This is a genomic window from Streptomyces thermoviolaceus (genome assembly GCF_045209695.1).
Lineage (GTDB): Bacteria > Actinomycetota > Actinomycetes > Streptomycetales > Streptomycetaceae > Streptomyces > Streptomyces thermoviolaceus.
Window position 1 is genome coordinate 1,090,331 of the sequence record NZ_CP109280.1, and the last position, 57,671, is coordinate 1,148,001.

Sequence of the window (57,671 nt, forward strand, 5' to 3'; positions counted from 1 at the left end):
CGGTGTCCGGCTCGCCGCTCATGGACGTCGCGCACGAGATCAACGACATCTCCTTCGTCGGCGTGGTCCACCCCGAGCACGGCCCCGGCTTCGACCTGTGGGTCGGCGGCGGCCTGTCCACCAACCCGCGCTTCGGTGTGCGCCTGGGCGCCTGGGTGCCCGAGGCGGAGGTCCCACAGGTGTGGGAGGCCGTCACCTCCGTCTTCCGCGACTACGGCTACCGGCGGCTGCGGCACCGGGCCCGGCTGAAGTTCCTCGTCGCCGACTGGGGGGCGGAGAAGTTCCGCCAGGTCGTGGAGGACGAGTACCTGGGCCGCAAGCTCCTCGACGGTCCGGCCCCCGAGATGCCCGCGCAGGGCTGGCGCGACCACATCGGCGTGCACCGGCAGAAGGACGGCCGGTTCTACGTCGGTTTCGCGCCGCGCGTGGGCCGCCTGGACGGCTCGCTGCTCACCAAGATCGCGGCGCTGGCCGAGGAGCACGGCTCCGGGCGGGTGTCCACCACCGTCGAGCAGAAGATGATCGTCCTCGATGTGCCGGAGGACCGGGTCGACTCGCTCGTCGAGGGCCTGGAGGCGCTGGACCTCAAGGTCAAGCCCTCGCCGTTCCGCCGGGGCACCATGGCCTGCACCGGCATCGAGTTCTGCAAGCTCGCCATCGTGGAGACCAAGGCGCGCGGCAGCGACCTCATCGACGAACTCGAGCGCCGCCTGCCGGACTTCGACGAGCCGATCACCATCAACGTCAACGGCTGCCCGAACGCCTGCGCCCGCATCCAGACCGCGGACATCGGTCTGAAGGGCCAGCTGGTCACGGACGCCGAGGGCAACCAGGTCCCCGGTTTCCAGGTCCACCTGGGCGGCTCGCTCGGCCTGGAGCCGTCGTTCGGCCGCAAGGTGCGCGGCCTGAAGGTGACCTCCGCCGACCTGCCCGACTACATCGAGCGGGTCCTGCGCCGCTACCTCGCCGAGCGCGAGGACGGCGAGCGTTTCGCCGCCTGGGCGGCCCGTGCCTCCGAGGAGGCGCTGTCATGAGCGAGCGCGCGGCGCCGTTCTACTGCCCCTACTGCGGCGAGGAGGACCTGCGCCCGAGCGAGCAGGGCCGCGGCGCCTGGGAGTGCGCCGGCTGCAACCGGGCCTTCCAGCTGACGTTCCTCGGGCTGCTCGCCCGAGGGCTCGGGGCATCCCACGACGAAGGGGACCAGCCAGCATGAGCACCGCTCACCCGGAACGCACCGCCGAGGAACTGAAGGCGCTGGCCGAGCAGGCCGGGCGGGACCTGGAGGACGCCTCCGCGCTGGACGTCCTGCGGTGGGCCGCCGACACCTTCGGCAAGCGGTTCTGCGTCACCTCCTCCATGGAGGACGCGGTCGTCGCCCACCTCGCCTCCCGGGCGATGCCCGGCGTGGACGTGGTGTTCCTCGACACCGGCTACCACTTCCCGGAGACCATCGGCACCCGCGACGCCGTGCAGGCCGTGATGGACGTGAACGTCATCACGCTCACCCCGCGGCAGACGGTCGCCGAGCAGGACGCCGAGTACGGCCCGAAGCTGCACGACCGCGACCCCGACCTGTGCTGCGCCCTGCGCAAGGTCCAGCCCCTGCAGGAGGGCCTGAAGGACTACGACGCCTGGGCCACCGGGCTGCGCCGCGACGAGTCCCCGACCCGGGCGAACACCCCGGTCGTCGGCTGGGACGCCAAGCGGCAGAAGGTGAAGATCGCCCCGATCGCCCGGTGGACGCAGGACGACGTGGACGCCTATGTCGCCGAGCACGGCGTCCTCACCAACCCGTTGCTGACGGACGGCTACGCCTCCATCGGCTGCGCCCCGTGCACCCGCCGGGTGCTCGCGGGCGAGGACGCGCGGGCCGGCCGCTGGGCAGGCCGGGCCAAGACCGAGTGCGGGCTGCACACCTGACGATGACGGACCTTCAGGAGACACACGTGACGACCGGAGCCACCGTCTGGCTCACGGGTCTGCCGAGCGCCGGCAAGACCACCATCGCGCACGAGCTGGCAGGCCGGCTGCGCGCCGAGGGCCGCCGGGTGGAGGTGCTCGACGGCGACGAGATCCGCGAGTTCCTCTCCGCGGGCCTCGGCTTCAGCCGCGAGGACCGGCACACCAACGTCCAGCGCATCGGCTTCGTCGCCGAACTGCTCGCCCGCAACGGCGTGCTCGCCCTGGTCCCGGTGATCGCCCCGTACGCCGACAGCCGGGACGCGGTGCGCAAGCGGCACGAGGCGAACGGCACCCCCTACCTGGAGGTGCATGTGGCCACCCCGGTCGAGGTGTGCTCCCGGCGCGACGTCAAGGGGCTGTACGCCAAGCAGGCCGCGGGCGAGCTGACCGGCCTGACCGGCGTGGACGACCCGTACGAGGAGCCCGAGGCACCGGATCTGCGGATCGAGTCGCAGCACCAGACCGTGCAGGAGTCCGCCGCCTCGGTGTACGCCCTGCTCAGCGAAAGGGGACTGGCATGACGACCACCGTCGCCGAGGCCGGGGAGGGCACGGGCAGCCCGTACTCCCTGTCCCACCTGGACGCACTCGAGTCCGAGGCGGTGCACATCGTCCGCGAGGTCGCGGGAGAGTTCGAGAACCCGGTGATCCTGTTCTCCGGGGGCAAGGACTCCATCGTCATGCTGCACCTGGCGCTGAAGGCGTTCGCGCCCGCGCCGATTCCGTTCGCGCTGCTGCACGTGGACACCGGGCACAACTTCCCCGAGGTGCTCGAGTTCCGGGACCGGACGGTGGCCCGGCACCGGCTGCGGCTGCACGTGGCCTCGGTGCAGGACTACATCGACCGGGGCGTGCTCAAGGAGCGCCCGGACGGCACCCGCAACCCGCTGCAGACGCTGCCGCTGACGGAGAAGATCCAGTCCGAGCGGTTCGACGCGGTCTTCGGCGGCGGACGTCGCGACGAGGAGAAGGCCCGCGCCAAGGAGCGGGTGTTCTCGCTGCGCGACGAGTTCTCCCAGTGGGACCCGCGCCGCCAGCGCCCCGAGCTGTGGAACCTGTACAACGGCCGGCACGCCCCGGGCGAGCACGTGCGGGTCTTCCCGCTGTCCAACTGGACCGAGCTGGACGTGTGGCAGTACATCGCGCGGGAGGGCATCGAGCTGCCGTCGATCTACTTCGCGCACGAGCGCGAGGTCTTCCGGCGCAACGGCATGTGGCTGACGGCAGGCGCGTGGGGCGGCCCGAAGGACGGCGAGCCGGTGGAGCGGCGCAGGGTGCGCTACCGCACCGTCGGCGACATGTCCTGCACCGGCGCCGTCGACTCCGACGCGGTGACCCTGGACCAGGTGATCCGCGAGATCGCCTCCTCCCGGCTGACCGAGCGCGGCGCCACCCGCGCCGACGACAAGCTCTCCGAGGCCGCGATGGAGGACCGCAAGCGCGAGGGGTACTTCTAGGAATGAGCACGATCACGCCCGAGGAACTCGCGGCCACCACCCTGCTGCGGTTCGCCACCGCCGGCAGTGTCGACGACGGCAAGTCCACGCTGGTGGGCAGGCTGCTGCACGACTCCAAGTCGGTCCTCGCCGACCAGCTGGAGGCGGTGCAGCGGGCCTCGGCCTCCCGCGGACAGGACGAGGTGGACCTGGCGCTGCTCACCGACGGTCTGCGCGCCGAGCGGGAGCAGGGCATCACCATCGACGTGGCCTACCGCTACTTCGCCACGCCCCGCCGCCGGTTCATCCTCGCCGACACCCCGGGGCACGTGCAGTACACGCGGAACATGGTGACCGGTGCCTCCACCGCCGAGCTGACCGTGATCCTGGTCGACGCGCGCAACGGCGTGGTCGAGCAGACCCGCCGGCACGCGGCGATCGCGGCGCTGCTGCGGGTGCCGCACGTGGTGCTGGCGGTCAACAAGATGGACCTCGTCGGGTACGAGGAGAAGGTGTTCGCGGCGATCGCCGGGGAGTTCACCGCGTACGCCACCGGCCTCGGCGTCCCGGAGGTCACCGCGATCCCCATCTCGGCGCTCGTCGGCGACAACGTGGTGGAGCCCAGCGCCCACATGGACTGGTACGGCGGTCCTACGGTGCTGGAGCACCTGGAGACCGTGCCGGTCGGCCAGGACCTGACGCACGCCCACGCCCGGCTGCCGGTGCAGTACGTGATCCGTCCCCGTACCGCCGAGCACCCCGACTACCGGGGCTACGCCGGGCAGATCGCGGCCGGCGCCTTCCGGGTCGGCGACGAGGTCACCGTGCTGCCCTCGGGCCGCACCAGCCGGATCAGCGGCATCGACCTGCTGGGCACCCCGGTCCAGGAGGCTTTCACGCCGCAGTCGGTGACCGTGCTGCTGGAGGACGACATCGACATCTCGCGCGGCGACCTGATCGTGCCCACCGCGGACGCGCCCGCCACCACGCAGGACGTGGAGGCGACCGTCTGCCATCTCGCCGACGCCCCGCTGACGGTCGGCCACCGCGTGCTGCTCAAGCACGGCACCCGCACCGTCAAGGCGATCGTGAAGGACATCCCCTCCCGGCTCACCCTGGACGACCTCTCCTCTCACCCGAACCCCGGGCAGCTCGTCGCCAACGACATCGGCCGGGTGAGGATCCGCACCGCACAGCCGCTGCCGCTCGACTCCTACGCCGACTCGCGGCGCACCGGCTCGTTCATCCTCATCGACCCCGCGGACGGCACCACGCTGACCGCCGGCATGGCCGGCGAGTCCTTCGCCGCCCCGCAGCGGGCCGAGGCCGCCGACGACGAGGCCGGGTGGGACTTCTGACCATGCGCGGTGACTTCTACTCGACGTTCGCCAAGGAGGGCGGCCGTGTCGGCAGCGGTGCCCTCGGCAGCGGACAGGGCGGAGTGGCGCGATGTGCCTGCTGACCCGCCCGTGCCGTGCGCGCACCCGCGCCGTCCCTCACCGACACAGACGAAGACCTGCCGACCTCCCGGCCGCGGCCTGACACCGCCGTGACCGCCGGGCCGACGAGAGGACCACCTCCCGTGCCTGCCAGCCTTCCCCCGTCCCGCCGCGCCGGCGGGGGTGAGCCACGCTCCCGGCTCCGCCGCGGCCTTGCCGCGCTCATCGTCCTGCCCCTGCTGTCCCTGGCGGCGTGCGGCTACGGCTCGCAGGCCGTCAAGGACGACGCCGACCAGAAGATCGCCGCCGGCGCGCAGAAGATCGACGGACTGGACTCCGTCCGGATCGGCTACTTCGCCAACGTCACCCATGCGACCGCGCTCGTCGGTCACCACAAGGGCTTCTTCCAGAAGGCGCTGGGTGCGACCCAGGCCAAGTACCAGGTCTTCAACGCCGGGCCGTCCGAGATCGAGGCGCTCAACTCCGGGTCCATCGACATCGGCTGGATCGGCCCCTCCCCCGCGATCAACGGCTACACCCAGTCCGCCGGCAAGAACCTGCGGATCATCGCCGGGTCCGTCTCCGGCGGGGTGAAGCTGGTGGTGAACCCGAAGAAGATCAAGAGCCCGGAGGACGTCAAGGGCAAGCGGATCGCCACCCCGCAGCTGGGCAACACCCAGGACGTGGCCCTGCTGAACTGGATCGCCGAGCAGGGCTGGAAGGTCGACCCGCTCAGCGGCAAGGGCGACGTGTCGGTGATCCGCACCGACAACAAGGTCACCCCGGACGCCTACAGGTCCGGCTCCATCGACGGTGCCTGGGTGCCGGAGCCGACCGCGTCGAGGCTGGTCGCCGAGGGCGCGACGGTGCTGCTGGACGAGTCCACGCTGTGGCCGGACAAGAAGTTCGTGATCACGAACGTCGTCGTGTCGCAGAAGTTCCTGAAGGAGCACCCCGCGGCCGTCGAGGCGGTGCTGAAGGCCTCCGTCGAGACCAACAAGTGGATCACCGCCCACCCGGACGAGGCGAAGGCCGCGGCCAACAAGCAGCTGGCGATCGACTCCGGCAAGCCGTTGCCCGCCGACATCCTGGACCCGGCGTGGGAGTCCATCACCGTCACGGACGATCCGCTGGCCGCCACGCTGGACGCCGAGGCCGAGCACGCGGTCAAGGCCGGCCTGCTCCAGAAGCCGAAGCTGGACGGCATCTACGACCTCACCCTGCTGAACAAGGTCCTCCGGGCCGAGGGCGAGCCCACCGTCAGCGACGCCGGACTCGGCGTCCGGCACTAGCCCGTAGCCGACACGTTCCCAAGAGGTGACGACCATGGCGACACCCCTGGCCGAGGCGGCCGAGTCCGTCGAGCACGCCGCACGCCTGGCGCATGTCTCGAAGTCCTTCGCGGGGCCGGGCGGGCAGCAGCTCGTCCTGGACGACATCAGTCTCGATGTCGCCCCGGGCGAGTTCGTCACGCTCCTCGGGGCCTCGGGCTGCGGCAAGTCCACGCTGCTGAACCTGGTGGCCGGCCTGGACCGGCCCACCGCCGGGACCATCACGACCGACGGCCGGCCCGCCCTGATGTTCCAGGAGCACGCCCTGTTCCCGTGGCTGACCGCGGGCAAGAACATCGAACTCGCCCTGAAGCTGCGGGGTGTGCCCAAGCCGCAGCGGCGCGGCCGGGCCGAGGAGCTGCTCGAACTGGTCCGGCTGGGCGGCGCGTACGGCAAGCGGGTGCACGAGCTGTCCGGCGGCATGCGGCAGCGGGTGGCGATGGCCCGTGCGCTCGCCCAGGAGAGCAAGCTGCTGCTGATGGACGAGCCGTTCGCGGCGCTGGACGCCATCACCCGGGACGTGCTGCACGAGGAGCTGACCCGGATCTGGCAGGAGACCGGCCTGTCGGTGCTGTTCGTCACCCACAACGTGCGCGAGGCGGTACGGCTCGCGCAGCGTGTGGTGCTGCTGTCGTCCCGGCCGGGCCGGGTGGCCCGCGAGTGGACCGTGGACATACCGCACCCGCGCCGTATCGAGGACACGCCCGTCGCGGAGCTGTCCTTGGAGATCACCGACGTACTGCGGGGGGAGATCCGCCGTCATGGCCGGCACTGAGACGACAACGGCGCACGGCACCGAGGACACCGAGGCGCGGGCCGCCGGCCTGGACGGCGTGGAGGCGGGCCTGGACGCGCTGGAGTCCGCCGACGCGGGGCGTCCTCCGCTGCGGCAGACCCTGGTCCGCAAGGTGCTGCCGCCCGTCACGGCGATCGTGGTGGTGCTGGTGCTGTGGCAGGCGCTGATCACCTTCCATGTCGTCGACGACCCGACCAAGCTGCCCTCGCCGGCCGACGTGGCCGGGGAGTTCAGGGACGCCTGGCTGCAGGGCACGCTGCTCGGCTTCATCTGGACGTCCGTCTCCCGCGGACTGCTGGGCTTCCTGTTCGCCCTCGCCATCGGCACCCCGCTGGGGCTGCTGGTGGCCCGGGTGAAGTTCGTCCGGGCGGCCATCGGTCCGGTGCTGTCCGGTCTGCAGTCGCTGCCGAGCGTGGCCTGGGTGCCGCCGGCGGTGATCTGGCTGGGCCTGGACAACTCGATGATGTACGCGGTGATCCTGCTCGGTGCGGTCCCGTCCATCGCCAACGGTCTGGTCTCCGGTGTGGACCAGGTGCCGCCGCTGTTCCTGCGGGCGGGCCGCACCCTGGGCGCGACCGGGCTGCGGGGCGCCTGGCACATCGTGCTGCCGGCCGCGCTGCCCGGCTATCTGGCCGGCCTGAAGCAGGGCTGGGCGTTCTCCTGGCGTTCGCTGATGGCGGCGGAGATCATCGCCTCCTCGCCCGACCTGGGCATCGGTCTGGGCGCGCTGCTGGAGAACGGCCGCAACGCCAGCTCGATGTCCATGGTCTTCCAGGCCATCGTTCTCATCCTGTTCGTCGGCATCGCCATCGACCTGCTGATCTTCAGCCCGCTGGAGCGGTGGGTGCTGCGCAGCCGCGGCCTGTACGTGAAGGGCTGACGCCTGTGTCCCTCCAGCCCGTACTGCTGGTCGTCGCCCACGGCAGCCGCGATCCGCGGCACGCCGCGACGGTGCACACGCTGGTGCGCCGGGTGCGGGCGATGCGGCCCGGTCTCAGGGTGGAGACCGGCTTCTTGGACTTCAACGTGCCGTCCGTGCCGGGCGTGCTGGAGTCGCTGGCCGCCGAGGGGGTGCGGGAGGTGGTGGCGTTGCCGCTGCTGCTGACCCGCGCCTTCCACGCCAAGTCGGACATCCCGTCGGTGCTGCGCCGGGCCCCGGCCCGGCTGCGCGTCCGGCAGGCCGACGTCCTCGGTCCCTCTCCCCTGCTGACCCAGGCTCTGGAGCGGCGGCTGCACGAGGCCGGGCTGTCCCCGGCCGACAGGTCCTCGACCGGGGTGGTGCTGGCCTCGGCGGGATCCTCCGACCCGGAGGCGATCGCGGTGATCGCAGCCGTCGCGCGGGAGTGGCGGCACACCGGATGGTGCGCCGTGCGGCCCGCGTTCGCCTCCGCTTCTCTTCCCCGCACCGAGGACGCGGTGCGGGACCTGCGGGAACTGGGGTGCGCGAAGGTCGCCGTGGCGCCGTACGTGCTGGCTCCCGGCTTCCTGCCGGACCGTATCGCCCGGGGCGCGGCCGGTGCGGACGTCCTCGCCGATGTCCTCGGACCCGCGCCGGAGGTGGCGCGGGTGCTGCTTCAGCGGTACGACGCGGCCCGGCTGCCGCGGGTGGCGGCGGCCGGCGCCTGAGGCGGATCCTCCGCAGGCACGGCTCCGGACGCCCCGAGGGCGGCCGGACGGTTCAGGCCGCGGCCGCCCGGGCTTCCGCCTCGTCGGCCAGCCGCACCAGTTCGGCCACCGGCAGCGAGCCCGCGGCCCGGCGTTCCCGTGCGAAGGTGTTGGCGAGGCGCTGCAGCAGCTCGTTCAGCGGGGTGGCGACGCCGTGCAGCCGCCCCAGCAGCACGATCTCCCCGTTGAGGTGGTCGGCCTCGATGCTGCCGGTGCCGCGGCTGAGGGACTGCCAGGACGACCCGGCGCGCACCGTGCCGGGCAGCGGCACCTGCGTGCACTTGTCGCCACGTGCCTGCTTCTGTTCCTGATCCCCGGCGAACGCGATCCCCGCCGCGTGCAGCACCGCCTCGCCCTCGGCGCGCACCCTGGCGCAGAGCTCACGGGCGGCCTCGCTCTCCAGCGGACCGCTGACCGCCTCGATCGCGTTGGCGAGGTTGGTGAGCAGCTTGGCGTACTGCCAGCGCGCCACGTCCGCGACGACCGGGGCCTCGAAGGCGGACTGCTCCAGGTCGGCGGCGATGCGGTGCAGGGTGTCGTCGGTGCCGTGCGGGTACCGGCCGAGGTGCAGGATGCCGGTGAGCGGGCTGCCGGCGGCGGAGACGACACCGGGTTCGAGGTGGGTGGCGGGCAGCCAGACGCAGACGCCGTACACCCGGCGGAAACGGCGCAGCGCGATCCGTTGCCCCTCCACTCCGTTCTGCGCGCACAGCAGGGGCAGGCTCTCCGCGGCGGTCGTGCCGCCGGCGACCGGGGCGGGGCCCCACTGCGCGAGGGCCGCCTCGGCGTCCTGGGTCTTGACCGCCAGGATCAGGACGTCGTCGGCGCGCAGCTCGCCGAGTTCCTCGGGCCGCTCCACCGCGGGCAGACGGAACGTCAGGTCGCCGTCGGGAACCCTCAGCCGCAGCCCGTCGGCGCGCAGCGCCGCCAGATGGGCGCCGCGGGCGACCAGTACGACCTCGTGGCCGCTCTGCGCCAGCCGCCCTCCGACGACGCCGCCGACCGCTCCCGCCCCGATGATGATGTACCGCATGGGAGCAGCCTGACACGCCGGATGCGCCCCGGTCACCGGTTGGTCCTGTCTCTTCTCACACTCCGGACCCGTCGGCTCCGTGCGGCGGTGCCGGGGCCGGGGTCATGCGCCGGCCCCGGACGACGCCGGGCGCCGGCCGGGCAGTTCGGCCTCGATGAGGCCGGCGGCCCGGCGGGTCCGGTGATGCGATGAGCGCGGGCGACGAGTTCACGGACCATCTCCAGGCTGGGGCGGACATGGCCGTGGGCGGCGATGGAGGACATGGCGAGGTGCGCGGGAGGGGTTATGCCTTCGCCGCTGGACGAGACGATACGTATCGATCAATGCGATTCCCGGGCGCATGGTGGAGCCTCGTGAGCCCCGCGGAGCCGCGCCCCGTGCCGCCGCCCGTCCCCGTGACCGTGCGGTCCGGTGTCCGTGCCGTTCCGTGCCGGTGCCGTCCCCTGACCGCGACGGTCGGCCGATGGGCTCACCAGGGCGGATGCGACACTGGCCGTCGCGACGAGACAGCGGGCGCGTCCGGCACGGGGCGCACCGACGGACACGGAGGCGGAGGATGGACGAGGCGCGGGCGCGGGAGCTGCTGGCCCGGGCGGACGTGGTGCCCGGCCGGGCGGGCGAGGCACGGCTGATGGCGCTGGGCGAGAACGCGGTCTTCGCCGTCGGCGACGTCGTGGTCAAGGTGGGCCGCCGCGACGCCGACCTGGTGGAGCGGGCACGGCGCGAGCTGCGGATCGCCGGCTGGCTCGCCGAGGCCCAGGTGCCCGCGGTGCGCGCCGCCGAGTCGGAGCCGCTGGTGGTCGACGGGCACCCCGTCACCGTCTGGCACCGGCTGCCCGCCCCGGTCCGCCCCGCAGAACCTCGGGACCTGGCCGAGCTGCTGCGGATCGTCCACGCCCTGCCCGAGCCCGATGATGTCGTGCTGCCGCCGCGCGACCTGCTCAGCGGCGTGGAGCGCTGGCTGCGGCTCGCCGGCGACGCGATCGACCCGGCGGACGCGGCGTATCTGCGCGAGCGCCGCGACGGTTTCGCCGAGGCCGCCGCCCGGCTCACCCCGCATCTGCCGCGGGGCCCCATCCACGGCGACGCGCTGCCGCGCAATGTGCACATCGGTCCCGACGGGCCGGTCCTGGTGGACCTGGAGACCTTCTCCGCCGACCTGCGCGAGCACGACCTGGTGGTGATGGCCCTGTCCCGGGACCGCTACGGCCTGCCCGCCGAGGCCTACGACGCCTTCACCGAGACCTACGGCTGGGACGTGCGGGAGTGGGAGGGCTGCGCGGTGCTGCGCGGCGCCCGCGAGACCGCCAGCTGTGCCTGGGTGGCCCAGCACGCGCCGGGCAACCCCAAGGCGCTGGCGGAGTTCGAGCGCCGGGTGGCGTCCCTGCGCGACGGGGACCCCACGGTCCGCTGGTACCCCTTCTGATCCAGGTGATCCACGCCGGCGGCCCCGCCGTCCGGCCGGTCGCCGCGTCCCGCTCCCGGCCGGGTCAGACGCGCGTGCCCTCGGGTTCGCGCAGCGGCCAGGCGCCGTCCACCACCGCGTCCGCGTTCCCCTTGCGGCGCAGGAAGCTCTGGAAGTCCGCCGCCCAGGCGGCGTGCCACTCGATCTGACGGCGGTGCAGCTCCGCCGGGCCGAGGGCCGCCACCTTCGGGTGGCGGTCGGCTATCGCGCGGGCCAGCCGGGCCGCCGCGAGGGCGTCCGCGCCGGCGTCGTGGGCGGTGTCCAGCACGACGCCGTACTCCGCGCACACCGCCTCCAGGGTGCGCTTGCCGCGCCGGTAGCGGTCGACCCACCGGTCGATGGTGTACGGGTCGACGACGGGCGCGGGCGGCGCCCCGCCCAGGCGGTCGCCGAGCGACGGCAGGCCGTGCCGCCGCAGTTCGGCGGCGAGCAGGGTCAGGTCGAAGGAGGCGTTGTACGCCACGACCGGCACGCCCGCCGCCCAGTACCCGGTCAGCGCGTCCGCGACGGCGTCGGCGACCCGGTCCGCGGGCAGGCCCTCGGCGGCGGCCCGCTCGTCGCTGATGCCGTGCACGGCGGAGGCGTCCGGCGGGATCGGCACCCCCGGATCGGCCAGCCACTCCCGGCGGCCCGCGATCTCTCCGTCCCGGACCTCGACGACGGCGGCGGTGACGATACGCGCCTCGAACGGATCCGTCCCGGTCGTCTCCAGGTCGAAGCCGATCAGCAGCTCCCGGTGCCAGCCCATGGCGGCCCCCTTCTCGGTGGTGCTTCCCCCAGCGCTCCTCACGATCGCATGCGCCACTGACACTCCGGGGACCGCGTCCGCTTCCCGCAGGTCACGAACGGGGCGATGAGGGCTTTTCGCCGCCCTTTCAGGACACCGGCCGCGAATCCGCCCACATCAGCTCGAACTCCTCGCGGTAGGTGGCGAACAGCCCGCCCTCGTCGGCCTCGCCCGAGCGGACCACCCTGCTGCCGCCCCGCAGCACCAGCACCGGCGCCTCCATGCCCCGGCTGTGCCGCAGATAGGACTGCACCACCGCGACACCGTCGGAGCCGTCGCTGTCGACCAGATAGGCCGTCACGCGCGGGGTCTCGTCGTAGACCTGGATCTCGAAGGCGCCCGGGTCGCGCAGCCGGGAGCGCACCCGGCGCATGTGCAGGATGTTCATCTCCACCGAGCGGCTCAGCTCGCCCCGCTTGAGCCCGAGTTCCCGCTCACGCCGCTTGACGGCGCTGGAGGCCGGGTTCAGGAACAGCAGCCGCACCCGGCAGCCGGACTCGGCCAGCCGCACCAGGCGGCGGCCGGAGAAGTTCTGCACGAGCAGGTTCAGGCCGATGCCCATGGCGTCGAGCCGCCGGGCGCCGCCGAAGATGTCCTCGGCGGGGAACTGGCGCAGCAGCCGCACCCGGTCCGGGTGCACCGCGACCACGTCCGCGTACCGGTCGCCGACCAGGTCCTCCACCGCGTCGACCGGCAGCCGCCGGGCCGAGGGGACGTCGCCGCCGATGCCGAGGATCTCCAGCAGCCGTGCCGAGGCGCGCTCGGCCTGGGCGAGCACGGCCTCGGACAGGGCCCGGTTGCGGGAGACGACGTTGCGGGCGACCTCCAGCTCGTCCAGGGCCAGCTCCACCTCGCGGCGCTCCTCCAGGTACGGCTCGAAGCACGGCCAGTGCTGCACCATCAGCTCGCGCAGCTGGGGCAGCGTCAGGAAGCTGATGACGTTGTCGTCGGCCGGGTCGAGCAGATAGCCCTTGCGGCGGCTGACCTCGCGGACCGCCACGGCGCGCTGCACCCACTCCTGGCCGGCCGGGCCGGCGGCGGCGACCACCCAGTCGTCGCCGTGCACCGGCTCGTACACCGGCCGCAGCACCGCGGCCACGACGGCGCGCAGCCGCTGCTCGACCAGGTTCAGCCAGATGTAGGCCCGGCCGGCGCGCTGAGCGCGCGTGCGCACCTCGTGCCAGGCGTTGGCGTCCCAGTCCAGCTCCGGGCCGATCGCCCCGGCGTCCATCGGCCTGGCCAGGGACACCGCGCCGGGCGGGACGTCTGCGGAGTTCCCCTCGTGACCGCCGTCACCAGGGGGCAGCTCCAGGCCTCCCGAGCCCACCCGTGCACCGCCTTCCGATCCCCCGAGCCAACCCCGTCCCAACGATCAAGGAAGGGTACTCCGCGAGGGGCGCGCGGTGCAGCCGGATGAGCCTCTCCTTTCCCGACTTCCCCCGTCTGTGCGCCGGTTCTACGGCGTTCCCGGGCTCGGGACGTGAGATGATTCATAGCCGCGGCCGTCGTCACCTGCGGGTCACCGGGGGCCGTCCGGGTGCTCGTCGAACGGACGGCGACCACGTCTCCGGGGGCCTCACGCGACGACGCGAGGTCCGGACGCCGCCCCGGGCGCCGTGCTTCCTCAGAGAGTCGTGCCCATGCAGGTCCGGCCTGGAGAGGCGTACCCACTCGGCGCCACCTACGACGGCGCCGGCACCAATGTCGCGGTGTTCACCGAGGCCGCGGACCGCGTCGAGCTGTGTCTGCTGCACGACGACGGCACTCGGACGCGGGTGGAGCTGCGGGAGAGCGACGCGTTCCTCCGGGCACGCCTATGTGCCCGGGGTGATGCCGCATCAGCGCTACGGGTTCCGGGTGCACGGACCGTACACCCCGGAGCGCGGCCTGCGGTGCAATCCGGCGAAGCTGCTGCTCGATCCGTACGCCCGTGCGCTCAGCGGTCCGTCCGGTGGAACGAGGCGTGTACGGCCACCGCTTCGACGCCCCCGAGCGGCGCAACGACCTGGACCCGGCGTCCTGCACGATGACCTCCGTCGTGGTGCACCCGTACTTCGACTGGGGCGACGACCGGCCGCCGCGGCACGGCTACCTCGAGACGGTGATCCACGAGGCGCACGTCAAGGGCCTGCCGATGCTGCATCCGGACGTGCCGGAGGAGCTGCGCGGCACCGACGCGGCACTCGCCCACCCGGCGGTCGTCGACCGACCGCGGCCAGCAGGTGCTGGAGTTCAAGTCGGCGGTACGGGCGCTGCACCAGGCCGGCATCGAGGTCATCCCGGACGTGGTCTACAACCACACCGCCGAGGGCGACCACCTGGGTCCGACGCTGTCCTTCCGGGGCCCGGACAATCCGCGCTACCACCGGCTCGCCCACGACCCGCGCTCCTGCACGGACACCACGGGCACCGGCAACTCCCTGCTCATGCGCTCGCCCCCCGTACTGCAGCTGATCCTGGACTCGCTGCGCTACTGGGTCACCGAGATGCACGTCGACGGATTCCGCTTCGACCTCGCGGCGACGCAGGCCCGGCAGTTCCACGAGGTGGACCGGCTGTCGTCGTTCTTCGACCTGGTACAGCAGGACCCGGTGGTCTCCCGGGTGAAACGGATCGCCGAGCCGTGGGACCTGGGCGAAGGCGGCTACCAGGTGGGGAACTTCCCGCCGCTGTGGAGCGAGTGCAACGACACGTACCGCGACACCGTGCGCGACCTGTGGCGGGGCGAGCCGCGCACGCCGGCTCAGTTCGCCTCCCGGCTCACCGGCTCCTCCGACCTGTACCAGGACGACGGGCGGCGGCCGCTGGCCTCGGTCGACTTCGTCACCTGTCACGACGGCTTCACCCTGCACGACCTGGTCTCGTACGACGCCAAGCCTCTGGAGTTCCTGCGGGCGATGGCCGCTCTGCGCCGTGCCCACCCGGTCTTCCGGCGCCGCCGCTTCTTCCACGGCCGGCCCGTGGCGGCGCCCACGGCGAGCTGCCGGACATCGCCTGGTTCACCTCGCAGGGGCGGGTGATGACCCCGCAGGACTGGGCGTACGAGGGGTGCGGCGGCGCCGGCCGGCGCCCTGAGGCCGGGCGGCGGCCGGGGCGTCCGGTGCGGCGTCCCGCGACCGGTCGGCCCGTCCGGCATCCTCCGGCCGGGCACCCGGCGCGTCCCGTCCGGTGGCCCGGTGACACGACGCCGGGCCGGGCGGGTACGTAGCATTCCATGACATCCCAGACACCCGAGCACCCCGTCCCCGACGTGCCGACCGCCACCTACCGGCTGCAGCTGCAGCCCGCGTTCCCGTTCGCGGCCGCCGAGGCCGCCGTGCCCCACCTGGCCTCGCTCGGCGTGTCGCACCTGCACCTGTCCCCCGTCCTCGAGGCCGTGCCCGGCTCCCGGCACGGCTACGACGTCACCGACCACGCCCGGGTGCGCGACGAGCTCGGCGGCGAGGCGGGCCTGCGCGCCCTGTCCCGCACCGCGCGCGAGCACGGGCTCGGTCTGGTCGTGGACATCGTCCCCAACCACATGGCCCTGGCACCCCGGTACAACCGCGCCCTGTGGGAGGTGCTGCGGGAGGGTCCCGCGTCGCCGTACGCGCGCTGGTTCGACATCGACTGGGAGGCCCAGGACGGCAAGGTGCTGCTGCCGGTGCTCGGCGGGCCGGTGGGCCGGGAGCTGGCCGGCCTGAAGGTGGACGGCGACGTGCTGTGCTACCACGACCACGTCTTCCCGCTGCGCGAGGGCACCGAACGGCTGCCGATGCCCGCGCTGCTGCAGGCCCAGTGGTACCGGCCGGTGTGGTGGCGGCTGGCCCGCACCGAGCTGAACTACCGGCGCTTCTTCTCCGTCTCCGAGCTGATCGCGGTGCGGGTGGAGGACCCGGAGGTCTTCGAGGCCACCCACGGCACGATCCTGCGGCTGCTGCGCGAGGGCGTGATCGACGGTCTGCGCGTCGACCACCCCGACGGGCTGGCCGACCCGGACGGCTACCTCGCCCGGCTGCACGCGGCGACCGGCGGACGCTGGACGGTCGTGGAGAAGATCCTCGCCGACGGCGAGCGGCTGCCGCCCGGCTGGCCCGTGGCCGGCACCACCGGCTACGACGCGCTGCGCCACATCGACGGCCTGTTCACCGATCCGGACGGCGCCGCCGAACTCACCGCCTGCTACCGGCGTTTCGCCGCCCCGCGCGACGACCTCGGGGGCGACTGGGCGGCCACCGCGCGGCGCGCGGCCCGCGAGGTGATCGGGCACGAGCTGGCCGCCGAGACGGCCCGGCTGACCCGCGTGGCGAGCCGGCTGTGCACCGCCTCGCCCGACCCCGCGCTGCGCGACCGCGCGCCCTGGGCACTGCGCACCGCGCTGGAGGAGCTGCTGGTCCGCCTGGAGGTGTACCGCCCCTACGCCTCCACCGACGCGGCCGCCGTGCTCACCGAGGAGGCCGCCGCCGAGGCCCGGCGGGCCTTCACGGTGCCCGAGGAGGCCGAGGCGGTGGACGTGGTGCGCGACGTGCTGCTCGGCCGGGCCGGGGGCGACGCGCCCGGCGCCGTGGAGCTGCGCACCCGTTTCGCGCAGGCCGCCTCCGCGCTGCGGGCGAAGTCCGTGGAGGACACCGCCTACTACCGGTACGTGCCGCTGCTGTCGGCCTGCGAGGTCGGCGGCGACCCCGGACACCCGGCCGTGAGCCCGCGGGACTTCCACGCCCACTGTGCGCGCATCCAGCGCGACTGGCCGGCCACCGGCACGGTGGTGACCACCCACGACACCAAGCGCAGCGCCGATGTGCGGGCGGCGCTCGCGGTGCTGACCGAGTGTCCGCGGCGGTGGGCGCGGGTGCTGAGCGAGGTGGGCGGGCCGGCCGCGGACCTGCCGGACGCGCAGACGGCGTGGGCCGCCTGGCAGACGGTGTTCGGGCTGGGACAGGCCGAGCCCGGCCGGGTGACGCGGGCGCTGCTGAAGCACGTCAGGGAGGCGGGCCTGCACACCGGCTGGACCGAGCAGGACCCGGCGTACGAGGAGGCGGTGGAGCGTCACGTCGCCGACGGGCCGTGCGGGCCGCCGGGTGAGCGGATGGCCGCCTTCCGCGCCGCGCTGGAGCCGCACATCCGGGCCAATGTGCTGGGCGCGGCACTGCTCCACCTGACCATGCCGGGGGTCCCCGACCTCTACCAGGGCACGGAGAACGAGTACCGCGCCCTGGTGGACCCGGACAACCGGCACCCGGTGGACCTCCCGCCGGCCCGCGCCGACGCCAAGACCGCGGTGACGGCGGCCGCGCTGCGGCTGCGGGCGCGGCGGCCGGAGGCGTTCGGTCCCGGTGCCACCTACACCCCGCTGTACGCCGAGGGCCCGGCGGCCGCCCACTGCACGGCCTTCGCCCGCTCCGGACAGGTGGTCACCGCGGTGACCCGGCTGTCGCTGCGGCTGGCCGAGTCCGGCGGCTGGGGCGGGACGAGTCTTCGGCTGCCGGCGGGCCGGTGGGCCGACGTGCTGGCTCCGGGGCGCGCGTTCACCGGACGGGTGCCCCTTGTGGAGCTGTTCTCCCCGCTGCCGGTGGCTCTGCTGGAGCGCGTGACGCAGCCGTGAGGCGTCGCACCGGCCGGACGCCGGCCCGCGGGACTCGGCCGTTCTCCTTGACACCCGCCCCGGTCCGTGGGGTACTCGGGGTGCGAGGCCGGGCGGAGGAGTACGGGGGTGAGTCCCGTGCCGGAGCAGCGCTACTTCGGGGTTCCCGAGCTGGTCGCCGCTGCTCGCGCGCTGGCCGCGCACCGGCCCGGGCTGTGCACCCTGGACGTGGTCGGGGTCTCCCGCGGGGGTCGCCCGCTGCATCTGCTGTCCGTGGGGCACGCCCGGCGGGCGGTGCTGGTGGTGGCCGGTGCCCACGCCAACGAGCCGACCGGCGGGTCCACGCTGCTCTCCCTCGCCGACCGTGTGGTGCGCGACCGGCGGCTGCGCGAGGACAGCTCCTGGCACTTCCTGCTGTGCGCGGACCCGGACGGGGCGAGTCTGCACGTCACACCGGCGCCGCGCACCCTGTTCGACTACCACCTGGGGTTCTTCCGGCCCGCCGGGGACGAGCAGCCGGAGTGGTCGCCGTCGGTGCTCTCCCCCGACCGGCTGCCGCCGGAGACGCGCGCACTGCTCGGTGTCATCGACGCGGTGCGCCCCTATCTGCAGGTCACCCTGCACGGCACCGAACTGGGCGGCAGCTGGGTGCAGTTGACCCGTGACGTGCCGGGTCTGGCGGAGCCGTTCGGCAAATCCGCCGCGCAGTTGCGCATCCCGGTCGAGACGGGCGCCTGCGACGCGGCGGGCTGGCCGGCCTCCGGTCCCGGGGTGCGGGTGTTGCCGGAGCCCGGCACGGATCTGGCGTATCCGAGCATGCCCGACGACGCACGGCACTCCACCTGGTACCACGCGCACCGCTACGGCGGGCTGACCGCGGTGGTGGAGGTGCCGATGTGGGCGAGCGACCTGGTGGACGACCCGGCCCCGCACCCGGACCCGGCCGCGGCGATCCGGAAGCTGGCCGCCCGGCTGCTGCGGGACACCCGCCGGGTGGAGCTGGTGCTGGCCGAGGCACTGCCTCGGCTGCGGGACCGCGAGGGGCCCCTGCTGCGGGCGGCGCAGTGGGGGCTGCGGCTGGCGCCGGGCCTGGCCTCGGACTGGGTGCACACCCCGCCCGCCGACACCACGATGGCGTACGTGGGCAGTGTGGAGGCCTTCGGCCGCCGGCTGCCGCTGCGGGCGGCGGCGATGCTGCTGCGGGTGCTGCGGCAGGCCGACGACCCGGCGGCTGTGGGCCTGGAGCGGCTCGTGGCGGCCTGGTGTGCGGCGTTCGCCGGGCGTTTCCGGGCCCGCTGGGTGCCCGTGGAGCACCAGGTGGAGCATCAGAGCCGGACGGTGCTGGCGGCGGCGCGGTACGCCCGCGAGCTGTCGGGCTGAGGGGCCGCCGGGCGCTCACTCGTCCAGGGTGCCGGGCGCTCACTCGTCCAGGGCGAAGATCTCACCCGTGCGGGCACGCATCACGCAGGCGTTGGCGAAGGTCTGCGTGTAGGTGACCGTCCGCCCCTGCCACTGGCCCTCGGCCCGTGCGGTCACGGGCGCGTAGATCATCGCGCAGAGCGCGTCGCGGCGCGGGATGGCGGTGAGGTCGCCGGACACGGAACGCAACTGGTCGCAGGCCTGCGCGGCGTGGGGGTGGCCCTGGGGCGGGTCGCAGCGCAGCAGTGTGCCGCGGGTGTCGCCGGCGCGGGCGTCGCCGCGGGTGACCGTGACGTAGAGCCAGTCGTTCCCCTCGCCGGTGCCTGCCTGGGCGGCGGGGGCCGGGGCCGGGTCCGGGTCCGTCACGGCGCGGGCCGCCGGGGCGGAGGCCGCGCAGGCGAGGAGCAGGGCCGCCACCGTGGTCGTCACACGTCGCGGCCGGGTCGTCGACGCCGAGGTGTCATGGGTCATGTGGGATTTATCGCCCCGTTGCCCGTCCGGCTCCACCCGGACTCGTCCGAACGGCAGCACCCTCCGGGGTACGGTCCCCGCCGGGAGGGCTGGGCGAGCGCCGCGGACGCCGTCCGGGTGATCACCGGTGTGTGCTCCGCGCGGAAGGGCACGGAAGGGGACCGGGGGATCGAGGAGTGACGTTCGTCGGCCGGAGGCTCGCCGGTCGGGGACGATGGACGCACTGGGTCACCGTGGGCGAACGAAGGGGAACCGTCCGTGCAGTTCGAGGTGTGGGCACCGCAGGCAGGCCGGGTGACGCTCGTGTGCGACGGCGCCCGGCACGCGTTGGAACCCGATCCGCAGCGCCCGGGCTGGTGGACCGGGGAGGCCGCCGCGCAGGACGGCTCGCGCTACGGCTTCGCGCTGGACGACGGGCCGGTGCTGCCCGATCCGCGGTCGCGCCGTCAGCCGGACGGCCCGGACGGGCCGAGCGCGGTCGTCGACCACTCCCGGTACACCTGGCGCAGCTCCGGCTGGGCGGGGCGACCGCTGCCGGGCGCGGTGGTGTACGAGCTGCACGTGGGCACCTTCACCCGCGAGGGCACCTTCGACGCGGCCGCCGAGCGGCTGGAGCACGTGGCGGACCTGGGCGTCACCCATGTGGAGCTGATGCCGGTGTGTCCCTTCCCGGGCCGGCACGGCTGGGGGTACGAGGGGGTGTCGCTGTGGGCGGTGCACGAGCCGTACGGCGGGCCGCTCGGGCTGAAGCGGTTCGTGGACCGGGCGCACGAGCTGGGTCTGGGCGTGGTGCTGGACGTGGTGCACAACCACCTCGGCCCGTCGGGCAATCATCTGCCGCGTTTCGGGCCGTACTTCACCGACACCCACCACACTCCGTGGGGCCCGGCCGTCAATCTGGACGCACGCGGCTCGGACGAGGTGCGCGACTTCCTCGTCGGCAGCGCACTGGCCTGGCTGCGCGACTACCGGATCGACGGGCTGCGCCTGGACGCGGTGCACGCGCTGGTGGACACACGGGCCCGGCACTTCCTGGAGGAGCTGTCCGCGGCGGTGGACGCCCTGGCCGAACGTCTGGGCAGGCCGCTGTTCCTGATCGCCGAGTCGGACCGGAACGACCCGCGGCTGATCACCCCGCGCGCCGAGGGCGGCCTCGGCGTGCACGCCCAGTGGAACGACGACTTCCACCACGCCCTGCACACCGCCCTGACCGGCGAGTCGCAGGGCTACTACGCCGACTTCGCGCGCGCCCCGCTCGCCGCGCTGGCCAAGACCCTCACCGGCGGCTTCTTCCACGACGGCACGTACTCCAGCTTCCGGGGACGGCGGCACGGCCGGCCGCTGGACCGCACCCGGGTGCCCGCGCACCGGCTGCTCGGCTACGCCCAGACCCACGACCAGATCGGCAACCGGGCCCGGGGCGAGCGGCTGTCGCTGCTGCTGAAGGACTCCCCCGGGCTGCTGGCGTGCGCGGCCGTGCTGACGCTGACCGCGCCGTTCACGCCGATGCTGTTCATGGGCGAGGAGTGGGCGGCGGGCACGCCGTGGCAGTTCTTCACCGACCACACCGATCCGGAGCTGGCGGAGGCGGTGCGGCAGGGCCGGCGCCGGGAGTTCGCCGCGCACGGCTGGCCGGCCGAGGAGGTGCCCGACCCGCAGGATGCGGCCACCCGGGAACGGTCCTGCCTGGACTTCTCCGAGCGGGAGCGCGAGCCGCACGCCCGGATGCTGCGGTGGTACCGGCGGCTGATCGCCCTGCGGCACGAACAGCCGGACCTCACCGACCCCGATCTCGCCGACACCCGGGTCGCCTACGACGAGCAGGCCCGCTGGCTGGCGTTCCGGCGCGGGGACGTGCGGGTGGCGGTGAATCTCGGCGCGGGTCCGGCGGCGGTTCCGCTCGGCTCCCGCCCGGCCCGGGTGCTCGCCGCGTGGGACCCGGTGCAGCCGCCCGGCGCGGACGGGCTGCTGCGTCTGCCCGGGCAGTCCTGCGCGGTGCTGCTGCAGCCCTGACCGGGCCGGGCGGGACGGTGGCCGTCGGCCGTCCGGGCCGACGGTGGGCCGGCGGTCAGGCGTCCTCGGCCCCGCCGTCCGTGCGGAAGTCGGCGACCCGTTCCATCAGGATCGCCTCCCAGGCGCGGCGCAGCTGGGTGCGCAGCAGCGGCACAGGTGTGTCGCCGCGGCCCTGGATCCGGTCCGCGAGGCGGACGACGGTCTCGCAGCGGGCCAGCCACAGGCCGCGCAGGCAGGTGCGGGCGCCGTACCCGGCGAGCGTCGCGGCACGCACGGCCGGCGGGGCGCCGACGGCGACGGCGAGCCCCGCGATGTCCTCGGCGGGGTCGCCGACCACCGCGTCGGTCCAGTCCAGCACGCCCCGGACCCGGCCGTCGGTGCTCACCAGCACGTGCTCTCCCCGCAGGGCGTGGTGGACCAGGACGGCGGTGCCGTGCTGCGCGGTGAGCTGGGCCGCGGCGGGCGCGGTGAGCTGGGCGAGGCGGGCCGGGTCGAACTCGTCGGCCTTGCCGAGCGTCTCGGCGGCGTGCACGGCCATGCGGCGCAGCGCCTCCAGGGAGCGGGGCGCCAGCCGGGGCACCCCGAGGGCCTCGGCCTGGCGGACGGGCACCTGACGCAGCCCGGCGAGCAGGCCGGCCAGGTCGTCCTCGCCCACCGCGGACACGTCGTGCTGGTCGGCGGTGCCGCCGGGGATCCGGGTGTCCAGGGTGCAGGTCAGGCCGGGCGCCCATTCGCCGTGCGCGACCGCCGACGGCACGGCGACCGGGAGGTGGGGGCGGACCAGGTCGCGCAGCCGCAGCTCGCGGCGGCGGCGCAGGGAGGCGTCCCGGTCGGCGGCCAGGCGCAGCACATGGCGGGTGCCGACCCACCAGGAACAGGAGTGTCCGCCGCCCGCGTCGACGGGCCGGACCTCGGGTGCGGCCGGATCCGTGCTCGTCGTGCTGGTGCCGGCCTGCTGCAGCAGGGTGCGGGCGAGCCGGCGGACGCTGTCCGCGGTGGGGGTCGGTGCCTGGGTCATCGGTGCGCCGTGTCGTTCCAGTCGGGGGTGTGGGCTGCCGGCCGGTCAGTCCACCAGGACCATGTCGCGGGTGGTGTCGTTGAGGCGGCGGCCGCCGTCCTCGGTGACCGTGACGATGTCCTCGATGCGGACACCGAAGCGGCCGGGCAGGTAGATGCCGGGTTCCACGGAGAAGCACATCCCGGGCACGAGGGGCTGTTCCTCGCCCTCGATCATGTACGGCGGCTCGTGGGTGGTGACGCCGATGCCGTGGCCGGTGCGGTGGATGAAGTACTCGCCGTACCCGGCCTCGGTGATCACGGCGCGGGCGGCGCGGTCGACGTCCTGGCAGGCGGCGCCGGGCCGTACGGCCTCGAATCCGGCCTGCTGGGCGGCGCGCACCACGTCGTGCACCCGGCGTTCCTCCTCGGTGGGCTCGCCGACGTGCACGGTGCGGGTGGTGTCGGAGCCGTAGCCGTCCTTCAGGCCGCCGAAGTCGAGGACCACCATGTCGCCGGGCTCGATGACGCGGTCGCCCGTCTCGTGGTGCGGGTTGGCGCCGTTGGGGCCGGAACCGACGATGGTGAAGTCGACCCGGGAGTGTCCGAAGCGTCGCAGCAGCTCGGCGAGGTCCGCGCCGACCTCGCGTTCGCGGCGGCCGGAGAAGCGCATCGTGCGGATCTCCTCGAAGGCGGCGTCCGCGGCGGCCGCGGCGGCGGCCAGCAGTTCCACCTCGGCGGGGTCCTTCACGGCGCGCAGCATGGGCAGCGCCTCGGTGAGGGCGACGCAGGAAAGGTCCGGCAGCGCCTTCTGCAGGGCGAGCAGGTGCAGGGCCCAGGTGTTGTCGCTGACGCCGTAGGTGCCGCGAGGGTCGAGCAGCTCCGCGGTGATCGCGTAGGGGTCCGTGCCGTCGGTCCAGTCGCGCAGGGTCAGGGCATCGGCCCCGGCGGCGCGGGCGGCGTCCGGCGCCTCCAGGGCGGGGACGACGAGGACGGGGTCCCGTCCGGGGGCCAGGACGAGCAGGGTGAGCCGTTCGGTCTCCGCGGGGGGTGCGTACCCGGTGAGCCACACCAGGTCGGGGCCCGGCGCCACGAGCAGGCCGGCCAGTCCGGCCTCGGCCGCCGTCCCGGCGGCACGCGTCATCCTGGCCCGGTGGACGTCGGCCGTGAAGGGCGCGGGTGCGGTACCGGTCATCCGGGCCTCCGTGGAGCGAGACGGGGTGGACCACGGGCAGCGTGCTGCCCGTCCGCGCGGGGCCGCGCGAGCCGGTCGGCCCGGAGCACGACGGCAGGGCGCGCCGTCGCGTCCCGGCCTGCCGGACGTCCGTGGGACCGGTGGTTTCCGCACCCATGGTAGTCACGCCGCCGCTGCCCGTGCGGGGGCACCCGGCGGCACGGGCCGCGGCGGGAGGTGCCCCGGGACTCGCGGATCAGGCGACGACGGCGGGGACGACGGTCAACCGCCGGAGGCCACCGCCCGGGTGCCGCACCGTCAGGACGACCCGGTCGCCGGGACGGACCCGGGCCACGGCCCGGGCGAGGGCGGCCGCCGAGTCGATCCGGGCGCCGTCGAGGGCCAGCAGGACGTCGCCGGCGGTCAGGCCGGCCCGGGCGCCGGGGCCGGGGACGTGCACGGCGACGATCCGGGCGCCGGGTCCGGCGTCGTCGTCCACGGCCTCGACGCCCAGGGCGGGGCGGACGTCGGACGCGGGGGCCGGGGCCGTCGCGGGGGTCGGGCCGGAGGCGGCGGGCGTCGACGGCGGTGCGTCCGCCCGGTGCTGCTGGGCGGGAAGACGGCTCAGGCCGACCACCGCGGCGCCGGCGGCGCCCACACCGGCGCCCGCCACCAGCACCACCAGACCGGCGCACAGCCCGCACAGCGCGGATGTCAGCCGCCGGGGGCGGGCGGCGGGCGGGCTCTGCCCGGGGTCCGGCTCGTCCGTGCGGTCGGCGGCGGGGTTCCGGCCGGGCAGCGGCCGGGGGCGCAGCGCGGTGCGTTCCATCGGGTCCTTGTCTCCGGGGATCTCCGGGTGTGCCCGGGAGTATCCGGGTGGGTGCAGATGTATCGGGGGTCTCCGGGTGTCCCGGGGTCCCCGGGTGTCTTCGGGCGGTCCTCGTCGCGGCCGGTCCCGGCGCGCGGCGGGCAGGGAGCGGCCGCGGTTCAGCCGACGGCGGCCGGCAGGGCGAGGGCGGGCAGGCGGCCCGGGAGGAAGGTGTGGATCCGGCCGGCCAGCCACTCGGCCCGGTAACGGTCGACCGAGCGGTGCCAGTTGAGGATGGCCGCCCCGTAGTCGCGCAGGTCGTCGACGTAGCCGTCCAGGGCGGCGCGGGCCTGCCCGGACAGCTCGAAGTCCTGCGCGACGACGGGGAGTTCGTGGGTGACCACATGCTCGAACTGCCGCAGGCGCTGGGTCGTCAGGTCGTGGACGACGTCGAGGGCCGCCGGGTAGTCGATGCCGAAGAAGTTCTGCACGACGAGGATCGCGTTGTGCATCTCGCCCTCGTACTCGATCTCCTTCTGGTACGAGAAGACGTCGTTGATCAGGCTGGCGTAGTCCACGGCCGCGTTCTCCAGGGAGCGGACCGGGCTGCTGCGGTAGACCTCGGGCGGGATCGCGGGGCCGCGGCCCGCCCGGCACAGGTGGAGGGTGAGGTCGGCGCCGAAGGTGGCGCGGCGCATCTCCAGATAGTCGACGGGGTCGGGGATGCGGTTCTGCAGCTGATGGGACAGCTCCCACAGCCAGCTCTCGGTCATGCGGTCGACGGCCTGTTTGAGGCTGCGGCTCTGCTCGGGGGTCATCGTGGCGGTGGTGCGCGCCCACAGGTCGCTCAGGCCGCGTTCCATGGCGTTGGCGGGGGCGGTGGCCTCCTCGCCGTCGAGGGGCATGCAGCCGGACAGGCGGGCGGTGGTGAGCCGGGCCCCGGCGAGGTCGCGGCGGTGGCCGTGGACCAGCGGGTAGTAGTCGTCGGCGTAGGTGCCCCAGGCGAGCCACTGGGTGCTGAGGTCGAGCGCCTCGGGTGTGGCGTCGGGGTCGAGGCCGGCGGCGCACAGGGCGAGGTCGCAGGAGGCGAGCTTGTCCTCGTCCCACACGCCCTCGGTGAGCAGGCCCATGCGCCGGCACCAGTCGGTGAGGTGGTTCCGTGCGGTGTCCAGATGCTCGCTGAGCCGGCACGGGAAGGGCATGTACAGGTCGGGGATGCGGGAGGGGCCGGTCTGACGGAACGGCACATGGGTGTGGGCGCGCAGCCTCCTCGCCCACTGCCTCGACGGCACGGAGGGCGGACCGGCGAGGCCGCCCGTGCCCGCCGTCAGGGCGCGCACATCGGTGCCGGCGGTGCCGAGGCCGGTGAGCCGCTGCCAGGGCGTGCCGGGGCGAACCCTGTCGTTCATGTACCGGCTGGAGCGCAGATGCCATTCGTGGCCGCCGGACTGCCAGTCCTGCAGTCCTTGGGTGTAGGCGGCCACCGCGGCCAGCTGGTCGGGGGTGAGGCCCTTGTCCGCGGCGAGCGCGGGGACCTCGGTGCAGGCGGTGTGCTCGAACTGGTGCAGCCGGGAGGTGAGGATGTCGTTGACGAGGTCGGCGGCCTCCTGGGTGGTGCAGCCGAAGAAGTGCTCCAGGACGAGCACGCCGTTGCTCAGCTCGCCCTCGTTCTCGACCTCGCGCTGGTAGGAGAAGAGGTCGTTGCGCAGGTGCACGGCGTCGGAGAACGTCTCCATGAGCACCCGCAGCGGCCGGGTGCCGGCGACCTCGGCGGGCACCTCGGCGGTGGCGTACTCCACGAGCCCGGCCGACCAGGGGGCGCCGCCGACCTTGCGGCGCATCTCGATGTACTCGACGGGGTTGGCGATGCGCCCCTCGTTGATGTTGGACAGCTCCCACAGGGACTCGTTGAGCAGGTGCTCGGTGGCCCGGGCGAACCGGCGGCGCCAGTTCTCCGACATCGCCGGCACCGTGCGCTGCCACAGGTCGGCGAGCCCGGCCTCCACCGGGTTGACGGGATCGGGGACGGCGGCGGCCGGGTCGAGCGGCATGAACAGGGGCAGCCGGTCCAGATAGTCCTTGCCGCCGGCGCGGTCCTGAGTGCGTTTGAAGGTCTCGAGGAAGTGGTCGTCGAAGAAGAAGACCCACACGTACCAGTCCGTGATCAGCGACAGGGCGTCCGCGTCGCAGTCGGGGTGGGTGTAGGCGCAGAGCAGGCCGTAGTCGTGGGCGTCGAGGTCGGCCTGGGTCCAGATCCCGGCCCCCTCCAGCATGCCCGTCTCGCGGGCCCAGCGCGTCGAGTGGGCGCGGGCCTCGTCGACGTGCGGGTTCAGGCGCGCGGGGTGCGGCACGTAGAAGGCGGGGAGATCGAACGGCTGCTGCGTCATGGCCGGGCCCTACCCGGGGCACCGGACAGCCATCCTCCGGCCGGCATTCGATCACACCATCGCGTGAACGGCGGGTCGTTCCCGTGTGCCGGCGGGTGGTTGAGCCCGTCGTGCGCCGGGGCGCGGCCGCTCATCGCGGGCGTGCGAGCGTGTGCGCGCGCCGGTCACCGGTGGGTGCACCGCCTCCCGGGCCGGCCGGGGAAGCCGCGGTCCGGCCGGCCCGGGAGGCGGTCGCGGTCAGTTGACGAACACGGCGGATCCGCCGTCGGTCACCGGGGCGTACCGGGCGGTGAAGTAGCCGTCGGAGAAGCACAGCGACGACCCGGACGTCTTGGTGAAGTGCTGGTTGGTGAAGGTGATGCTGTTGTCGGAGTTGTCGGCCGTGCCGGTCAGCTGGGGCGCCTGGTAGACGCAGGTGACGCTGCCGAGCAGGGTGCGCAGCTGGACCGTGGTCTGGATGGCCGCGCCGGCGGGCGGGGTGACGGTGAGGGTGCCGTCGGAGGTCACGGTGGCGTCGTAGGGCAGGTTGTCGATCTGGATGGTGTTGACGCCGAGCACGCCGACGACGTTGCTGGTGCAGCTGCTCGGGTCGAAGGTGTGCCCGGTCACCGACTCCGTCGCCGTGCCCGGGGCCGCCGGGTTGTCGGTGACGGTGGCGGTGAAGGTGGACGAGGTGCAGGCCACGCCGCTGCTGCCGGACGCGCTGGAGTAGAGGGTGGCGCTGGTGCCGGCCTTCAGCGAGGCCGTGAGCTCGTCGCCGACCGCGACCGCTGTGCCACCGGCGCTGCCGGTGGTGAGCACCGTCGAGTCGGCGGCGGAGGCGGGGGAGACCGCCGACAGCGACAGTGCGGCGACGGCGGCGGCCAGGGTGAGGGCGGAACGCGTACGCATGCGGATACCTCGCTTCTGTGAGTGGGGGGAGTGCGAAGGTGACGGCGCGCCCTGACGACGTTCCGGCGCCCTGCGACGCGCCGGGCAGCGCCCTGTCCGGCGGCCCTGTTGCCCGGCCGTCCGGCCGTGAGGAACCAGCCGCGACGAACCGGTCGTGAAGAAGGCGTGAAGACGCCGGCGAGAGCCGGGAAGAGCCGCCCAGGTGGAGCGATGCGTGAACCATGCACGGCCGGTGCGCCGCGCACAGCGGATCCGGCGCCACGGATCCGCAGTCGAGTCAGCCACTTTGTAGACCCGCCGCACCGTCAACGTCAATGCGGCGTACGGAAGTTGAGAGAAACGGCGTGCCACCCGAGGCGGCTAGCACCCCACGGCGCCGCCCCTCCGGCGCAGGCCAGAAGCGCACTGCGGGGCCGGAATGCCGCACCGGCGGCGCCGCCCGGCCCCCGGCACCACACGGCGAACACCTTTCTTTCACAAGTCCCTTGACCCATGACTGTAACCACCGGTAACTTCCTGGGCACCTACTGCCGCGTAACCGGACATCTCCCCTGCCAGCGGGAGATGTCGCGCTCCATCCGCCGGTGCGCGCAGCCGCTGTCCGCGCCAGGGCAACGGGCCGCTGGACTCCACGATCCGCAGGGACACGTACACGGGAGCAGACATGGCCTCGTCCTCGGACCTCCCCCCGTCCGCCGACCACACCCCCGACCACCCGCACAGCGCTGCCGCCGGCGACACCTCGGCGACAGCCTCACCTCCCGCCGCCGGCCGCACGGAACGACGCGGCCGGGTCCGGCTGCGCCGCGCCGCGGTGATGGCGGTGCCCGCCACCCTCGCCGCCGCGGGCCTGGCGGTCCTCACCGCCGAGGGCGCCCTGGGCGTGCAGTTCGCCATCTCCGGCATGCCCTTCACCGTCACGGCGAGCGAGTTGAACGGCACCGGCTTCGAGCAGTTCGGCTCCCTGGACACCATGGCCGAGGACAGCCCCAACGCGGGCGACACCGGCGGGCAGGTGCTCGTGGTGACCTCGGCGATCAAGAACGCCACGCTGACCAAGCTGTGCCAGAGCGTGGACCTGGGCGGCACCAACCTGCTGATCACCGCCGGCGGCGGTGCGAAGAAGGTACAGGCGACCGATCTGACGACCGACTCGACCGAGCTGTCGGGCGACGCCGCGTTCGACAACATCGAGATCGGCAACGACGCCAGCACCCTCACCAAGGCCGGGGTCCAGGGCCCCAAGGGCGTGTTCAGCCAGCAGGCCGACACGGTGCACATCGCCAATCTGCGGCAGACCAACTACGCCACCACGGCGGGCGTGTTCAAGCTGCCGGGCCTGAGGCTGCGCTTCAGCGACACGGGCTGCTGAACCGATGACGCACGACACGCACGCGGGCCCGGCACGACCGGGCCCGCGCCGGCCGGGGCCACGGGCCGCCTTCCGCCGGTGGCGCTCCCGCCGTCCCTTCTGGGGCGGGCTGCTGCTCACCCTCGGCGGCGCGGAGATCCTGCTCACCATGAAGGCGTCCTTGAAGGTCGTCGTGCACGTCGGGATGCAGGGGGTGGCCGGGTATCTGCTGCCCGCGCTGATGGTGCTGTGCGGTCTGCTGATCCTGTTCAACCCCGCCCAGCGCCTGTTCTACTCGCTCACCGGCATCCTGTTGACCCTGGGCACCTGGATCACCTCGAACCTGGGCGGCTTCTTCCTGGGGCTGCTCCTCGGGGCCACCGGCTGCTGTCTGGCCTTCGGCTGGCTGCCGGACCAGGAGCCGCGGCGCGTCCGGCGGCAGCGGCGCCGGCAGGAGCGGGCCGCCCGGAAACAGAAGGCGACGCCCGGCACCGAGCCGGTGTGAGACACCCTCAGGTGAGCGGAGGACGGGCGCGCAGGCCCTCGGTCCTACCCGGGCGGGGCGAGTCTGCCCTCGGTCCTGCGGGCGCGGGCGTGCGCCCGTCCTCGGTCCGCCCGACCGGCCCCGGTGCGAGGGCGCCCGCCGTACGGGCCCCGGCCCGAGGGCGCCCCTCGTACGGACCCCGGCCCGAGGTGCGCCCTCGCACCGGGCCGGGACGACGCGTCCTCACGCCGGGTCGGGCACCGTGCGCAGAAAGTGGTCCGCGTCCTGCGGCTCGGCCAGCCGTCCGGCCTCCAGCCAGGAGCCGTCGGCGAAACACAGCCGGAAGGTGGCGAAACCGCGCGGCTGCCCCGACTCGCCCTCGATACGGGCCTGGCTCGCCGGGAACCGCGCCACGACGTCGAAGTCGCCCGCCTTCGTCGGGGACAGCCGACGGCGCGGCGAGGCGGCCAGGCACACCTCGTCCTCGGTCAGCAGCACCAGCCGTTTCCGGCTGGGCGACTGGCTGTACCAGCGCAGCAGCAGCTGACCGGCGGTCAGGTTCCAGTCGCCGTCGAAGAACGGCGCCTCGGCCCGCGAGGGCGAGGAGCCGCCGCCACCGGACGCCTGCCGGGTGTCGCGCTCGCCGGAGCGCGTGAGGCGGTCCAGGACCATGTCGATCAGCATCCAGGGCACGACCACGACGCAGAAGACGACAGCGCCGACGTACACCAGCCAGTGGTGTCCGGACTTCAGCCGCCCGCCGCCCGCCGCCCGGTGGACGTCCTTCGGTGGCCGGGGGATGCGCCGGGGCAGCTCGCACCACACCAGAGCCACCGGGTCCCGTCCCAGGATCTTTCGTGCCCTGCGCCGTACCGCGCGTGTCGCCATGCGTTGCTCCCCTGCGGCCGATGACGCGACGTCAGCTCAGTCCGGCCGACTTCAGCCAGGCCCGCGCCACCTGCAGCGGGTCCTTCTTCTGCAGCTGCACCTGCTTGTTCAGGTCCAGCAGGGTCGCGGTGTCGAGCCTGGCGGAGACGGCGTCGAGCACGTCGACGCCCTGCTGCGACAGGGCGCCCTTGCGGACGAGGGGCTGGACGTTCTGGAATCCGAAGAGGTTCTTGGTGTCCCGCAGGGTGACGAACTTCTCCTCGGCGATGGTCGGGTCCGTGGTGAACAGGTCCGCCACCTGCACGACGTTCTTCTGCAGCGCGGTCTGGGTCAGCGGACCGCCGGCGTCCAGCGCCTTGAACGACTTGAACCGCAGCCCGTAGACGGACTCCAGGCCCACCAGGCCCTGCTGCCGGGTCTGGAACTCCGGGGATCCGCCGATGACCAGGTCCTTCGCCACGTCCTTGAGGTCCTCGATGGAGGAGGCGGCGGTGAGGTGGTACTTCTGTGCCGTCTGCTGGTTGACGGTGACGGAGTCCTTGTCCTCGGCGGGAGAGGGCTCGAGCAGGGTCAGCCCGGGATCGAGGTGCTGGGTGATCGCGGCCGTGGTCTCGGCCACCGACTTCGGGGCGGCCTTCTTGTCGAGGTAGGCCAGCAGCGCCCCGTTGTACTCGGGGAGCATCGTCAGGGAGCCGTTCTTGATCAGGCCGTAGGTGGTCTCCCGGCTGCCGATGTTGGGCTTGTAGGTGACCTCGATGCCCTTGGCCTTCAACGCCTCCCCGTACAGGTCGGCGAGCAGGGTGCTCTCCGGGAAGTTGTTGGAGCCGACGACCACGGTGCCGCCGCTGCTCTTCTTGCCGGTGAGCGGGTTGCCGGAGGAGTCGCCGGAGGAGGAGCACCCCGCCAGCAGAGCCGCCGTCGCGGCGAGCACGAGGGCCGTCACGCCGGCACGTCGCTTGAGGGGCCTGGGGTTCTTCGCGAAAAAGGTCACCACTGCGTTCCAGGGTCGAGGGGAGGCGGGGAGCGGAAGACGGCGGGCGGACAGCACGAGGGACGAGCACCTCGTGCCTCCTGATCCAATCCAGCCATGTCCCGGTCGGTCAAGAGCTTTCCGGCGACCGGTCGCCGCGTCGCGGGGCCGGTCACGTCCTGCGGCCCGCGTGGCGTACGCCCGGCGAGACCGTGAACCGTCCCGCCGCCCAGAACACGCCCAGCGTGACCAGGGCCAGCGCGGCGACCAGTGCGGCACCGCCCACGACCTTCTCGTAGTCGAGCTGGTAGAGGCCGTCGACGATGTACCGGCCCAGCCCGCCGAAGCTGACGTAGGCGGCGATGGTGGCGGTGGAGACGATCTGGATCGCCGCCGAGCGCACCCCGCTGAGGATGAGCGGCAGCGCCACGGGCAGTTCCACCTGGAACAGCACGCGGGCCTCCCCCATCCCCAGGCCCCGGGCGGCGTCCACCGGCGAGGGATCGACCGAGCGCATCGCCTCGTAGGTGGTCACCAGGATCGGCGGCAGGGCGAGCACCACCAGCGGCACCATCACCGGCACCAGGCCGAAATCGAGCAGGATGAACAGCAGCACCAGCAGGCCGAAACTGGGCAGCGCCCGCCCGGCGGTGGCGATGAGGGCGAGGACGTTGCCGCCGCGCCCGTAGTGACCGGTGAGCAGCCCGAGCGGCAGAGCGACGGCGGTGGCGAGGGCGAGCGCCAGCAGGGAGTACCGGACGTGTTCGCCCAGGCGTGCGGGGATGCCGTCGTAGCCGTGCCAGTGGGCGGCGTCGCCGAAGAAGGCGGCCATGTAGTGCAGGACGTTCACCGGGCGGCCTCCTGTGCCTCGGGCGCGGCCGCATCCGCCGGGCGGGAAGCGGAGCGTCGGCCGCCGGGGCGTGCGGTGCGCGGCATCCAGGGGGTCAGCAGCCGGCGGACGCCGACCAGGGCCGCGTCCACGAGGATCGCCAGTGCCGCCGTGGTCACCACGGAGTTCACCGCCAGTTCGGGACGGTGGTAGTTGCGCGCGTCCTGCAGCAGGTTGCCGAGCGCTCCCTGATTGCCGATCAGCATGCCGACGCTGACCAGGGAGATGCTGGAGACGGCGGCCACGCGCAGGCCCGCGACGATGGCGGGCACCGCGATCGGCAGCTGCACCTGCAGATAGCGCCGCAGCGGACCGAGGCCCAGCGCGGTGGCCGCGGCCAGCGTCTCCTGCGGCACCGAGCGCACCCCGTCCACGATCGCCGGGACGAGCACCACCAGGCTGTAGACGGCCAGCGGGATCATCACCGTCAGCTCGCTCTGACCGGTGTAGTCGATGAGGACGACGAAGAACGCCAGCGACGGGATGGCGTAGAAGACCGTGGTCAGCCCCAGCACCGGCGGGTACAGCCAGCGGAAGCGCACGCACAGCTGGGCGATCGGCAGCGCGGCGAGCAGCCCGGCCAGCACCGGCAGCAGGGCCTCGCGCAGATGCAGCCCGATCAGGCCGAACCAGCTGTGCTGCAGGTCGCTCGGGATGTCGAAGAAACCGTTCATCCGGTGACCCCGGCCTCTTCGGCGGCCTCGGCGCGGTGCGTGCCGTGCGCGGCGCGGATCGCCTCGCCGATGGCCTGCTGCGAGACGACACCGACCGCACGCCCGGCCTCGTCCACCGCGACGGCCCAGCCGGTCGGGGAGAGCACCGCGCAGTCGAGGGCCGCGCGCAGGGATTCGGTGCCGTGGACGAAGGGCCGACCGTGCGGCAGCAGCCGGGCGGTGTCGATCCGGCCCGCCGTCGGCTCCCGCGGATCCGCCCAGCCGAGGGGCCGGCCGTCGGCGTCGGTGACCAGCACGTACGGCGCCTCGGCGGCACCGGCCGCGATCTGCTCGGCGGTGGCGTCGGCGGTGACGACCGGGGCGGTCCGCAGCCGCAGCGCCGCGGAGCCGAAGAAGGACAGCCGGCGGATGCCCCGGTCGGTGCCGAGGAAGTCCTCCACGAAGGCGTCGGCGGGGGCGCTGAGCAGGTCGGCGGGCGGCGCGAACTGGGCGAGCCGGCCGCCGGTGCGCAGCACCGCGACCATCGTGCCGAGTTTGACCGCCTCGTCGATGTCGTGCGTGACGAAGACGATCGTCTTGCCCAGCTCCGCCTGCAGCCGCAGCAGTTCGTCCTGCAGGCCCTTGCGCACCACCGGGTCGACGGCCGAGAACGGCTCGTCCATCAGCAGCACCGGCGGATCGGCGGCGAGCGCCCGGGCCACGCCGACGCGCTGCTGCTGGCCGCCGGAGAGCTGGTGGGGGTAGCGCTTGGCCAAGGACGCGTCCAGGCCGACGCGTTCCATCAGCTCCGCCGCGCGTGCCCGGGCCTTCTGCCTGCTCCAGCCCAGCAGCCGGGGCACGGTCGCGATGTTGTCGACGACGGTGCGGTGCTGGAACAGCCCGGCGTTCTGGATGACGTACCCCATCGAGCGGCGCAGCTCGGTCACGGGCCGGTCCCGGATGTCGACGCCGTCGAGGAGGATGCTGCCCCCGGTGGGCTCCACCATCCGGTTGATCATGCGGAGCGTGGTGGTCTTGCCGCAGCCGGACGGCCCGACCAGGACGGTGATCGAGCGGTCCGGGATGTCCAGCGAGAGTCGGTCGACCGCCACGGTGCCGTCCGGGTACCGCTTGGTGACTGTGTCGATGCGTATCAAGACGCCGTATACCCCTTCGGGTCTGGCAGTGGCGGCCCGCTCCCCGGCCAGTGCACGCGGGCTGCCGTGCGGAGAGTCTAGACGGCCGCATCGGCGGCAGCAGGGCGCGCGCACGCCCCGCCCGGCGGTGGGCGTGCGGCGCCGGCGGGTGCGCGACGGGGCGAGCCCCGAAGGGCCCGCCCCGTGGGCCGGACGCCCGGACGCGGATCAGGTCCGGCCGGGACCGCCGCTGCCGAAGGCTCCGCTGCCGCCCGGCGCCCAGCGTTCGCGGTGCTGGTCGCCCTTGCGCCGGGTACCGGCACGGTGGATCTCGTACGGCATGAGCCGCACCCCGTCGTCGCAGTGCACCTCGTCCGGCTCGCGCACCTCGCTGATCTCCTCGATCGCGCCCGTGACGGGCAGGTGCGGCTGCTCCTCGGGTTCGGGCCGGTCGGGCTCCCGGCGCATCACGCCGATGCCCATCCCGACAGCCCAGATCAGACCGCCCACCACGACGACGAGTCCGATGACGAAGGCGACCAGGGTGCCCCAGGCATGCGGCTCCGCGGCCAGGACGACGTACGAGGCTGTGTTCATGTCTTCCACCCGCCTCTGCGGAGTTACGGCAGGACTGCCGATGACACGGTGACGTCCATGACGTCACCTGTGTCCCTTATTGTCCCACCGTGGAAGTGACCCGCAAAACGCCGACCGCGTCCCCGCGTTCACCCTGCGCGACCGCCGTGCGGCCCCGCTGCGCTCAGTCCTCGGCCGGCGTGAGCCGCAGCGAGATGCTGTTGATGCAGTACCGCTGGTCGGTCGGCGTGGGGAACCCTTCACCCTCGAACACGTGCCCGAGGTGTGAACCGCAGCGGGCGCACCGGACCTCCGTGCGCACCATGCCGTGCGAGCGGTCCTCCAGCAGCTCCACGGCGTCGGCGTCCTTCGGGTCGTAGAAGGACGGCCAGCCGCAGTGCGACTCGAACTTGGTCTCGGACGTGAACAGCTCCGCGCCGCAGGCCCGGCAGGAGTAGACACCCTTGGTCTTGGTGTTCGTGTACTCACCGGTGAAGGCGGGCTCGGTGGCGGCCTGGCGCAGCACCGCGTACTCCGCGGGGGTCAGCTCCTCGCGCCACTGCTCGTCCGGCTTCTCGACCTCGTACGGCATGAGCCCTCAGCCCCTCACGTGTCGTCTCAGTTCTCGTTCAGGCGGTCGAGGATGCGCGGACCGAGGTCCGTGACATCACCGGCGCCCATGGTGAGAACGAGATCACCGGTCTTCGCCATTCCCGCGATCACGTCGGGCACCTCGGCCTTGTCGTGGACGGCCGTGACGTCGGCGCCGGCCGCCCGGGCCGCCTCGATGATCAGGTCGCTGGTCACGCCCGGGATCGGGTCCTCGCGGGCCGGGTAGATGTCGAGCACGGCGCAGGCGTCGGCGAGCGCGAGGGCCTCGCCCATCTCCTTGCCCAGCTCCTGGGTGCGGGAGAACAGGTGCGGCTGGAAGACCACCAGGATCCGGGAGCCGTCCGCGGCGCCCCGCATCGCCTCCAGGTCGGCGGTCATCTCGGTCGGGTGGTGGGCGTAGGAGTCGATCACCTGTACACCCGCGGCCTCGCCCTTGAGCTGCAGACGCCGCTTGACCCCGGTGTACGCGGCCAGCGCGGGGGCGAGCTCGGCGGCCGGGACGCCGAGGGCAGCGCCCGCGGCGAGCGCGGCCACGGCGTTGTGCGCGTAGTGGCGGCCGGGCACCGAGACCGTGAACGTCAGCTCCGTGCCGTCCAGCACCACGGTCACCTCGCTCTTCAGCCCCTGCGGCACCACCGACAGGATCCGCACGTCGGCGTCCTCGGCCTCGCCGTAGGTCACCGTCCTCACCCGGCCGGCCAGGCGGGCGGTCAGCTCGCGCGCACCGTCGTGATCGGCCGAGATCACCAGGGTGCCGCCGGGCACGATCTTGCCGGCGAAGGTCTCGAAGGACTCGTGGATCTCGTCCATCGAGGCGTAGTTGGCGTGGTGGTCCAGCTCGACGTTGAGGACGACGGCGACCTCGGGGGCGTACTTGTGGAAGCTGCGGTCGGACTCGTCGGCCTCCGCGACGAAGATCTCGCCCTCGCCGTGGTGCGCGTTGGAGCCGGGCGCGTCCAGGTCGCCGCCGATGGCGTACGACGGGTTCAGGCCCAGCTCGGTCAGCGCGACGGCCAGCATGGAGGTGGTCGTGGTCTTGCCGTGGGTGCCGGCCACCGCGAGCGGCCGCAGGCCCTGCATCAGCGCGGCCAGCGCGTCCGAGCGGTGCACGACCGGGATGCCCAGCTCCTTCGCGCGGACCAGCTCGGGGTTGTCCTGCCGGATGGCCGAGGAGACCACCACGCAGGAGGCGTCCTCGGCGAGGTGCTCGGCCGCGTGCCCGATGTGCACGGTGGCGCCCAGCGCCCGCAGCGCACCGGCGGTCGCGGAGTCCTTCATGTCGCTGCCGGCCACCTGCGCGCCGCGCTGGGCGAGGATCTTGGCGATGCCCGACATTCCGGCGCCGCCGATGCCGATGAAGTGCGGTCGGTCCATGGCGGTGGGAAGACCGGGTGCCATGCGCTTCTCTCCCAGGTGGTGGTGCTCGGATACGACTCGGTCGCGCACCGCTCGCGCGGGGCGCCGCCCCAGCCTATGCCTTGCTGTGGGAGAAGAGCTTCAACACCGGTACGCCGACCTTGTGCCGGGCCCGGGAGGCCCAGTCGCGGTGGAAGAACTCCTCCACGTAGTGCGGGTCGGTCAGCACGATCACCTCGTCCGCGTCCACCTCGTCGACCAGCCCCTTCAGAGCGTCCAGCGGATGGTCCTCCACCAGCCGCCCCTCCGCCCGGCTGCCCGCGGCGCGCAGGGCCCGCAGCGACACGTCCAGGGCCCTCTCGCCCTCGCTCCTGGCCTCCTCGCCCTCGGGGGTCTCGCCCTCGTGGGCGGCCTCGTCGATCTCGCCGAGCGCGATGTCGTCGATGGCTCGCAGCAGGCGGTCGGCCTGCTCGCCGCGCGGCTGCAGCAGGACGTGGAAGGCGACCGGCTCGTCGCCGTGCAGGGTGGTGACGAAGTCCACGTCGGCGGACGTCAGGGCCTTCTCGATCATCAACACGCTTGTGAACACCAGGCGCCCTTTCTGCAGCGCTGCCTCCGTGGGCCGGACGAGCCCTCGCAGAAACCATCCTGCCCCGCGCGCGCCCTGCGGTGGCCGGAATTCGCACAGGTGCCGCGACGGGTCTGGATCGCCCCTTCCGCCCTCTCGGTGGTCGGATCGGGGGTGTGCGGGTCCCGGGTGAGCACATCTCCCGGGGGTGTCCCGCCGAGGTGTCCTGCCGGGACGACCGGATCCGCCGACACCCTGTGGACAGGGGTGGACATGGCCTTTGACAGCCGGCCCCGGCCCGGTCAGGCCCGTCGGCAGCCCTTTCAGGCCCGCCGGTAGCGGGTGAACAGGAAGCCGTCCTCCTCCAGCAGACAGGCCAGGGTGAAGCGGTGCGGATCCGCGACCGACGGGCCGCCGGCGATGCGCTGGGCGTCACCGGCGGTGAGCATCGGGGAGATCGTCAGGCACAGCTCGTCCAGGACGTCGGCGGCGGCCAGCTGGCCCAGCAGGCGGGGGCCGCCCTCGGTGAGCAGCCGGGTGTGGCCGGCGTCGGCCAGGGCCCGCACGGCGCGGGCCGGGTCGATGCCCGCCCCGTCACCGGCGACCAGCACACGGGCCCCCGCCCGTTCCGCCTCCGCGACGCGCTGCGCGGGGGCCCCGGCGCCGGTGAGGATCAGCGTGGGCACCAGGGGCGAGGTGAACAGCGGCAGGGAGAAGTCCAGGTCCAGGCTCGTGCTGACCACCGCGATCGCCGGCGCCGGCCCCTGCCCGGCGGCCGCGCGCAGCTCGGCGAATTCCGCGCGGGCGCGGGCCGGCCGGTAGCCCTCCCGGCGCACCGTCTCCGCACCGACCACGACCACGTCCGCCAGGGCCCGCAGCGTGCCGAAGATCCGCATGTCGGCGGCGCTGGAGATGGGCTGCGAGCGGCCCTCGTGCTGGGCCGCTCCGTCCAGCGTGGACACCATGTTGGCGCGCAGCCACGGGCGGCCGCCCGTGACCTGCGGCTCCGGGTAGGCGTAGGCGGCGGCCAGCTCGGCGAGGGTCCACTCCCGGTCCTCGCGCGCCCCGGGGAGCCGGCCGCCGAAGGTCTCGGGGGCGTCCGGCGCGGCGTGAGCTGCTGTCTCGTCGGTCACAGGGAACAGGCGTCGCATGCCGTGCAGTGTTCCACGCCGCTTACCATGGACCATCGTGTCGTCCTCCACAGCCGCCTCCGGGCTGAACCCCCTGACCGGCGCAGGTCCCGTGTCCCTGTGCGCCCGCGAACCGCACGTCCCCGCCGACCGGCTCGTCGCCGAGATGGTGCCGCCACCGCGCTTCGACGCGGTGCGCTTCGCGACGTACATCCCCGACGCGAACCAGCCCAGCCAGGCCGAGGCGGTGCGCGTGCTGGAGGACTTCGCCGCCGGGCTCGGTGCGGACGCCGCCCCCTCGGGCCGGCGCGGTTTCTTCGGGTTCGGCAAGGGCCGGGCGAAGGCGGGCAAGGCCGCCACCGGTCCCCGGGGTGTCTACCTCGACGGCGGGTACGGCGTCGGCAAGACCCACCTGCTGGCCTCCCTGTGGCACGCCACGCCGGCCGAGCCCGCGCGCAAGGCGTTCGGCACGTTCGTGGAGCTGACCAATCTGGTCGGTGCCCTCGGCTTCCAGCAGACGGTGGAGACCCTCTCCGGTCACCGGCTGCTGTGCATCGACGAGTTCGAGCTGGACGACCCCGGCGACACGGTGCTCGTCTCCACCCTGCTGGGGCGGCTGGTGGACGCGGGCGTGGCGCTGGCCGCCACCTCCAACACGCTGCCGGGCAAGCTCGGCGAGGGCCGGTTCGCCGCCGCCGACTTCCTGCGCGAGATCCAGGGGCTGTCCGCGCACTTCCGCACGCTGCGCATCGACGGTGAGGACTACCGCCACCGGGGTCTGCCCGAGGCACCGGCGCCGTTCACCGACGAACAGGTCACCAAGGCGGCGCACACCACGGCGAACGCCTCCCTCGACGCCTTCTCCGACCTGCTGGACCATCTGGCCACGGTGCACCCCAGCCGCTACGGCGCGCTCACCGAGGGGATCGCGGCCGTCTGCCTGACCGGGGTGCGGCCCGTGCCGGACCAGTCGACGGCGCTGCGTCTGGTCGTGCTCGCGGACCGGCTCTACGACCGCGAGGTGCCCGTGCTGGCCTCCGGGGTCCCCTTCGACCAGCTGTTCAGCGAGGAGATGCTCACCGGCGGATACCGGAAGAAGTACTTCCGCGCGATATCGCGTCTCACCGCGCTCGCCCGTGACGCGAACAGCCTCGTCGAAGGCGGTTGACCCGCAGAAGGACCGCTGATCCGCGGAAGGACCTTCGGCCCGGCGGCGGACCGGCGCGGATCCCGTGCGCCGGGGACAGGCGCCCGAGGAATCCGAACAGGCGAACGACCCCACGTCCGGCATGCACGCATTCACGCCATTCGGGGGCGTTTTTCGGGCGTCTTCACCCCATTAACACATCGTTAACCCTGCAAATCACTCAGTGCCGCTACCGTCGTGCTTGACCATTCCTTGACCAATTGTTGGTTCGCCGTAGAGGTGCGCCGGATACGGAAGGGGAGCGCATGAGCCGAGGTCCGCGCGCCAGGGCGCGACTCGCGCCCTCTCACGCGCCCCTGCTCACCCTGTCCTTCCCTCTGCGCCTCTTCGCACCGACGGCTTTCTTCGCAACCGCGCACACGCCTGGTCGGGCACAGGCCACGACGCGCCCCCGGCCCGCCGTGCCGGGCACCGGGTACGCCCGCTTCTGCAGACCCCCCGACGGCTTCTGACGGCCGTTGTCCGCCGGCGCTCCGCTGCTGCCGAGCGCCTTCACCGCCATGGCACCTCGCCCGGGGGGGATCGTCCGCGTTCTCCGGCCCCGGGCGGGCCGTGGTGCCCCCCAACGCAGTCCTGCACGACCTGCACGACGGCACGCGCCTTCGCGTGCCAGGAGGAGACACCCGTATGCGACCACTCGTCGATCACGCCCGCTCATCCGGGCGCCGCGCCGCGGACCGGTTCCGGCCCACCTGTGTCCCGAGCCCGCCGAGGCGGCGCGTTCCCGGCCCCCCGTCCCGCACGGCCACGCCCCCGTCCCGCACGGTCACGACCCCGCGTCACGCGGTCACGGCCGCGTCCCGCACGGTCACGGTCCGGTGAGCGCCGCCATGACGACCGCCATATCCAGGTTCCCGCACCTCAAGCGCGATGTCGCCGCCTCGTTCGTCGTCTTCCTCGTCGCTCTGCCGCTGTGCGTCGGCGTGGCCGTCGCCTCCGGTGTGCCGGCCGAACTCGGGCTGGTCACCGGCATCGTGGGCGGCATCGTCGCCGGGCTGCTGCCCGGCAGCAGTCTGCAGGTGTCCGGCCCGGCGGCCGGTCTGACGGTGCTGGTGATGGAGGCCGTGGACCGCTACGGGCTGTCCGCGCTCGGCGTCCTGGTGCTGGGCACCGGACTGCTCCAGCTGGCCATGGGCGCACTGCGGCTGGGCCGCTGGTTCCGGGCCATCTCGGTCTCCGTGGTCGAGGGCATGCTGGCCGGCATCGGTCTGGTGATCATGGCGGGCCAGGTGTACGCGGCGGCCGGTCTGTCCGCCCCGGCCTCCGGCCTCGGCAAGATCGCGGGGCTGCCGAAGGCGGCCGGCGACGTCCTCGGCAGCTCCACGGCGCAGGCCTCCGTCGCGGTCGGCGCGGTCACGGTCGCCCTGCTGGCGCTGTGGCCACGGCTGCCGCGGCAGGTGCGTGCCGTGCCCGGCGCACTGGCGGCGGTGCTGCTGATCACGCCCGTCACCCTCCTGCTGGACCTGCCGGTGGAGACGGTGCGGGTGGAGGGGCTGCTCGACGCGATCCAGCCGCCCGACGCAGACGCCTTCGGCGGGCTTGCGCACCCGGCGTTCTACGGCACGATCATCGCCTTCACGCTGATCGCCTCCGCGGAGAGCCTGTTCAGCGCGGCGGCCGTGGACCGGCTGCACGACGGTCCGCGCACCCGCTACGACCAGGAGCTGATGGCGCAGGGCGCGGGGAACACCGTGTGCGGCCTGCTCGGGGCGCTGCCGATGACCGCGGTGATCGTCCGCAGCTCGGCCAACGTCCAGGCGGGTGCCCGCACCAAGGCCTCCCGGGTCCTGCACGGCGTGTGGCTGCTGCTGTTCGCGGCCCTGCTGCCGCAGGCGCTGGCGCTGATCCCGCTGCCCGTTCTCGCCGGTGTCCTGCTGCACGCCGGGTGGAAGCTGATCCCCTTCCGGCAGGTGGCCGCGCTGTGGCGCAGCCATCGCGGCGAGGCCCTGATCCTGGTGGCCACGGCGGTGTCCATCGTCGCGGTCAACATGTTCGAAGGCGTCCTGATCGGACTGGCCCTGTCGGTGATCAAGACCGCCTGGCAGGCCTCCCATGTGCAGCTGGAGATCGTCGACAAGGGGGCGGGCCCGATCCAGGCCCACCTGACGGGCAACGCGACCTTCCTGCGGCTGCCGCGCATCCTGGACAGCCTGGAGGCGCTGCCCCGCGACCGACCCGTGGAGCTGCACCTGTCCGGGCTGCACCACCTGGACCACGCCTGCCGTACGGCCCTGCTGAACTGGGCCGAGCGGCACAGCGCCGCCGGCACCGCACCGGTCAAGGTCATGGAACCCACACCGTAGCGGGCACGCCGCCCGTGCTGCCGGCGGCCGGTGCGCGGGCGGTCCCGCACCGCCCGCCGGCCGGCGGCCCCGGTCCGAGGGCTCGACCGCCTTCTCGGGCCGGGCCTATGGTGGGAAGCAGGCGCACTTCGGGGCGCATCCGACGACTGGTGAGGAGTCGTCATGCTTCAGGACGTGCTGACCGCCGTGATCGCCGCGGGCTGTGCGGGACTGGTGTATCTCGCGGCGGCGGCGCGGGTCATCAAGCAGTACGAGCGCGGGGTGATCCTGCGTCTCGGGCGGTACATCGGCGTACGGCCCCCCGGTTTCACGACGATCGTCCCGTTCGTGGACCGGATGCACAAGGTCAACATGCAGATCGTCACGCTGCCCGTACCCGCCCAGGAGGGCATCACCAAGGACAACGTGACGGTGCGGGTCGACGCGGTCGTCTACTTCAAGGTCGTCGATCCGGCGAGCGCGGTCATCCAGGTGGAGGACTACCGGTTCGCGGTGTCCCAGATGGCGCAGACGTCGCTGCGGTCGATCATCGGCAAGAGCGACCTGGACGACCTGCTGTCCAACCGGGAGAAGCTCAACCAGGGCCTGGAGCTGATGATCGACAGCCCGGCCGTCGGGTGGGGTGTGCATGTCGACCGGGTGGAGATCAAGGACGTGTCGCTGCCGGACACGATGAAGCGGTCCATGGCCCGCCAGGCGGAGGCCGACCGGGAACGTCGCGCCCGGATCATCAACGCCGACGCCGAACTGCAGGCCTCCCGGAAGCTGGCCGAGGCCGCCCAGCAGATGGCCGACACGCCCGCGGCCCTCCAGCTGCGGCTGCTGCAGACGGTGACCGCCGTGGCGACCGAGAAGAACTCCACACTGGTCCTGCCGTTCCCGGTGGAGCTGCTGCGCTACCTGGACACGGCCCAGCGGTCGGCGGAGGAGCGCGGCCGTCCGGAGCCTCCCCGGCGGCTGGAGGAGCCCGCGCCCGCGACCCCGCCGTCCACGGCGGCGGACGGGGCCCCGGCCGACGGCGCCGACCCCGCCCCGCCCTGCGATCCGGCCTCCGTCACCCCGGTCCGCGCGGCCGCCGACGCCGTCTCGCACACCTCCCCGACGGACCGGCAGCGCACCTGAGACGCCCGACAGCCCCGACAGCATGAAGGGGGGCGGGCCGGCGGGAACCGGCTCCGCCCCCCTTCTCGTGCGGGTGCCGCTGCCGGTTTCGTGCGGGTGCGCCTGCCGGTTGTCGTCGGGTGTGCCCCTGCCGACGCGGCGCGTCCGCGATCGGGCCGGTGCCGCCGGGGTACCCGGCGGGCATGACCGAACAGCAGCAGGAACAGCGTCACACGCGGCTGCGTGCACGGCGGCGCGTCAGCGGTTCGTACTGGGTCGAGACGGCTCCCGGACCGCCGCCCCGCCCCCCGCTCGCCCAGGACCTGGACGTGGACGTGGCCGTGATCGGCGCGGGCATCGCCGGCCTGTGCACCGCCTGGGAGCTGACCCGGGCGGGACTGGGCGTGGCCGTGCTCGAGGCACGCCGGGTGGCCGAGGGCGTCACCGGCCACACCACCGCGAAACTCACCGCGCTGCACACCCTGATCTACGACACGCTGCGGCGCACCCGCGACACGGAGGCGGCCCGGCTGTACGCCCGCTCCCAGAGCGAGGCGATCGAGCGCGCCGAGGAGCTGGTGGACGAGCTGGAGATCGACTGCGACTGGGAGCGGCGCAGCGCCTACACCTATGTGCGGGATCCGGGCCGGGTGGACGAGGTGCGGGCGGAGGCCGAGGCCGCGCGGGAGGCGGGCCTGCCGGCGAAGTTCCTCACCGAGATCCCGTTGCCGTTCCCGGTCGCGGGTGCGGTTCGGGTCGCCGATCAAGCACAGTTCCATCCGCGCCGGTTCCTGCTGGCGCTGACCGCCGACCTGGTGGAGCGCGGTGGGCAGCTGTACGAACACACCCTGGTGGACGGGTTGACGGAGGGCGAGCCGTGCCGGGTGACGACGCAGTCGGGGGCGACCGTGCGGGCCCGGCATGTCGTGGTCGCCACGCACTATCCGGTCTTCGACCGGGCGCTGCTGTTCACCCGGCTGGCCCCGCGCCGGGAACTGGTCGTCGCCGGTCCGGTCGACGCCGGCCTGGACCCGGACGGCATGTACATCACGCCCGAGGAGAACACCCGCTCGGTGCGGACCGCGCCGTACGGCGAGGACGGGCGGCGGCTGCTGATCGTCACCGGTGAGCACTTCACACCGGGCACCGGGGACACGCCCGACCGCTTCGACCGCCTGTCGGCCTGGGCCCGCGAGCACTTCCCCGGTGTGGACCTGACCCTGTCGTGGGCCACGCAGGACATCGACCCCACCGACACCGTCCCGATGGTGGGTCTGCTGCACCCGGGGGCCAGGAACACGTACGTGGCGACCGGCTTCGGCGGCTGGGGGATGAGCGGCGGCATCATGGCCGGCCGGCTGCTCACCGCGCTCATCACCGGGCGGGACTGCCCCTGGCAGGAGCTGTACGACCCGCGGCGGCTGCGCACCGCCGTTCGTCAGGCGCCGGCACTGCTGAAGGCCCAGGCGGAGGTGGCCCGGCATTTCGTGGGCGACCGGCTGCGGCCCGCACCGCCCGTGGAGTCGATCGCGCCGGGCGACGGCGCCGTGATCCGCTCCGGTACCGACCGGCTCGCGGTCCACCGCGACGACGAGGGCACTCTGCACGTGCTGTCCGCCCGCTGCCCGCACCTGGGCTGTCTGGTGGCGTTCAACGCGGCCGAACGGACCTGGGAGTGCCCCTGCCACGGCTCGCGCTTCTCCACCGACGGCGGCCTGCTGCAGGGCCCGGCGACGCGCCCGCTGCCGCGGCGGGAGCTGTGAGGAGAGGCCGGCGGGGCTGCCGTCATCTGCCGCTCCCCGGGGCCGATCGCGGCCGTCGGCCCCGCTCGACCGAGCAGGGACCGCGGCGACCGTCCTACCCTGGAGCCATGAGCGAGGACGACGCACCCACCGGCGACTACTGCCTGACCGGCGCCACCCGCCCGCCCCGCGCGGAGGGTCCGCCGTATGCGCGGTGCGTGCTGTGCCTGGAGCCGACGGAGTACCCGGAGTCGTACAAGGGCGTCACACTCTGCCCGGTCTGCGAGTGGCAGGAGGCGCAGCGCACGGCCTGCTCGGGCTGAGCGGGGCCCACCTTTGGCGGGGCCCACCCTTGACGAGGTCCACCCTCGACGGGACACGCCCCTGACTCACCCCTGGCGGGGCACACGACGCCGAGTGGATACGCACCACGTACCGCCGGTGCACACCACGCCCAGCGCTGCGCACACGGGGTAGGTGCCGGGGGCGGTCCGGCGGCGTGCGGTGCGGTTGGCACACTGGGGGTCGTGACGTACGACAGCCCCTCCCCCGCCGGTGGCACCGCCGCCGCCACGAGTCCGTTCCGCACCGAGCCTGACGCCCGGGACCAGGCGCCGCAGTTCGTGCTGCCGCTGGTGGTACGGATCGAGCGCGCCGATCCCCCGGCCCGCACCGACGCGCTGGAGACCGCGGCCCGCGCGGTGCTGGTGCTGCTCTCCGACGAGCGCGCCACCGGGACCGGCGAGTGGGCGCAGGCCGTGCGCGACTGGCAGGACGCGCGGATCCGCAAGGTGGTGCGGCGGGCGCGCGGCGCGGAATGGCGGCGCGCCGAGGCGTTGCCCGGCATCACGGTCACGGGCGCCAGCGCCGAGGTCCGCGTGTATCCGCCGGTCCCGCTCGACGGCTGGCCCAAGGACCTGGCGAAGCTTCAGGTCTCCGGCACCGAACTGGACGACCCGGAACCGCCCGCCGAGCCCGCCCCGGACACACCGGTGCTGTGGCTGAACCCTGACCTGAGCATGTCCGCGGGCAAGGCGATGGCCCAGGCGGGGCACGGCGCCCAGCTGGCCTGGTGGGAGCTGACCGACCAGGAGCGCACCGCCTGGCGCGAGGCCGGTTTCCCGCTCGCCGTGCGCACGGCGAGCCCCGAGCAGTGGCGCGAACTGGCCGACGGATCTCTGCCGTTGGTCCGCGACGCCGGCTTCACGGAGATCGCCCCCGGCTCGTGCACGGTGGTCGCGGACCATCCGGCGCTGCGCGGCCGCCGGGCCGGACGCTGAGCCGTCCGTCCGCGGGCCGGTGGTGCGCGGGCAGAAGGCACGGCACGCGGGCGCGGCGGATGCATCGTCCTCGGCGTGCCCGCGAGCCGGAATCGGGCCGCCACAGCTGACCGACGAGCCGCAGCGGCAGGCCGACGGCATTCTCGGTTCGGTGTCACCGGAAATGAACTCCGATGCTGTCCGCATCGCACTCGGGGACTCGGCGAAGCGGACGGGGGATGTTCGCCGTCGAGTTCCTCCCTCCTGCCGTCGAGGTCGATGCTGCGGCCTGCCATGGAGGAGAGACTCACCAGGTAAAGAGCGAGCTTTACCCGGGTAAAGAGACTTTATTCTTCCCGTCACGACAATGACCGATTCGTAGCGGGCCCGGAGACATGTCCTCGCCCATTGCCTGATGGACGAAGTTCGAACGACCTGCCATGACTCCACGCACGATGGGTGCGTCCCCCTGCCTCCGCTCACACCTGACCGAAACCAGCGATCGATTCAATGGTCGTCTTTACGTCAATCAGCCGCGCAATCTTGGCCGAGACGAATCGCCAAGGTGACAATCACCTGGGTTCTGTCTGACAGCGGAGGACCACTGTCGCGGATGTGTCAGGCGTCCGCACGAAAGCGCAGTCTCTGGGGGAGGACTGGTGCAGGGGTACTTCACCGAGCCACGGCACGACGCACTGCGTCAGGAGGTACGGGAGTTCGCCGAACGTGAGGTGCGGCCCCGGATACCGGAGATGGAAGCCGGCCGGCGCGTGGAGATCGACCTGGTCCGCCGGATCGCCGAGCGGGGCTGGATCGGGGTGACCGTGGACCCGGCCTACGGCGGCATGGGCGCCGGTCACGTCGCCAGGACCGTGATCATCGAGGAGATCTCACGGGTCAGCGGCGCGATGGGCGCCGCGGTGCAGGCTTCCATACTGGGCGTGGCCAAGATCATTCACTTCGGCAGCGAGGCCCAGCGCAAGACCTGGCTGCCGCGGATCGCGTCGGGGGAATGCCTGCCGACGATCGCGACCACGGAGGAACAGTCGGGTGGCCATATCCTCGGGATGTCCACCACCGCGGTACGTGACGGAGACGACTACGTCCTCAACGGCCACAAAGTGTACGTGGGGAACTCGCATATCGGCGACGTCCATGGAGTGGTGGCCCGAACCGGCACAGGGCGCAAGGACCTGTCGGCATTCCTGGTGGAGAGGGACCGACCCGGACTGACGCTCGCCGAACACAAAACCGCGATGGGCCTGCACGGATTCAGCTTCGGGAAGCTGCTGTTCCGGAATTGCCGGGTGCCTGCTGAGAATCTTGTGGGCTGCGAGGGAGACGGTCTCCGAGTGGCCCACTCGTCGAGCGTGCTCTACGGAAGGCCGAATCTGACGGCGGTGGCACTCGGCATTCACAAAGCGGTGGTCGAGGAAGCCGTCACCCTGTGCAAAGAACGGCGGCGGTACGGGAAACCGCTCGGCGAACTGCACAACATCAAGCTCAAACTCGGCGAGATGAAACACCGGCTCATGACGGCCGAGCTCACCGCTTACCATGCGGCGCATCTTCTGGACCAGGGTGCGAAGTGTGACGCGGAGCTGTACAACGCCAAGTACTTCAACGTGGAAGCGGCTGTCCAGTCGGCCCGGGACTGCCTCAACCTGCATGCCGCGTCCGGGCTGTTCACCGATCGCCCTGTTGAGCGTTACCTCCGGGACGCGTTCCACATCTACCCGCCTGCGGGCACGGGCGAGGTGCAGTTGCTGCGCCTGGCCCAGCTCGCCCTGGGCACCTACCGGGGGCAATGGTCGGAGAGGCTGGCCGACAAGGTGAGTCTCCAGGCACAGCGCAACTAGAGCGCTCGGCACGTGCGAGCCGCGGGCGGCAGTGACGTCCGCGGCTCGCACGTGTCCGTGTCGGGCGGCAGGTCCGGAGGTGACGGTGGCCCGCGGGAGGAGGACGCGGGCAAGGCTCACAGCGGACCCCTGACCCGCCCCGGCCCGCGAACGGACCCTCTGCAGAAGGTAGTTGAGTCCACGGCACGGACACCCTCCTGTCTCGCGGATCACATGCACACCTGTGTACACAAATTCCTCACAGGTGTCATACAATCCGATCACTCACGGGCGGCTGAAACGTCGTCAGCTCGCCCGTACTCACCATGAACAGGGGGGCCCAATGGTCAACATGCGCATGCCCAGATCGGCGCGTCGTCCGCGTCTGCTCGGCTGCACCGCCCTCGCGGTGGCCGCGGGCATGTTGCTCAGCACCCCGGCGGTCGCCGCCGACGCTCCGGTATCCCGGGTGGAGGTGCCGAAGCGTTCGGCCTCCGCCCTGCCCCAGCTCGACCTGCCGACGCCGTCCGCGCCCCGGGTGCGCAACGCGATCAAGGCCGGCAACGCCGCCGACCCGGACTTCGACGCCGACGGCGACGGCACCAGCGACATCCTTCTGCGCGGCTGGGACGGTTACACCTACGCCTGGCTCAGCAGCACCGGCGAGCTCAGCGACTACACGATCGACGGCGACTACGCCGATCCGATGCCCAAGGACATCCTCACCCCGGGCAACCTGGACGCCACCCCGGAGCCGGAGGTCCTGACCCTGACCCCGACGGGCACCCTGTCGATGTACCACAGCAACGGGTCGTACGGCACCGGGGTGCGCGTCTGGCACGGCACCGGCTGGCAGATGTTCAACAAGGTCATCACGCCCGGCGACGTGACCGGCGACGGCAGGCCGGACCTGCTGGCCCGCACCTACGACGGCGAGCTGTACCTGTACGAGGGGACGGGCAACGACTCGAGCCCGTTCCGCGCACGGGTCCTGGTCGGCGGCGGCTGGTCGATGTTCGACCAGCTGGTCGGCATGGGCGACATGAACGGCGACGGCATCGGCGACGTCGTCGGCCGCACTCCCGCCGGCGACCTGTACTTCTACGCGGGCCAGGGCAGCACCTCCGCCCCGCTGGCGGGCCGGGTCAAGATCGGCAGCGGCTGGGACACCTACAACCAGATCGTCGCGGCCCACGACGCGGACGGCGATGGCCTGGCCGACCTGCTCGGCCGCACCGCGTCCGGTGACCTGTACTACTACCGGGCCAACGGGTCGGGGAACTTCTACGCCCGGCAGCTGAGCGGCACGGGCTTCGAGTTCGTCGACCTGTTCGCGGGCAGCGGCGCCGTCCCGCGGTTCGGCAAGGACTCGCTGTACGGCCGGGACTCCAAGGGCACGCTGTACTGGTACGGCGCGATGAACAACGGCCAGTTCACACCGCGCGAGCAGGCCAGCGCCACCGGCGGCTTCGCCGGTGCCGACCTGGCTCTCGCCTCCTCCCTGGACACCGACACCTACGCCGATCTGATCGAGCGGTACAACGGGGTTCTGTACAACTCCGCCACGGGTCTGTCCATGGCGAGCGGCTGGAGCAAGTACACCCTGTTCCTCGGCCCGGGCGACCTGAACGGTGACGGCAAGGGCGACCTCCTCGCCCGCGACGGCTCCGGCTACCTGTACCTGGTACCGGGCAAGGGCGACGGCCAGTCCCTCGGCTCGCCCATCAAGATCGGCGGCGGCTGGAACGCCTACGACATGCTGGTCGGCGCGGGTGACTTCAGTGGTGACGGACGCACCGACATCGTCGCCCGCACCCCGTCCGGCACGCTCTACCTGTACCGCGGCACCGGCAACGCCTCGGCGCCGTTCGCCGCCAAGGTGGAGATCGGCAAGGGCTGGCAGCAGTACCGCACCATGGCCTCGCCCGGCGACCTGGACGGCGACAACCGCGCCGACCTGGTCGCGGCCGACTCCAGCGGTGTGCTGTGGCGCTACTCGTCCTACTCCAGCGGGCAGTTCAAGGCCCGCGTGAAGCTGGGCGGCGGCTGGAACACGTACACCGACCTGTACTGAGCCACCCGGCGCAGCACGAGCACAGGGGCCCCGTCCGGCGTTCGCACGCCGGACGGGGCCTTCGCCGTGCCGCTCCACCGTCCACGGCGCACGGGACGGCCCCGAACCTCAGATGTTGCTCTGAGGACGCGCCCCGCGTGGTTCCCCGGCCGGCGCCCGGGACATCACCCCGGTACCGCGGGCCCGCTGCGGGTCCGCGCTCGGCCATGGGGGCGTGAGAGGCGAGGTCACGAATGCAGCGGCTGGGGACGGGGATCGGCTGGCGGCCGGAGATCGCGGACGCGGTGGAGCGCATGCCCGGCGTGGACTGGGTGGAGGTCGTGGCCGAGAACGTGTGTGCGGTGCATCTGCCCGGTTCGCTGCGACGGCTGCGCGAGCGCGGGGTGACCGTCGTCCCGCACGGGGTCTCGCTCGGGCTGGGCGGCGCCGAGCGGCCCGATGCCGGTCGGCTGCGTGCCCTCGCCGAACGGGCCGAGGCCCTCGGAGCGCCACTGGTGACCGAGCACATCGCGTTCGTGCGGGCGGGCGGACCGCTCACCGCCTCCGGGCCCCTGGAGGCCGGCCATCTGCTGCCCGTGCCGCGCACCCGCGACAGCCTCGACGTGCTGTGCGAGAACGTCCGGATCGCGCAGGACGCGCTGCCGGTGCCGCTCGCCGTGGAGAACATCGCCGCCCTGCTGTCGTGGCCGGGCGAGGAGATGACCGAGGGACAGTTCCTGTACGAACTGGCCGACCGCACCGGGGTGCGGCTGCTGATCGACGTCGCCAACCTGCACACCAACCACGTCAACCAGGGCGAGGACCCCGCCGCGGCCCTGGACGCGCTGCCCCTGGAGGCGATCGCCTACGTCCATGTGGCGGGCGGGGTCGAACGGGACGGCGTCTGGCACGACAGCCACGCCCACCCGGTGCCGCGCCCGGTCCTCGACCTCCTCACCGAGCTGGCCTCCCGCATCAGCCCGCCCGGTGTGCTGCTGGAACGCGACGACAACTTCCCGGACCCCGCCGAGCTGGAGGGCGAGCTGTCGGCCGTCCGGGACGCGGTGCGCCGGGGCGCTGCGGTCGGCGCCGGCCACGGGGGCGTCGCGCATCGCGCGGTGTGCGCCCCGCGAGGCAGCCCCGGCCGACAGGAGGACGCCGCGTCGGGCGGCGGCCGTCCGGGGGCACGGCAGCCCGGCCCGGACACGCGTGGTGCCCGGGAGCGGCTCGCGCTCGGCCAGACCGCGCTGCTGTCGGCGCTGGTCGCCGGTACGCCCGCACCGGAGGGCTTCGACCGGGTACGGCTGGGGGTGCAGGCGCGGGCCCTGGCCGGCAAGCGGGCGGCCACCGTGGCCAAGGTGGCGCCGGAACTGCCGGTCGTCCTGGGGAGCGGGTACCGAGCGACGTTCCTCGCGTACGCCCGGGAGCATCCGATGCGGGGCGGCTACCGCCGTGACGCCATGGAGTTCGTGGAGTGGCTGCTCGACGAGGGACTGCCGCGGGACGCGGTCTGCCGCCGGGAGCTGCGCGCGTGGTGGCGGGAACGGTCGGGGCCCGCACCGAGGCGTCCAGGACCGGCGGCCCGGGCGGCCCGCGCGGCCCGGCGGGTCCTGCTGCGGCGCTGAGCCGCCGACGTCCCGAAGCCCCGACGCCCGGCAGGCATCCCACGAGGCGGCCGGCTCGCCGCCGAGGCGATCATCCGAACGGACTGCGCAGGTCCTGAAGCGTGCTCGAGACGTCAGAACCGGGCACGGTGCGACGTGATCGGTGCATCCACCGCATGTGGTGCGGACGGGAGGCCACGCTCGGCCCATGCGGTACTTCACTCTGACGGCGAAGCGGACGAGCGGCGACACGGCAGACGTCGAGGCGGCTCTGCGCCGGGCCTGGAACGCCTGCGCGGAAACTCCGTGCCCCAAGTGCGGGGTTCAGGCCTGGCAGTACTGCCGGGACCGCACCCGGGGCGCCTGGTACGTGACCCGTTTCCACCGGCCGCGGCAGGATGCGGCAGGCGTGCCGGACATTCTCCCGCCGGTCGGGATCCACGGGCTCAGCTGGGCCAAGGGCAAGGGCACCTTCCCCTGGGACGACAGGCGCGTACCGACCGTGTGACCGGCCGGCGGACGTTCGCAGCCGGCTCGGGCACGGCAGGCCGACGGTGCCCGGAGCCGGTCACCTCGCCGGGGTCCGCCGGGGACGGCCGACGCGTTTTCCGGCCGAGCCCGTCCGGGATGTGGAAAAGGCATGGCACGCCAGGCGCAGCAGTCATACAAACACACCATGCTGTGGGTGCTTCTGCTGCTGTCGGCTTGGGGCGTCGCCGGTGCGGCATGCGCGGGACTGTGCCTGGCCGCCGTCCGTGCGGCCGCGGAGGAGACGGGCGGCCCGGCGGCCGCGGCCGCGCGGATACGCGAACTGACGCTGTACGAGGCGGCGTTCCTGTCCGGGGGCCCGGTCCGGGTCGTGGACGTGACCCTGCTGGCCATGGCGCGTCAGCGTCGGCTGCTGCTGGCGTACACCGGCTGGGCCACGGTCGTCGATCCACGCGGCCGGGACGAGATGGAGCGGTCGGTGATCGGGGCGATCGGCCCCGGGGGACAGTCCCGGATCGCCCCGCTCAGGGCGGCCGCGGCCGCCGCGGACGCGGTGCGCGGCCTCGCCGACCGTCTGGTCCGTGCGGGCCTGGCCGTGCCCGAGGGCACGGTGTCGGCCCTCGCGGCGGGGATCCGCCGGGTACGGATCGCAGCCGGGGCGGTCGCCGTGCTCGGCGCAGCCGCCGTGCTGCTGCCGGGACCGACCGGGCTGTCGCGCCCGGTGATCGCCCTGTGGTTCGCGCTGCCGTTGACGCTGGCCCTGAGCTGTCTGGTGATCGCCCGTATCGAGGCGCCCCCGTACCGGCACCGGGCGTCGCGGGCCGGCCTGGCGCTGCTGAGCACGCTGTCCCGGCAGGCGAAGGACGCCGGGGACGAGCGGTCGTACCTGGCCCGGGTCGCGGTGCGCGGCATCCGTGCCATCGGCGAGCCGGAGCTGCGGGCGGCGTTCACCCACCGCGACCAGCCCTGGCGCGAGTGACCGGCCGACGCCCGCGCCGGAGCGAGGCACCGGTACGGGCGGCCTCGGGGTACGGGCCGCCCTGGGGCGCGGGCGCGGCCCGTGCGCCCTCGCCCCGGGACCCGGCTCAGGCCAGGGAGGCGACCAGCTCGGCGATGTCCTTGCGCCGCCCGGTGAAGAACGGCACCTCCTCGCGCACGTGCCGACGGGCCTCCGAACCGCGCAGGTGACGCATGAGGTCCACGATGCGGTGCAGCTCGTCCGCCTCGAAGGCGAGGATCCACTCGTAGTCGCCCAGGGAGAACGACGCGACGGTGTTGGCGCGCACGTCCGGGAAGCCACGGGCCATCTTGCCGTGGTCGGCGAGCATGCGGCGGCGGTCCTCGTCGGGCAGCAGGTACCAGTCGTAGGAGCGCACGAACGGGTAGACGCTCACATAGGCGCGGGGCGTCTCGTCGGCGAGGAACGCCGGGATGTGCGAGCGGTTGAACTCGGCGGGGCGGTGCAGCGCCATGTTCGACCACACCGGCTGAAGCGCGCGGCCCAGCCGGGTGCGGCGGAAGAGGTTGTACGCCTCCTGCAGCTGGTCGCTGGACCCGGAGTGCCACCAGATCATGAGGTCGGCGTCGGCGCGCATGCCGGAGATGTCGTAGGTGCCGCGGACGGTGACGTCCTTGGCGGCGAGCTGGTCGAACAGCTCCTTGACCTCGTCGGCGTAGCCCGCCCGGTCCTCGGGCAGCACGTCCTTCAGCTTGAAGACGGACCACAGCGTGTAGCGGATGACCTCGTTGAGGTCCTTGGCCAGCTTGCCCTTGTTGGGGACCCTGCCGGACTCGGTGGTGGGGGCGTCGTCACTCATGGAACTATTCTCCCGCTCCGCCGTGCAGGCTCTGCACCGGGTGGGCGGTGAGCTGCTGCACAGCACGCAGGTCACCGCCGAGCTGATCCACCGCCGCGTACGCACTGGCGATGCAGGCCGGGACGCCCACTCCGTCGTAGGCCGCGCCGCACACGGCCAGGCCCGGCAGCTCGGCGACGTGCTCCCGGACGCGGGCTACGCGTGCCCGGTGGCCGACGGGATACTGCGGCAGGCCGTCGCTCCAGCGGGTCACGCGGGTCTGCAGGGGCGCGGCGTCCAGGCCGGTGGCCTCGCGCAGGTCGTGCCGGGACAGCTCCACCAGCTCGGCGTCCTCCCGGCCGAGGATCTCCGTCTCGCCGTACCGGCCGACGGAGGTGCGCACCACGACGACGTCCGGGTCCTCGTCGGCGATCCAGCCCCACTTGTGGGAGGCGAAGGTGGCCGCCTTGATGGTGCGCCCGTCGACGGGCGGCACGAGGAAGCCGCTGCCCGCGGGGAGCGCGGCGGCGTCGGCGCGGCGGTAGGCGAGGGTGATCAGGGCCATGGAGGCGTACTCGATCTGCCGCAGCTCGGCCGCCGCGCCGGGCGACGCGGCGGCCAGCAGGGCGGCGGCGGCCGGGGCCGGCGTGGCGACGACCACGGCGTCCGCGTGCCACGCCCGGTCTCCGGCGACGATCCGCCAGGTCTCCCCCGTGTCCCCTGCCTCCCGGCGCAGCTCGGTCACCGGCGTACCGGTGAGGATCTCCCCGCCGCGCGCCCGCACCGCGTCGGCCACCGCGAGCGGCAGCCGGCCGACACCGCCCTCGATGCCCATGAAGACCGGGCCGGAGGGCGGCGTCGCGGCCGAGCCGGCCTGCAGGGAGCGGACCGCCTCGGTGAGCGAGTCGTGCCGCCGGGCCGCCTCGAAGAGCTGCGGGACCGCCGAGCGCATCGAGATGCGGTAGGCGTCGCCGGCGTACACGCCGCCGAGCAGCGGCTCCACCAGGCGGTCGACGACCTCGCGGCCGAGGCGCTCGGCCACGTAGGCGCCGATCGCCACGTCGTCGCCGACCTCGGTGCGCGGCAGGGCGCCCTCCCGCTCGATGCGTTCCAGGCCCTCGTCGGAGATCACCCCGGCCACCGCGGAGGCGGTCCCGGGCACGCCCATGACATGGCCCTTGGGCATGGGCCGCAGGGCGCCGCGGGTCCAGATCGACGCGCCGGCCGTGGCGGGCGGCTGGAGCCGGTCCTCGAGGCCGGCCTCGCGTGCCAGGCCGACGGCCTCGGGGCGGCGGGCCAGCAGGGACTCGGCGCCCAGGTCGACCCGTACGCCCGCGATCTCGCCGGGCAGCAGCTTGCCGCCGACCCGGTCCCCGGCCTCCAGCACGGTCACCCGTGCCCCGCGCTGCAGCAGCCGGTGCGCGGCCGCCAGCCCCGCGATCCCTGCTCCGATGACCACGACCCGCGCCGGGGCCGTGCCCGTCTCCGTACCCGTTCCGCTCATGTCCCCCACTCTCTCAGACGCCTCTGACACGGCGAGGAGGCATGTGCCCCACTGCCAGGTCGCTGTGGCCGGCCGTGGTGGCCGACCACACAGCCGAGCGCCCGCACCCGCGGGGGGCCGGTCGCCGTCCCGCCGGACACGGAGAGCAACGAAATCCGCAAGAGGGGAGCCTTCTGCCCGCCGGGCCCCTAGCGTGTGCACATGGACATCGGCGGTGCGGGAGGCGGGCGCGGCACACGGACCGCGCGGGAACGGCTGGTCGTGATCGGCGGTGACGCCGCGGGCATGTCGGCGGCGTCGCAGGCACGCCGGATGCGCGGGCCGGACGAGCTGGAGATCGTGGCGTTCGAACGCGGCGACTTCACCTCGTACTCGGCGTGCGGCATCCCCTACTGGATCGGCGGCGACGTGCCCGACCGGGACGCGCTGATCGCCCGCACCCCCGAGGAGCACCGGTCCCGCGGCATCGACGTGCGGATGCGCACCGAGGTGACGGAGATCGACGTGGCGGCGGGCCGGGTCCGCGCGCGGGACCTGGACTCCGGCAGGGAGACCTGGACGTCGTACGACAAACTCGTGATCGCGACCGGGGCGCGGCCGGTGTGCCCGGACATGCCCGGTTCCGGTGCGCCGGGCGTGCACGGGGTGCAGACCCTCGGCGACGGCGAGCTGCTGCTCGGCAGCCTGGCCGCCGCCGACGGCGGGCGCGACGGCCGGCGGGCGGTGGTGGTCGGCGCGGGTTACATCGGCGTCGAGATGGCGGAGGCGCTGATCAAACGCGGCTACGAGGTGACGGTCGTCAACCGGGGCGCGGAGCCCATGGCGACCCTCGACCCCGACATGGGACGCCTGGTGCGCGAGGGCATGGAGGGGCTCGGCATCACCGTGGTGGGCGGCGCGGAGGTGACGAAGGTGCTCACCGGTGACGACGGCCGGGTCCGTGCGGTGGCCACCGACGACGCCGAGTACCCGGCGGACGTGGTGGTGCTGGGCATCGGGGTGCGCCCGGAGACCACGCTGGCGCGGGCGGCCGGGCTGCCGCTCGGCGCGTACGGCGGTCTGCTCACCGACCGGGCGATGCGGGTGCGCGGCCAGGAGAACATCTGGGCGGGCGGGGACTGCGTGGAGGTCCTCGACCTGGTGTCCGGGCAGCAGCGGTACGTGCCGCTCGGCACCCACGCCAACAAGCACGGCCAGGTCATCGGCACCAACGCCGGCGGTGGCTACGCCACCTTCCCCGGGGTGGTGGGCACCGCGGTGAGCAAGGTGTGCGATCTGGAGATCGCGCGCACCGGCCTGCGGGAGAAGGACGCCCGCCGTGTGGGCCTGCGGTTCGAGACGGTGGTCGTGGAGTCGACCAGCCGGGCCGGCTACTACCCGGGGGCCTCCCCCATGACGGTGAAGATGCTCGCCGAGCGCCGCACCGGGCGGCTGCTGGGGGTGCAGATCGTGGGCCGGGAGGGCGCGGCGAAACGCGTCGACGTCGCCGCGGTCGCACTCACCGCCGGGCTGACCGTGGAGCAGATGACGGCCCTGGACCTGGGCTACGCGCCGCCGTTCTCGCCGGTGTGGGACCCGGTGCTGGTGGCGGCCCGGAAGGCCGCCGCGAAGGTCCGCGCCGGCACGCCCTGATCCGGCGCCCGTCGCATCGGCGCCCCCGGATCCGCCGGTCGGCCGTTGACGAGCGGAGGCGACCGCCGGACGGCGGCGTGCCCGGATTCACCGGGCGCATCGGGGGCAGTACTCCCTTCGTGGTCATCCCCGTTCATGACGTCAACCCGGTCCGGCGCACCCCGTGGGTGACGTATGCGCTGATCGTCGCGAACATCGTGGTGTTCCTGTCCACGCCCGGCATCGCCACCTCCGTCACGGGCAGCGGCTCGCTGGCCCAGCTGTGCGATCTGGAGGCGTTCACCCACCACTGGGCACTGATCCCGCGGGAGCTGATCGGTCACCGCATGCCGTCGCTGGTGCCGACGGGCGCGGTGGGCGTCGGCCTGCACGGTCCGGGCTGCGTGCTGGCCCCGCCCCCGTACGACAAGTCGGCCGAGCTGTCGGTGTTCACCGCGATGTTCCTGCACGGCAGCTGGGTGCACCTGCTGGGCAACATGCTGTTCCTGTTCATCTTCGGGAACAACATCGAGGACCGCATGGGACATGTGCGGTTCCTGCTGTTCTATGTGGCGTGCGGGTATGCCGCCGGGTACGGGTACGCGCTGCTCAACGCGGACTCCGGCCAGCCGCTGATCGGCGCGTCGGGTGCGATCGCGGGGGTGCTCGGCGCCTATCTGGTGCTGTATCCGCGGGCCCGGGTCTGGGTGCTCGTGCCGTTCCTGATCTTCCTGCCGCTGCGGCTGCCGGCCTGGCTGGTGCTGGGTTTCTGGTTCGTGCTGCAGGCGTTCTACTCCGCCGGGCAGGGTGTCGCCCAGGCGGGCACGGTGGCGTACGCGGCGCATGTCGTCGGCTTCGTCGCCGGCCTGCTCATCGCCCTGCCGCTGCGGCCCGGGACCCCGCCCCCGCCCGAACCGCG

50 protein-coding genes and 1 pseudogene (2 of these 51 running past the window's edge) are annotated in these 57,671 nt (G+C 73.4%); 30 read left to right on the plus strand and 21 right to left on the minus strand.

Features of this window, described 5'->3' with window-relative positions; genetic code table 11:
• The 10 genes from OG899_RS04850 to OG899_RS04895 form a co-directional block, all read left to right on the plus strand.
• A protein-coding gene (locus OG899_RS04850; protein ID WP_168130880.1) for a nitrite/sulfite reductase crosses the window boundary here: on the plus strand, positions 1-1,034 show its 3' portion. It extends 658 nt beyond the left edge of the window; the window shows 1,034 of its 1,692 coding nt (coding positions 659-1,692); its start codon lies off the left edge, out of view; it ends in the stop codon at positions 1,032-1,034.
• Complete coding sequence (locus OG899_RS04855) at positions 1,031-1,213, plus strand: hypothetical protein (protein WP_125495926.1); 183 nt, start codon at positions 1,031-1,033, stop codon at positions 1,211-1,213. Before OG899_RS04850 ends, OG899_RS04855 begins: the two co-directional genes overlap by 4 nt.
• The gene (locus tag OG899_RS04860; protein ID WP_125495925.1) at positions 1,210-1,920 is read left to right on the plus strand and encodes a phosphoadenylyl-sulfate reductase; all 711 of its coding nucleotides are present in this window, start codon (positions 1,210-1,212) and stop codon (positions 1,918-1,920) included. The genes OG899_RS04855 and OG899_RS04860 overlap by 4 nt, the downstream gene beginning before the upstream one ends.
• Before the next feature lie 26 nt (positions 1,921-1,946).
• Positions 1,947-2,483, plus strand: a complete 537-nt coding sequence (gene cysC, locus OG899_RS04865) for an adenylyl-sulfate kinase (RefSeq protein ID WP_229813968.1) — start codon at positions 1,947-1,949, stop codon at positions 2,481-2,483.
• Positions 2,480-3,418, plus strand: a complete 939-nt coding sequence (gene cysD, locus OG899_RS04870; protein WP_125495923.1) for a sulfate adenylyltransferase subunit CysD — start codon at positions 2,480-2,482, stop codon at positions 3,416-3,418. Before cysC ends, cysD begins: the two co-directional genes overlap by 4 nt.
• Before the next feature lie 2 nt (positions 3,419-3,420).
• Positions 3,421-4,755 carry a sulfate adenylyltransferase subunit 1 gene (locus OG899_RS04875; protein ID WP_125495922.1) on the plus strand — a complete coding sequence of 445 codons (1,335 nt, stop codon included), beginning with the start codon at positions 3,421-3,423 and terminating at the stop codon, positions 4,753-4,755.
• A gap of 224 nt (positions 4,756-4,979) precedes the next feature.
• The gene (locus OG899_RS04880) at positions 4,980-6,128 is read left to right on the plus strand and encodes an aliphatic sulfonate ABC transporter substrate-binding protein (protein ID WP_125495921.1); all 1,149 of its coding nucleotides are present in this window, start codon (positions 4,980-4,982) and stop codon (positions 6,126-6,128) included.
• Positions 6,129-6,162: 34 nt separating this feature from the next.
• On the plus strand, positions 6,163-6,942 hold the full coding sequence (locus tag OG899_RS04885) for an ABC transporter ATP-binding protein (protein ID WP_125495920.1): 780 nt from the start codon (positions 6,163-6,165) through the stop codon (positions 6,940-6,942).
• Positions 6,929-7,843: an ABC transporter permease gene (locus OG899_RS04890; protein ID WP_185867757.1), complete on the plus strand. Its 915-nt coding sequence runs from the start codon at positions 6,929-6,931 to the stop codon at positions 7,841-7,843. Before OG899_RS04885 ends, OG899_RS04890 begins: the two co-directional genes overlap by 14 nt.
• A gap of 5 nt (positions 7,844-7,848) precedes the next feature.
• Positions 7,849-8,589, plus strand: coding sequence for a sirohydrochlorin chelatase (locus tag OG899_RS04895; RefSeq protein ID WP_125495919.1), 741 nt, complete (start codon positions 7,849-7,851; stop codon positions 8,587-8,589).
• 52 nt (positions 8,590-8,641) lie between these two features.
• Here OG899_RS04895 and OG899_RS04900 read toward each other — a convergent pair whose 3' ends face one another.
• A complete protein-coding gene (locus OG899_RS04900) occupies positions 8,642-9,661 on the minus strand; it encodes a ketopantoate reductase family protein (protein ID WP_406310918.1) in 1,020 nt (339 codons plus the stop codon).
• A 556-nt stretch (positions 9,662-10,217) separates the two neighbouring features.
• On the opposite strand from OG899_RS04900, the gene OG899_RS04905 reads away from it, so the two are divergent.
• A complete protein-coding gene (locus OG899_RS04905; protein WP_125495917.1) occupies positions 10,218-11,087 on the plus strand; it encodes a phosphotransferase enzyme family protein in 870 nt (289 codons plus the stop codon).
• Positions 11,088-11,151: 64 nt separating this feature from the next.
• Here the strand turns inward: OG899_RS04905 and OG899_RS04910 are convergent, their stop codons facing one another.
• Together OG899_RS04910 and OG899_RS04915 are read right to left on the minus strand one after the other, a co-directional pair.
• Positions 11,152-11,874 (minus strand): 3'-5' exonuclease, encoded by a 723-nt coding sequence (locus OG899_RS04910; RefSeq protein ID WP_125495916.1) that lies wholly within the window; start codon positions 11,872-11,874, stop codon positions 11,152-11,154.
• Between the two features lie 127 nt (positions 11,875-12,001).
• The gene (locus tag OG899_RS04915) at positions 12,002-13,240 is read right to left on the minus strand and encodes an SAV2148 family HEPN domain-containing protein (protein WP_125495915.1); all 1,239 of its coding nucleotides are present in this window, start codon (positions 13,238-13,240) and stop codon (positions 12,002-12,004) included.
• Positions 13,241-13,553: 313 nt separating this feature from the next.
• Between OG899_RS04915 and OG899_RS04920 the strand changes: the two are divergent.
• The 3 genes and pseudogenes from OG899_RS04920 to OG899_RS04930 form a co-directional block, all read left to right on the plus strand.
• Positions 13,554-14,950 (plus strand): annotated as a pseudogene (locus OG899_RS04920) (glycogen debranching protein); the annotation flags it as partial.
• Between the two features lie 177 nt (positions 14,951-15,127).
• Complete coding sequence (gene treY, locus OG899_RS04925; protein ID WP_168130878.1) at positions 15,128-17,494, plus strand: malto-oligosyltrehalose synthase; 2,367 nt, start codon at positions 15,128-15,130, stop codon at positions 17,492-17,494.
• 108 nt (positions 17,495-17,602) lie between these two features.
• Entirely contained in the window at positions 17,603-18,853 is a 1,251-nt protein-coding gene (locus tag OG899_RS04930) for a murein peptide amidase A (RefSeq protein WP_168130877.1), read from the plus strand.
• A 39-nt stretch (positions 18,854-18,892) separates the two neighbouring features.
• Here OG899_RS04930 and OG899_RS04935 read toward each other — a convergent pair whose 3' ends face one another.
• Positions 18,893-19,363: an SSI family serine proteinase inhibitor gene (locus OG899_RS04935; RefSeq protein WP_125495912.1), complete on the minus strand. Its 471-nt coding sequence runs from the start codon at positions 19,361-19,363 to the stop codon at positions 18,893-18,895.
• Positions 19,364-19,621: 258 nt separating this feature from the next.
• Between OG899_RS04935 and treZ the strand changes: the two genes are divergently transcribed.
• Positions 19,622-21,376 (plus strand): malto-oligosyltrehalose trehalohydrolase, encoded by a 1,755-nt coding sequence (treZ, locus tag OG899_RS04940; protein ID WP_125495911.1) that lies wholly within the window; start codon positions 19,622-19,624, stop codon positions 21,374-21,376.
• Positions 21,377-21,431: 55 nt separating this feature from the next.
• On the opposite strand, the gene OG899_RS04945 is transcribed toward treZ, so the two are convergent.
• The 5 genes from OG899_RS04945 to OG899_RS04965 form a co-directional block, all read right to left on the minus strand.
• A complete protein-coding gene (locus tag OG899_RS04945; protein WP_189427886.1) occupies positions 21,432-22,394 on the minus strand; it encodes an aminoglycoside phosphotransferase family protein in 963 nt (320 codons plus the stop codon).
• Between the two features lie 45 nt (positions 22,395-22,439).
• Positions 22,440-23,567: an aminopeptidase P family protein gene (locus OG899_RS04950; RefSeq protein ID WP_125495909.1), complete on the minus strand. Its 1,128-nt coding sequence runs from the start codon at positions 23,565-23,567 to the stop codon at positions 22,440-22,442.
• Positions 23,568-23,802: 235 nt separating this feature from the next.
• The gene (locus OG899_RS04955; protein ID WP_168130874.1) at positions 23,803-24,375 is read right to left on the minus strand and encodes a PDZ domain-containing protein; all 573 of its coding nucleotides are present in this window, start codon (positions 24,373-24,375) and stop codon (positions 23,803-23,805) included.
• A 158-nt stretch (positions 24,376-24,533) separates the two neighbouring features.
• Positions 24,534-26,741: a germacradienol/geosmin synthase Cyc2 gene (cyc2, locus tag OG899_RS04960; RefSeq protein WP_189427885.1), complete on the minus strand. Its 2,208-nt coding sequence runs from the start codon at positions 26,739-26,741 to the stop codon at positions 24,534-24,536.
• A 237-nt stretch (positions 26,742-26,978) separates the two neighbouring features.
• Positions 26,979-27,632 (minus strand): Tat pathway signal sequence domain protein, encoded by a 654-nt coding sequence (locus OG899_RS04965; protein ID WP_125495908.1) that lies wholly within the window; start codon positions 27,630-27,632, stop codon positions 26,979-26,981.
• 664 nt (positions 27,633-28,296) lie between these two features.
• On the opposite strand from OG899_RS04965, the gene OG899_RS04970 reads away from it, so the two are divergent.
• Entirely contained in the window at positions 28,297-29,004 is a 708-nt protein-coding gene (locus OG899_RS04970) for a DUF6230 family protein (RefSeq protein ID WP_125495907.1), read from the plus strand.
• A 4-nt stretch (positions 29,005-29,008) separates the two neighbouring features.
• A complete protein-coding gene (locus OG899_RS04975) occupies positions 29,009-29,488 on the plus strand; it encodes a DUF6114 domain-containing protein (protein ID WP_125495906.1) in 480 nt (159 codons plus the stop codon).
• A 222-nt stretch (positions 29,489-29,710) separates the two neighbouring features.
• On the opposite strand, the gene OG899_RS04980 is transcribed toward OG899_RS04975, so the two are convergent.
• The 10 genes from OG899_RS04980 to OG899_RS05025 form a co-directional block, all read right to left on the minus strand.
• A complete protein-coding gene (locus OG899_RS04980) occupies positions 29,711-30,355 on the minus strand; it encodes a hypothetical protein (protein WP_125495905.1) in 645 nt (214 codons plus the stop codon).
• A 31-nt stretch (positions 30,356-30,386) separates the two neighbouring features.
• Positions 30,387-31,346, minus strand: coding sequence for an ABC transporter substrate-binding protein (locus tag OG899_RS04985; RefSeq protein ID WP_125495904.1), 960 nt, complete (start codon positions 31,344-31,346; stop codon positions 30,387-30,389).
• 151 nt (positions 31,347-31,497) lie between these two features.
• On the minus strand, positions 31,498-32,175 hold the full coding sequence (locus OG899_RS04990; RefSeq protein ID WP_406310919.1) for an ABC transporter permease: 678 nt from the start codon (positions 32,173-32,175) through the stop codon (positions 31,498-31,500).
• Positions 32,172-32,888, minus strand: a complete 717-nt coding sequence (locus OG899_RS04995) for an ABC transporter permease (RefSeq protein WP_125495902.1) — start codon at positions 32,886-32,888, stop codon at positions 32,172-32,174. The genes OG899_RS04990 and OG899_RS04995 overlap by 4 nt, the downstream gene beginning before the upstream one ends.
• Positions 32,885-34,024 carry an ABC transporter ATP-binding protein gene (locus OG899_RS05000; RefSeq protein WP_168130872.1) on the minus strand — a complete coding sequence of 380 codons (1,140 nt, stop codon included), beginning with the start codon at positions 34,022-34,024 and terminating at the stop codon, positions 32,885-32,887. The genes OG899_RS04995 and OG899_RS05000 overlap by 4 nt, the downstream gene beginning before the upstream one ends.
• Positions 34,025-34,231: 207 nt before the next feature.
• Positions 34,232-34,600 (minus strand): DUF6479 family protein, encoded by a 369-nt coding sequence (locus OG899_RS05005; RefSeq protein ID WP_125495901.1) that lies wholly within the window; start codon positions 34,598-34,600, stop codon positions 34,232-34,234.
• 163 nt (positions 34,601-34,763) lie between these two features.
• Complete coding sequence (gene msrB / locus OG899_RS05010) at positions 34,764-35,171, minus strand: peptide-methionine (R)-S-oxide reductase MsrB (protein WP_125495900.1); 408 nt, start codon at positions 35,169-35,171, stop codon at positions 34,764-34,766.
• 26 nt (positions 35,172-35,197) lie between these two features.
• A complete protein-coding gene (gene murC / locus OG899_RS05015) occupies positions 35,198-36,589 on the minus strand; it encodes a UDP-N-acetylmuramate--L-alanine ligase (protein WP_125495899.1) in 1,392 nt (463 codons plus the stop codon).
• Positions 36,590-36,662: 73 nt separating this feature from the next.
• On the minus strand, positions 36,663-37,118 hold the full coding sequence (locus OG899_RS05020) for an indole-3-glycerol phosphate synthase (protein ID WP_168130871.1): 456 nt from the start codon (positions 37,116-37,118) through the stop codon (positions 36,663-36,665).
• 320 nt (positions 37,119-37,438) lie between these two features.
• Positions 37,439-38,266, minus strand: coding sequence for a pyrimidine reductase family protein (locus OG899_RS05025; protein ID WP_406310920.1), 828 nt, complete (start codon positions 38,264-38,266; stop codon positions 37,439-37,441).
• Between the two features lie 37 nt (positions 38,267-38,303).
• Between OG899_RS05025 and zapE the strand changes: the two genes are divergently transcribed.
• The 11 genes from zapE (at position 38,304) to OG899_RS05080 (ending at position 52,820) form a co-directional block, all read left to right on the plus strand.
• A complete protein-coding gene (gene zapE, locus OG899_RS05030) occupies positions 38,304-39,413 on the plus strand; it encodes a cell division protein ZapE (RefSeq protein WP_125495896.1) in 1,110 nt (369 codons plus the stop codon).
• A gap of 869 nt (positions 39,414-40,282) precedes the next feature.
• Entirely contained in the window at positions 40,283-41,755 is a 1,473-nt protein-coding gene (locus OG899_RS05035) for a SulP family inorganic anion transporter (RefSeq protein ID WP_125495895.1), read from the plus strand.
• 162 nt (positions 41,756-41,917) lie between these two features.
• Positions 41,918-42,877, plus strand: coding sequence for a slipin family protein (locus tag OG899_RS05040; RefSeq protein ID WP_406310921.1), 960 nt, complete (start codon positions 41,918-41,920; stop codon positions 42,875-42,877).
• A gap of 182 nt (positions 42,878-43,059) precedes the next feature.
• Positions 43,060-44,619 (plus strand): FAD-dependent oxidoreductase, encoded by a 1,560-nt coding sequence (locus tag OG899_RS05045; protein ID WP_406310922.1) that lies wholly within the window; start codon positions 43,060-43,062, stop codon positions 44,617-44,619.
• Between the two features lie 107 nt (positions 44,620-44,726).
• Positions 44,727-44,921, plus strand: a complete 195-nt coding sequence (locus OG899_RS05050; protein ID WP_125495892.1) for a hypothetical protein — start codon at positions 44,727-44,729, stop codon at positions 44,919-44,921.
• Positions 44,922-45,125: 204 nt separating this feature from the next.
• Positions 45,126-45,878, plus strand: coding sequence for a peptidyl-tRNA hydrolase (locus OG899_RS05055; RefSeq protein ID WP_356847296.1), 753 nt, complete (start codon positions 45,126-45,128; stop codon positions 45,876-45,878).
• A 638-nt stretch (positions 45,879-46,516) separates the two neighbouring features.
• Positions 46,517-47,716 (plus strand): acyl-CoA dehydrogenase family protein, encoded by a 1,200-nt coding sequence (locus tag OG899_RS05060; protein ID WP_189427882.1) that lies wholly within the window; start codon positions 46,517-46,519, stop codon positions 47,714-47,716.
• 322 nt (positions 47,717-48,038) lie between these two features.
• Positions 48,039-49,769, plus strand: a complete 1,731-nt coding sequence (locus OG899_RS05065; RefSeq protein WP_406310923.1) for an FG-GAP repeat domain-containing protein — start codon at positions 48,039-48,041, stop codon at positions 49,767-49,769.
• Between the two features lie 233 nt (positions 49,770-50,002).
• Positions 50,003-51,373: a DUF692 domain-containing protein gene (locus tag OG899_RS05070; protein ID WP_356847293.1), complete on the plus strand. Its 1,371-nt coding sequence runs from the start codon at positions 50,003-50,005 to the stop codon at positions 51,371-51,373.
• Between the two features lie 187 nt (positions 51,374-51,560).
• On the plus strand, positions 51,561-51,860 hold the full coding sequence (locus tag OG899_RS05075) for a hypothetical protein (RefSeq protein ID WP_125495888.1): 300 nt from the start codon (positions 51,561-51,563) through the stop codon (positions 51,858-51,860).
• Positions 51,861-52,028: 168 nt separating this feature from the next.
• On the plus strand, positions 52,029-52,820 hold the full coding sequence (locus tag OG899_RS05080) for a TIGR04222 domain-containing membrane protein (RefSeq protein ID WP_356847319.1): 792 nt from the start codon (positions 52,029-52,031) through the stop codon (positions 52,818-52,820).
• A 106-nt stretch (positions 52,821-52,926) separates the two neighbouring features.
• Here the strand turns inward: OG899_RS05080 and hemQ are convergent, their stop codons facing one another.
• Complete coding sequence (gene hemQ, locus OG899_RS05085; RefSeq protein WP_125495886.1) at positions 52,927-53,658, minus strand: hydrogen peroxide-dependent heme synthase; 732 nt, start codon at positions 53,656-53,658, stop codon at positions 52,927-52,929.
• A 4-nt stretch (positions 53,659-53,662) separates the two neighbouring features.
• On the minus strand, positions 53,663-55,141 hold the full coding sequence (hemG, locus tag OG899_RS05090; protein WP_125495885.1) for a protoporphyrinogen oxidase: 1,479 nt from the start codon (positions 55,139-55,141) through the stop codon (positions 53,663-53,665).
• A gap of 201 nt (positions 55,142-55,342) precedes the next feature.
• Between hemG and OG899_RS05095 the strand changes: the two genes are divergently transcribed.
• Both OG899_RS05095 and OG899_RS05100 read left to right on the plus strand, forming a co-directional pair.
• Positions 55,343-56,773, plus strand: coding sequence for an FAD-dependent oxidoreductase (locus OG899_RS05095; protein ID WP_168130866.1), 1,431 nt, complete (start codon positions 55,343-55,345; stop codon positions 56,771-56,773).
• A 119-nt stretch (positions 56,774-56,892) separates the two neighbouring features.
• Positions 56,893-57,671, plus strand: the 5' portion of a protein-coding gene (locus tag OG899_RS05100) for a rhomboid family intramembrane serine protease (protein WP_125496011.1). Its footprint extends 49 nt past the window's final position; the window shows 779 of its 828 coding nt (coding positions 1-779); it begins with the start codon at positions 56,893-56,895; its stop codon lies off the right edge, out of view.

Bases quoted from the DNA above. Each gene is read 5' to 3' on its own strand.
- hemQ (WP_125495886.1), bottom strand. From the start codon at position 53,658: ATGAGTGACGACGCCCCCACCACCGAGTCCGGCAGGGTCCCCAACAAG.
- OG899_RS04885 (WP_125495920.1), top strand. From the start codon at position 6,163: ATGGCGACACCCCTGGCCGAGGCGGCCGAGTCCGTCGAGCACGCCGCA.
- OG899_RS04955 (WP_168130874.1), bottom strand. From the start codon at position 24,375: ATGGAACGCACCGCGCTGCGCCCCCGGCCGCTGCCCGGCCGGAACCCC.
- OG899_RS04905 (WP_125495917.1), top strand. From the start codon at position 10,218: ATGGACGAGGCGCGGGCGCGGGAGCTGCTGGCCCGGGCGGACGTGGTG.
- OG899_RS04855 (WP_125495926.1), top strand. From the start codon at position 1,031: ATGAGCGAGCGCGCGGCGCCGTTCTACTGCCCCTACTGCGGCGAGGAG.
- OG899_RS04980 (WP_125495905.1), bottom strand. From the start codon at position 30,355: ATGGCGACACGCGCGGTACGGCGCAGGGCACGAAAGATCCTGGGACGG.
- OG899_RS04890 (WP_185867757.1), top strand. From the start codon at position 6,929: ATGGCCGGCACTGAGACGACAACGGCGCACGGCACCGAGGACACCGAG.
- OG899_RS04950 (WP_125495909.1), bottom strand. From the start codon at position 23,567: ATGACCGGTACCGCACCCGCGCCCTTCACGGCCGACGTCCACCGGGCC.
- OG899_RS04970 (WP_125495907.1), top strand. From the start codon at position 28,297: ATGGCCTCGTCCTCGGACCTCCCCCCGTCCGCCGACCACACCCCCGAC.
- OG899_RS05070 (WP_356847293.1), top strand. From the start codon at position 50,003: ATGCAGCGGCTGGGGACGGGGATCGGCTGGCGGCCGGAGATCGCGGAC.
- treY (WP_168130878.1), top strand. From the start codon at position 15,128: ATGACATCCCAGACACCCGAGCACCCCGTCCCCGACGTGCCGACCGCC.
- OG899_RS04860 (WP_125495925.1), top strand. From the start codon at position 1,210: ATGAGCACCGCTCACCCGGAACGCACCGCCGAGGAACTGAAGGCGCTG.
- OG899_RS05040 (WP_406310921.1), top strand. From the start codon at position 41,918: ATGCTTCAGGACGTGCTGACCGCCGTGATCGCCGCGGGCTGTGCGGGA.
- cyc2 (WP_189427885.1), bottom strand. From the start codon at position 26,741: ATGACGCAGCAGCCGTTCGATCTCCCCGCCTTCTACGTGCCGCACCCC.
- OG899_RS05045 (WP_406310922.1), top strand. From the start codon at position 43,060: ATGACCGAACAGCAGCAGGAACAGCGTCACACGCGGCTGCGTGCACGG.
- OG899_RS05095 (WP_168130866.1), top strand. From the start codon at position 55,343: ATGGACATCGGCGGTGCGGGAGGCGGGCGCGGCACACGGACCGCGCGG.
- OG899_RS05025 (WP_406310920.1), bottom strand. From the start codon at position 38,266: ATGCGACGCCTGTTCCCTGTGACCGACGAGACAGCAGCTCACGCCGCG.
- OG899_RS04975 (WP_125495906.1), top strand. From the start codon at position 29,009: ATGACGCACGACACGCACGCGGGCCCGGCACGACCGGGCCCGCGCCGG.
- OG899_RS05075 (WP_125495888.1), top strand. From the start codon at position 51,561: ATGCGGTACTTCACTCTGACGGCGAAGCGGACGAGCGGCGACACGGCA.
- OG899_RS04875 (WP_125495922.1), top strand. From the start codon at position 3,421: ATGAGCACGATCACGCCCGAGGAACTCGCGGCCACCACCCTGCTGCGG.
- OG899_RS04995 (WP_125495902.1), bottom strand. From the start codon at position 32,888: ATGAACGGTTTCTTCGACATCCCGAGCGACCTGCAGCACAGCTGGTTC.
- OG899_RS05035 (WP_125495895.1), top strand. From the start codon at position 40,283: ATGACGACCGCCATATCCAGGTTCCCGCACCTCAAGCGCGATGTCGCC.
- OG899_RS05005 (WP_125495901.1), bottom strand. From the start codon at position 34,600: ATGAACACAGCCTCGTACGTCGTCCTGGCCGCGGAGCCGCATGCCTGG.
- OG899_RS04935 (WP_125495912.1), bottom strand. From the start codon at position 19,363: ATGACCCATGACACCTCGGCGTCGACGACCCGGCCGCGACGTGTGACG.
- OG899_RS05080 (WP_356847319.1), top strand. From the start codon at position 52,029: ATGCTGTGGGTGCTTCTGCTGCTGTCGGCTTGGGGCGTCGCCGGTGCG.
- hemG (WP_125495885.1), bottom strand. From the start codon at position 55,141: ATGAGCGGAACGGGTACGGAGACGGGCACGGCCCCGGCGCGGGTCGTG.
- OG899_RS04965 (WP_125495908.1), bottom strand. From the start codon at position 27,632: ATGCGTACGCGTTCCGCCCTCACCCTGGCCGCCGCCGTCGCCGCACTG.
- OG899_RS05050 (WP_125495892.1), top strand. From the start codon at position 44,727: ATGAGCGAGGACGACGCACCCACCGGCGACTACTGCCTGACCGGCGCC.
- OG899_RS04900 (WP_406310918.1), bottom strand. From the start codon at position 9,661: ATGCGGTACATCATCATCGGGGCGGGAGCGGTCGGCGGCGTCGTCGGA.
- msrB (WP_125495900.1), bottom strand. From the start codon at position 35,171: ATGCCGTACGAGGTCGAGAAGCCGGACGAGCAGTGGCGCGAGGAGCTG.
- OG899_RS05020 (WP_168130871.1), bottom strand. From the start codon at position 37,118: ATGATCGAGAAGGCCCTGACGTCCGCCGACGTGGACTTCGTCACCACC.
- OG899_RS04910 (WP_125495916.1), bottom strand. From the start codon at position 11,874: ATGGGCTGGCACCGGGAGCTGCTGATCGGCTTCGACCTGGAGACGACC.
- OG899_RS05065 (WP_406310923.1), top strand. From the start codon at position 48,039: ATGGTCAACATGCGCATGCCCAGATCGGCGCGTCGTCCGCGTCTGCTC.
- cysD (WP_125495923.1), top strand. From the start codon at position 2,480: ATGACGACCACCGTCGCCGAGGCCGGGGAGGGCACGGGCAGCCCGTAC.
- murC (WP_125495899.1), bottom strand. From the start codon at position 36,589: ATGGCACCCGGTCTTCCCACCGCCATGGACCGACCGCACTTCATCGGC.
- OG899_RS04945 (WP_189427886.1), bottom strand. From the start codon at position 22,394: ATGACCCAGGCACCGACCCCCACCGCGGACAGCGTCCGCCGGCTCGCC.